This is a genomic window from Kitasatospora sp. NPDC096140 (genome assembly GCF_040303045.1).
Taxonomy (GTDB): Bacteria; Actinomycetota; Actinomycetes; order Streptomycetales; family Streptomycetaceae; genus Kitasatospora.
Window position 1 is genome coordinate 1 of sequence record NZ_JBEOUW010000021.1, and the last position, 56499, is coordinate 56499.

At 72.7% G+C, this 56499-nt stretch carries 53 protein-coding genes and 1 tRNA gene (1 of these 54 only partly in view); 33 read left to right on the forward strand and 21 right to left on the reverse strand.

Annotated features, from left to right (window positions below):
* Positions 1 to 261 precede the first annotated feature (261 nt).
* The 4 genes from ABT048_RS22210 to ABT048_RS22225 all read left to right on the forward strand — a co-directional run bounded on the left by ABT048_RS22210 (position 262) and on the right by ABT048_RS22225 (position 3707).
* On the forward strand, positions 262 to 720 hold the full coding sequence (locus ABT048_RS22210; protein ID WP_350523181.1) for a peroxiredoxin: 459 nt from the start codon (positions 262 to 264) through the stop codon (positions 718 to 720).
* Between the two features lie 264 nt (positions 721 to 984).
* Positions 985 to 1560: a TerD family protein gene (locus tag ABT048_RS22215; RefSeq protein WP_350523182.1), complete on the forward strand. Its 576-nt coding sequence runs from the start codon at positions 985 to 987 to the stop codon at positions 1558 to 1560.
* A 327-nt stretch (positions 1561 to 1887) separates the two neighbouring features.
* A complete protein-coding gene (locus tag ABT048_RS22220) occupies positions 1888 to 2466 on the forward strand; it encodes a TerD family protein (protein WP_350523183.1) in 579 nt (192 codons plus the stop codon).
* A 146-nt stretch (positions 2467 to 2612) separates the two neighbouring features.
* Positions 2613 to 3707, forward strand: a complete 1095-nt coding sequence (locus ABT048_RS22225) for a DUF475 domain-containing protein (protein WP_350523184.1) — start codon at positions 2613 to 2615, stop codon at positions 3705 to 3707.
* A gap of 156 nt (positions 3708 to 3863) precedes the next feature.
* Here the strand turns inward: ABT048_RS22225 and ABT048_RS22230 are convergent, their stop codons facing one another.
* Positions 3864 to 5060 (reverse strand): DUF2637 domain-containing protein, encoded by a 1197-nt coding sequence (locus tag ABT048_RS22230; protein ID WP_350523185.1) that lies wholly within the window; start codon positions 5058 to 5060, stop codon positions 3864 to 3866.
* A 623-nt stretch (positions 5061 to 5683) separates the two neighbouring features.
* On the opposite strand from ABT048_RS22230, the gene ABT048_RS22235 reads away from it, so the two are divergent.
* A complete protein-coding gene (locus tag ABT048_RS22235) occupies positions 5684 to 6433 on the forward strand; it encodes a Tellurium resistance (protein WP_350523186.1) in 750 nt (249 codons plus the stop codon).
* Positions 6434 to 6569: 136 nt separating this feature from the next.
* On the opposite strand, the gene ABT048_RS22240 is transcribed toward ABT048_RS22235, so the two are convergent.
* Complete coding sequence (locus ABT048_RS22240; protein ID WP_350523187.1) at positions 6570 to 7760, reverse strand: TerD family protein; 1191 nt, start codon at positions 7758 to 7760, stop codon at positions 6570 to 6572.
* Positions 7761 to 8173: 413 nt separating this feature from the next.
* On the opposite strand from ABT048_RS22240, the gene ABT048_RS22245 reads away from it, so the two are divergent.
* From ABT048_RS22245 to ABT048_RS22255, 3 genes are all read left to right on the forward strand, one after another.
* Positions 8174 to 9385 carry an HpcH/HpaI aldolase/citrate lyase family protein gene (locus ABT048_RS22245; protein ID WP_350523188.1) on the forward strand — a complete coding sequence of 404 codons (1212 nt, stop codon included), beginning with the start codon at positions 8174 to 8176 and terminating at the stop codon, positions 9383 to 9385.
* Between the two features lie 297 nt (positions 9386 to 9682).
* Positions 9683 to 12406, forward strand: coding sequence for a phosphoribosyltransferase (locus ABT048_RS22250; protein ID WP_350523189.1), 2724 nt, complete (start codon positions 9683 to 9685; stop codon positions 12404 to 12406).
* Positions 12406 to 13227 carry an HAD family hydrolase gene (locus ABT048_RS22255; RefSeq protein ID WP_350523190.1) on the forward strand — a complete coding sequence of 274 codons (822 nt, stop codon included), beginning with the start codon at positions 12406 to 12408 and terminating at the stop codon, positions 13225 to 13227. Before ABT048_RS22250 ends, ABT048_RS22255 begins: the two co-directional genes overlap by 1 nt.
* Before the next feature lie 107 nt (positions 13228 to 13334).
* Here the strand turns inward: ABT048_RS22255 and ABT048_RS22260 are convergent, their stop codons facing one another.
* Together ABT048_RS22260 and ABT048_RS22265 are read right to left on the reverse strand one after the other, a co-directional pair.
* A complete protein-coding gene (locus ABT048_RS22260) occupies positions 13335 to 13556 on the reverse strand; it encodes an FmdB family zinc ribbon protein (RefSeq protein ID WP_350523191.1) in 222 nt (73 codons plus the stop codon).
* A gap of 125 nt (positions 13557 to 13681) precedes the next feature.
* Entirely contained in the window at positions 13682 to 15091 is a 1410-nt protein-coding gene (locus tag ABT048_RS22265) for a coiled-coil domain-containing protein (protein WP_502894055.1), read from the reverse strand.
* A gap of 161 nt (positions 15092 to 15252) precedes the next feature.
* Between ABT048_RS22265 and ABT048_RS22270 the strand changes: the two genes are divergently transcribed.
* Positions 15253 to 15324: transfer RNA gene (locus tag ABT048_RS22270), tRNA-Val, on the forward strand.
* 477 nt (positions 15325 to 15801) lie between these two features.
* Here ABT048_RS22270 and ABT048_RS22275 read toward each other — a convergent pair.
* The 4 genes from ABT048_RS22275 to ABT048_RS22290 all read right to left on the reverse strand — a co-directional run bounded on the left by ABT048_RS22275 (position 15802) and on the right by ABT048_RS22290 (position 20655).
* On the reverse strand, positions 15802 to 16527 hold the full coding sequence (locus ABT048_RS22275; RefSeq protein WP_350523193.1) for a nuclease-related domain-containing protein: 726 nt from the start codon (positions 16525 to 16527) through the stop codon (positions 15802 to 15804).
* 563 nt (positions 16528 to 17090) lie between these two features.
* A complete protein-coding gene (locus ABT048_RS22280) occupies positions 17091 to 17636 on the reverse strand; it encodes an RloB family protein (protein ID WP_350523194.1) in 546 nt (181 codons plus the stop codon).
* Positions 17637 to 17717: 81 nt separating this feature from the next.
* Positions 17718 to 19028 (reverse strand): AAA family ATPase, encoded by a 1311-nt coding sequence (locus tag ABT048_RS22285; RefSeq protein ID WP_350523195.1) that lies wholly within the window; start codon positions 19026 to 19028, stop codon positions 17718 to 17720.
* Between the two features lie 682 nt (positions 19029 to 19710).
* Complete coding sequence (locus ABT048_RS22290; RefSeq protein ID WP_350523196.1) at positions 19711 to 20655, reverse strand: nuclease-related domain-containing protein; 945 nt, start codon at positions 20653 to 20655, stop codon at positions 19711 to 19713.
* 251 nt (positions 20656 to 20906) lie between these two features.
* On the opposite strand from ABT048_RS22290, the gene ABT048_RS22295 reads away from it, so the two are divergent.
* Positions 20907 to 21497, forward strand: coding sequence for an HAD family hydrolase (locus ABT048_RS22295; RefSeq protein ID WP_350523306.1), 591 nt, complete (start codon positions 20907 to 20909; stop codon positions 21495 to 21497).
* A 58-nt stretch (positions 21498 to 21555) separates the two neighbouring features.
* Here ABT048_RS22295 and ABT048_RS22300 read toward each other — a convergent pair whose 3' ends face one another.
* The gene (locus ABT048_RS22300; protein ID WP_502894060.1) at positions 21556 to 21822 is read right to left on the reverse strand and encodes a hypothetical protein; all 267 of its coding nucleotides are present in this window, start codon (positions 21820 to 21822) and stop codon (positions 21556 to 21558) included.
* Between ABT048_RS22300 and ABT048_RS41700 the strand changes: the two genes are divergently transcribed.
* From ABT048_RS41700 to ABT048_RS22340, 8 genes are all read left to right on the forward strand, one after another.
* Positions 21755 to 21958, forward strand: a complete 204-nt coding sequence (locus ABT048_RS41700) for a MarR family transcriptional regulator (RefSeq protein WP_502894056.1) — start codon at positions 21755 to 21757, stop codon at positions 21956 to 21958. The two genes, ABT048_RS22300 and ABT048_RS41700, sit on opposite strands and share 68 nt — an antisense overlap.
* A 107-nt stretch (positions 21959 to 22065) precedes the next feature.
* On the forward strand, positions 22066 to 22770 hold the full coding sequence (locus ABT048_RS22310; protein WP_350523198.1) for a VIT1/CCC1 transporter family protein: 705 nt from the start codon (positions 22066 to 22068) through the stop codon (positions 22768 to 22770).
* Between the two features lie 183 nt (positions 22771 to 22953).
* Positions 22954 to 25500 (forward strand): ATP-dependent Clp protease ATP-binding subunit, encoded by a 2547-nt coding sequence (locus ABT048_RS22315; RefSeq protein ID WP_502894059.1) that lies wholly within the window; start codon positions 22954 to 22956, stop codon positions 25498 to 25500.
* 112 nt (positions 25501 to 25612) lie between these two features.
* Positions 25613 to 26908: a sensor histidine kinase gene (locus ABT048_RS22320; RefSeq protein ID WP_350523200.1), complete on the forward strand. Its 1296-nt coding sequence runs from the start codon at positions 25613 to 25615 to the stop codon at positions 26906 to 26908.
* On the forward strand, positions 26905 to 27582 hold the full coding sequence (locus tag ABT048_RS22325; RefSeq protein WP_350523201.1) for a response regulator: 678 nt from the start codon (positions 26905 to 26907) through the stop codon (positions 27580 to 27582). Before ABT048_RS22320 ends, ABT048_RS22325 begins: the two co-directional genes overlap by 4 nt.
* Positions 27583 to 27858: 276 nt before the next feature.
* Positions 27859 to 28146: an SHOCT domain-containing protein gene (locus ABT048_RS22330; protein ID WP_350523202.1), complete on the forward strand. Its 288-nt coding sequence runs from the start codon at positions 27859 to 27861 to the stop codon at positions 28144 to 28146.
* Positions 28143 to 28898, forward strand: a complete 756-nt coding sequence (locus ABT048_RS22335; RefSeq protein ID WP_350523203.1) for an ABC transporter ATP-binding protein — start codon at positions 28143 to 28145, stop codon at positions 28896 to 28898. The genes ABT048_RS22330 and ABT048_RS22335 overlap by 4 nt, the downstream gene beginning before the upstream one ends.
* A 124-nt stretch (positions 28899 to 29022) precedes the next feature.
* Entirely contained in the window at positions 29023 to 31593 is a 2571-nt protein-coding gene (locus ABT048_RS22340) for an ABC transporter permease (RefSeq protein WP_350523307.1), read from the forward strand.
* A gap of 78 nt (positions 31594 to 31671) precedes the next feature.
* On the opposite strand, the gene ABT048_RS22345 is transcribed toward ABT048_RS22340, so the two are convergent.
* The 3 genes from ABT048_RS22345 to ABT048_RS22355 form a co-directional block, all read right to left on the reverse strand.
* The gene (locus tag ABT048_RS22345; RefSeq protein ID WP_350523204.1) at positions 31672 to 32559 is read right to left on the reverse strand and encodes a metallophosphoesterase family protein; all 888 of its coding nucleotides are present in this window, start codon (positions 32557 to 32559) and stop codon (positions 31672 to 31674) included.
* Between the two features lie 170 nt (positions 32560 to 32729).
* The gene (locus tag ABT048_RS22350) at positions 32730 to 33008 is read right to left on the reverse strand and encodes a DUF4190 domain-containing protein (RefSeq protein ID WP_350523205.1); all 279 of its coding nucleotides are present in this window, start codon (positions 33006 to 33008) and stop codon (positions 32730 to 32732) included.
* Between the two features lie 59 nt (positions 33009 to 33067).
* Positions 33068 to 33223, reverse strand: a complete 156-nt coding sequence (locus ABT048_RS22355) for a hypothetical protein (protein WP_189918519.1) — start codon at positions 33221 to 33223, stop codon at positions 33068 to 33070.
* Positions 33224 to 33380: 157 nt separating this feature from the next.
* On the opposite strand from ABT048_RS22355, the gene ABT048_RS22360 reads away from it, so the two are divergent.
* From ABT048_RS22360 to ABT048_RS22385, 6 genes are all read left to right on the forward strand, one after another.
* Positions 33381 to 34010, forward strand: coding sequence for a TetR family transcriptional regulator (locus ABT048_RS22360; protein ID WP_350523206.1), 630 nt, complete (start codon positions 33381 to 33383; stop codon positions 34008 to 34010).
* A gap of 164 nt (positions 34011 to 34174) precedes the next feature.
* A complete protein-coding gene (locus ABT048_RS22365) occupies positions 34175 to 35002 on the forward strand; it encodes a S1 family peptidase (protein WP_350523207.1) in 828 nt (275 codons plus the stop codon).
* A gap of 403 nt (positions 35003 to 35405) precedes the next feature.
* A complete protein-coding gene (locus tag ABT048_RS22370) occupies positions 35406 to 36899 on the forward strand; it encodes a S28 family serine protease (protein WP_350523208.1) in 1494 nt (497 codons plus the stop codon).
* 218 nt (positions 36900 to 37117) lie between these two features.
* Complete coding sequence (locus ABT048_RS22375) at positions 37118 to 37759, forward strand: TetR/AcrR family transcriptional regulator (protein WP_350523209.1); 642 nt, start codon at positions 37118 to 37120, stop codon at positions 37757 to 37759.
* Positions 37743 to 39377 (forward strand): acyl-CoA dehydrogenase family protein, encoded by a 1635-nt coding sequence (locus ABT048_RS22380; protein WP_350523210.1) that lies wholly within the window; start codon positions 37743 to 37745, stop codon positions 39375 to 39377. Before ABT048_RS22375 ends, ABT048_RS22380 begins: the two co-directional genes overlap by 17 nt.
* On the forward strand, positions 39374 to 40258 hold the full coding sequence (locus ABT048_RS22385) for an amidohydrolase family protein (protein ID WP_350523211.1): 885 nt from the start codon (positions 39374 to 39376) through the stop codon (positions 40256 to 40258). Before ABT048_RS22380 ends, ABT048_RS22385 begins: the two co-directional genes overlap by 4 nt.
* A gap of 142 nt (positions 40259 to 40400) precedes the next feature.
* Here the strand turns inward: ABT048_RS22385 and ABT048_RS22390 are convergent, their stop codons facing one another.
* The gene (locus tag ABT048_RS22390; RefSeq protein ID WP_350523212.1) at positions 40401 to 41207 is read right to left on the reverse strand and encodes an inositol monophosphatase family protein; all 807 of its coding nucleotides are present in this window, start codon (positions 41205 to 41207) and stop codon (positions 40401 to 40403) included.
* 114 nt (positions 41208 to 41321) lie between these two features.
* Here ABT048_RS22390 and ABT048_RS22395 point away from each other — a divergent pair, with 114 nt between their 5' ends.
* Together ABT048_RS22395 and ABT048_RS22400 are read left to right on the forward strand one after the other, a co-directional pair.
* Complete coding sequence (locus ABT048_RS22395; protein ID WP_350523213.1) at positions 41322 to 42314, forward strand: Lrp/AsnC family transcriptional regulator; 993 nt, start codon at positions 41322 to 41324, stop codon at positions 42312 to 42314.
* Between the two features lie 213 nt (positions 42315 to 42527).
* The gene (locus ABT048_RS22400; protein WP_350523214.1) at positions 42528 to 42986 is read left to right on the forward strand and encodes a hypothetical protein; all 459 of its coding nucleotides are present in this window, start codon (positions 42528 to 42530) and stop codon (positions 42984 to 42986) included.
* Positions 42987 to 43046: 60 nt separating this feature from the next.
* Here the strand turns inward: ABT048_RS22400 and ABT048_RS22405 are convergent, their stop codons facing one another.
* The 3 genes from ABT048_RS22405 to ABT048_RS22415 form a co-directional block, all read right to left on the reverse strand.
* Positions 43047 to 43889 (reverse strand): helix-turn-helix domain-containing protein, encoded by an 843-nt coding sequence (locus ABT048_RS22405; protein ID WP_350523215.1) that lies wholly within the window; start codon positions 43887 to 43889, stop codon positions 43047 to 43049.
* Positions 43890 to 43951: 62 nt separating this feature from the next.
* On the reverse strand, positions 43952 to 44434 hold the full coding sequence (locus ABT048_RS22410) for a hypothetical protein (RefSeq protein WP_350523216.1): 483 nt from the start codon (positions 44432 to 44434) through the stop codon (positions 43952 to 43954).
* 161 nt (positions 44435 to 44595) lie between these two features.
* Positions 44596 to 45303, reverse strand: a complete 708-nt coding sequence (locus ABT048_RS22415) for a 4'-phosphopantetheinyl transferase family protein (RefSeq protein WP_350523217.1) — start codon at positions 45301 to 45303, stop codon at positions 44596 to 44598.
* A 275-nt stretch (positions 45304 to 45578) separates the two neighbouring features.
* Here ABT048_RS22415 and ABT048_RS22420 point away from each other — a divergent pair, with 275 nt between their 5' ends.
* Positions 45579 to 47078 (forward strand): choice-of-anchor A family protein, encoded by a 1500-nt coding sequence (locus ABT048_RS22420; protein ID WP_350523218.1) that lies wholly within the window; start codon positions 45579 to 45581, stop codon positions 47076 to 47078.
* Between the two features lie 105 nt (positions 47079 to 47183).
* Here ABT048_RS22420 and ABT048_RS22425 read toward each other — a convergent pair whose 3' ends face one another.
* Positions 47184 to 47813 carry a TetR family transcriptional regulator gene (locus ABT048_RS22425; protein ID WP_350523219.1) on the reverse strand — a complete coding sequence of 210 codons (630 nt, stop codon included), beginning with the start codon at positions 47811 to 47813 and terminating at the stop codon, positions 47184 to 47186.
* Between ABT048_RS22425 and ABT048_RS22430 the strand changes: the two genes are divergently transcribed.
* On the forward strand, positions 47812 to 48834 hold the full coding sequence (locus ABT048_RS22430) for a hypothetical protein (protein WP_350523220.1): 1023 nt from the start codon (positions 47812 to 47814) through the stop codon (positions 48832 to 48834). The genes ABT048_RS22425 and ABT048_RS22430 overlap by 2 nt on opposite strands.
* Here the strand turns inward: ABT048_RS22430 and ABT048_RS22435 are convergent.
* From ABT048_RS22435 to ABT048_RS22445, 3 genes are all read right to left on the reverse strand, one after another.
* Positions 48801 to 49337 (reverse strand): F0F1 ATP synthase subunit B, encoded by a 537-nt coding sequence (locus tag ABT048_RS22435; RefSeq protein WP_350523221.1) that lies wholly within the window; start codon positions 49335 to 49337, stop codon positions 48801 to 48803. The two genes, ABT048_RS22430 and ABT048_RS22435, sit on opposite strands and share 34 nt — an antisense overlap.
* 182 nt (positions 49338 to 49519) lie before the next feature.
* Positions 49520 to 50746, reverse strand: a complete 1227-nt coding sequence (gene kynU / locus ABT048_RS22440; protein WP_350523222.1) for a kynureninase — start codon at positions 50744 to 50746, stop codon at positions 49520 to 49522.
* Positions 50747 to 50769: 23 nt separating this feature from the next.
* Complete coding sequence (locus ABT048_RS22445) at positions 50770 to 51600, reverse strand: tryptophan 2,3-dioxygenase (protein ID WP_350523223.1); 831 nt, start codon at positions 51598 to 51600, stop codon at positions 50770 to 50772.
* A gap of 216 nt (positions 51601 to 51816) precedes the next feature.
* Here ABT048_RS22445 and ABT048_RS22450 point away from each other — a divergent pair, with 216 nt between their 5' ends.
* Positions 51817 to 52251, forward strand: coding sequence for an Lrp/AsnC family transcriptional regulator (locus tag ABT048_RS22450; protein WP_350523224.1), 435 nt, complete (start codon positions 51817 to 51819; stop codon positions 52249 to 52251).
* 73 nt (positions 52252 to 52324) lie between these two features.
* Complete coding sequence (locus ABT048_RS22455; protein ID WP_350523225.1) at positions 52325 to 52864, forward strand: NADPH-dependent FMN reductase; 540 nt, start codon at positions 52325 to 52327, stop codon at positions 52862 to 52864.
* 119 nt (positions 52865 to 52983) lie between these two features.
* Here the strand turns inward: ABT048_RS22455 and ABT048_RS22460 are convergent, their stop codons facing one another.
* Entirely contained in the window at positions 52984 to 53616 is a 633-nt protein-coding gene (locus ABT048_RS22460; protein ID WP_350523226.1) for a MarC family protein, read from the reverse strand.
* A 293-nt stretch (positions 53617 to 53909) separates the two neighbouring features.
* Between ABT048_RS22460 and ABT048_RS22465 the strand changes: the two genes are divergently transcribed.
* The 3 genes from ABT048_RS22465 to ABT048_RS22475 form a co-directional block, all read left to right on the forward strand.
* Entirely contained in the window at positions 53910 to 54470 is a 561-nt protein-coding gene (locus tag ABT048_RS22465; protein WP_350523227.1) for a DoxX family protein, read from the forward strand.
* Positions 54471 to 54622: 152 nt separating this feature from the next.
* Positions 54623 to 55318 carry an FxLYD domain-containing protein gene (locus ABT048_RS22470; RefSeq protein ID WP_350523228.1) on the forward strand — a complete coding sequence of 232 codons (696 nt, stop codon included), beginning with the start codon at positions 54623 to 54625 and terminating at the stop codon, positions 55316 to 55318.
* 329 nt (positions 55319 to 55647) lie between these two features.
* Positions 55648 to 56499, forward strand: the 5' portion of a protein-coding gene (locus ABT048_RS22475; RefSeq protein ID WP_350523229.1) for a glycosyl hydrolase family 18 protein. Its footprint extends 954 nt past the window's final position; 852 of the gene's 1806 nt are visible here — the first part of the coding sequence; the start codon lies at positions 55648 to 55650; its stop codon lies beyond the right edge, outside the window.

The following is a 56499-nucleotide window of genomic DNA, read 5'->3' on the forward strand; positions in this document are numbered from 1 at the left end:
GCGGGGCCCGGCGCTTTTTGCCGGGCCTTCCGGGGGTGCCCCGGTCTCCTGCACCGCCCGCCGGTCTCCGGTGTCCTCCGACGACTTCCCGGCCGCCTCCCGACCCGATCGGCGCAGGCCGTGCCGCGTTCGCTCAGGGCGGAAGCGGGCGGGTGCCCGACGGGCCCGCCTCATCCGTTCGGCCGAACGCGCGTAAGCGGATGCGAGGATGGGCCCGCTGCGCCCGCCGCGCGGCGCGGTCGCGTCAGAAAGGTCCCGTCCATGGCCATCGAGGTCGGCACCCGGGCTCCGGACTTCGAGCTCAACAACCAGCACGGGGAGTCCGTCCGGCTCGCCGACTTCCGCGGTGAGAAGAACGTCGTCCTGGTCTTCTACCCGTTCGCCTTCACCGGCGTCTGCACCGGCGAGCTGGGCGCGATCCAGCGCGAACTGGCCGGGCTGCAGAACGACGACGTCCAGGTGCTCGGCCTCTCCTGCGACTCGCAGTTCTCCCAGCGCGTCCTCGCCGACCGCGAGGGCCTGGAGTTCCCGCTGCTCGCCGACTTCTGGCCGCACGGCGGGGTCACCCGGGCGTACGGCGTGCTCGACGAGGAGCGCGGCTGCCCGCTGCGCGGGACCTTCGTGATCGACAAGGCCGGCACGGTGCGCTGGAGCGTCGTCAACGGCCTCCCGGACGCCCGGGACGAGCAGGAGTACCTGAGGGTCCTCGCCGGGCTCTGAGCCCCGCCCCGGCCGTCCGCCGCGGGGCCGGGGCCGGACCGCTGCGGGGGCCACTGCGGGGCCGCCGCGGGGCCACGGCAGGCCGGAACCCGGCCGCCCGGGTGCCGGACGGTCGTGTCCGACCGCATCCGCGCTGCGCACGGGAACCGCGTACTACGCTCGGGCCGTTGGCGGAGTGGGGTGCGGGAGCCGGTGCGTTCCCGGCGCCCCGAACCGCACCACCGGGGGCACCACAGGGCGTGCCTCCCGAATCTTGGAGGACACGTGGGAGTCAGCCTCAGCAAGGGCGGCAACGTCTCGCTCACCAAGGAGGCGCCCGGGCTCACGGCCGTGATCGTCGGCCTGGGCTGGGACGTCCGGACCACCACCGGTGCGGACTTCGACCTGGACGCCAGCGCACTGCTCTGCAACGCCCAGGGCAAGGTCGCCTCGGACGGCAACTTCGTGTTCTTCAACAACCTGAAGAGCCCGGACGGCTCGGTCGAGCACACCGGCGACAACCTCACCGGCGAGGGCGAGGGCGACGACGAGGCGATCAAGGTCAACCTGGCCGGCGTTCCGGCGGACGTGGAGAAGATCGTCTTCCCGGTGTCGATCTACGACGCCGAGAGCCGCAGCCAGAACTTCGGCCAGGTGCGCAACGCCTTCATCCGCGTGGTGAACCAGGCGGACAACACGGAGCTGGCGCGTTACGACCTCTCCGAGGACGCCTCCACCGAGACCGCGATGGTCTTCGGCGAGCTGTACCGCAACGGCGCCGAGTGGAAGTTCCGCGCCATCGGCCAGGGCTACGCCTCCGGCCTGCGCGGCATCGCGCAGGACTTCGGCGTCAACGTCTGAGTCACTCGGCGCCCTGCGGCGCGTTCCAGCCGGGGCGGCCCGGACCCGCAGAGGGTCCGGGCCGCCCCGGCTTCTCCGGTCGCTTCCGCCGCTTCCGCCGCCACTGCCGCCGTTGCCGCCTTCACGGCTGTCCCGGGCGGTAGTTCGGGCGTCGCGCGGGTGGGCGGGTGCCGGCGGGTCGGTGTTCGTCCGACCCGGTCCCGCGGGGGCCCGTCGCGCTGCGAGGATGTGAGTTCAGGAAGTTCAGCCGACCGGAGCCGGTCGGCCGGGGCCGCGGGGGACTACACCTGGAAGGCGCCCCGGGAGAAGCAAGGGAGGAAGAACGTCATGGTGGTCACGCTCGCCAAGGGTGGCAACGTCTCGCTCACCAAGGCCGCGCCGAACCTGACGCAGGTCCAGATCGGCCTCGGCTGGTCCGCCCGTTCGACCACGGGCGCACCGTTCGACCTCGATGCGAGCGCCCTGCTCTGCGGTGGCGGGCGGGTGCTCGGCGACGAGTACTTCGTCTTCTACAACAACCTCAAGAGCCCCGAGGGCTCGGTGGAGCACCAGGGCGACAACCTCACCGGTGGCGACGACACGGGTGACGACGAGGTGGTCCTGGTCAACCTGGACCTCGTCCCGGCGCAGGCGGACAAGGTGGTCTTCGCGGTGTCGATCTACGACGCCGAGCCGCGGCTGCAGAACTTCGGGCAGGTCCGCAACGCCTACATCCGGGTCGTCAACTCGGTCGACGGCCAGGAGATCGCCCGCTACGACCTGTCCGAGGACGCGTCCAGCGAGACTGCGATGATCTTCGGCGAGCTGTACCGCTACGCGGGCGAGTGGAAGTTCCGCGCGGTGGGCCAGGGGTACGCCTCCGGCCTGCGCGGCATCGCGCTCGACTTCGGGGTGAACGTACAGTAAGGGCGGAAATCGGACCATCGCACCCGACCCGATCATGAGAACTGAGGGCAGTGCGGGGGTGACCTGACCGGGCGGGGCCCGGTCAGGGCGTCTCGGGGACGAGGCCGCCCCCGGCACGGCCAGAACCCGAAAGGTAGCCAACTCCCGTGTTCCTCCGCACATTCGGCTGGTCGTTCGCGATCACCGCCATCGGCCTGGCCGCGGCCGGACTGCTCTGGGGAGCCCAAGGCTTCGGCATCGTGCTGATCCTCTCCATCCTGGAGATCTCCCTGTCGTTCGACAACGCGGTGGTCAACGCCACGGTGTTGAAGCGGATGAACCCGTACTGGCAGAAGATCTTCCTGACCGTCGGCGTGCTCATCGCCGTCTTCGGCATGCGCCTGATCTTCCCGCTGCTGGTCGTCGGCCTCACCGCGAAGCTCGACCCGGCGACGGTCATCGACCTGGCGCTGCACTCCGACAAGACCCACGACGGCCTCACCTACGGCCAGTACCTGGAAGCCGCCAACCCGGCCATCGCCGCCTTCGGTGGCGTCTTCCTGCTCATGATCTTCCTGGACTTCGTGTTCGAGGAGAAGGAGCACAACTGGCTGAGCTGGCTGGAGCGCCCGCTGGAGAAGATCGGCAAGCTGGACGCCCTGTCCGTCGTCATCGCCCTGGTCTCGCTGGTGCTGGCCGCCCGCTTCTTCGCCGCCGAGCACGCCGAGACCGTACTGCTCTCCGGCGTCCTCGGCCTGATCACCTACCTCGCGGTCAACGGCCTCTCCTCGATCTTCGAGTCGGGTCTGGAGGCCGAGGCCGAGCGCGAGGAGGAGGCCGAGAAGGCCGGCAAGTCGGTCGTCCAGGTCGCCGGCAAGGCCGCGTTCTTCCTGTTCCTCTACCTGGAGGTCCTGGACGCGTCGTTCTCCTTCGACGGCGTCGTCGGCGCGTTCGCCATCTCCAGCGACATCTTCCAGATCACCCTGGGCCTCGGCATCGGCGCGATGTACATCCGCTCGCTGACCGTCTTCCTGGTCCGCAAGGGCACCCTGGACGACTACGTCTACCTGGAGCACGGCGCGCACTACGCGATCGGCGCGCTGGCGGCGATCCTGCTGGTCGGGATCAAGTACCACATCCCCGAGATCGTCACCGGCCTGATCGGCGTCGCCTTCATCGGGCTCGCGCTCGGCTCCTCGATCCTGCGCAACCGGCGCGAGGGCGCGGAGGACGAGCCGGAGCTGGTCGGGTCGGGCAAGTAGCCGGCTCGGACACGTAGTCGGCTCGTAGCCGGACACAGAGTCGGACAAGCGCCGGACACAGCGCCGGACACAGCGCCTGAACTGAGCCGGACACGCGAAACGGCCGCCCCCGGGAAACCCCGGGGGCGGCCGTTTCGCGTCGTGCGGGCGGCCGGGTCAGCCGAGCTGCTGCTCGATCGCGCGCAGCTTGCGCTCCAGCGAGTCCAGCTTCGGCATCGCCAGGGTGTCGTCGTCGGCCGTCAGGTCGATGGACGAGCTGCGACGGGACGAACCGAGGGCGTCGGTCGAGGAGGACGAGGAGGACGTGGAGGAGTACGAGGAGGACGAGTACGTCGAGGGGGACGAGTACGTCGAGGGGGACGAGTACGAGGAGGAGTACGAGGAGCCGACGGCGGCGCGGGGGCGGCGGCCGGTGTCCAGGGCGGCGGGCTCCAGCGAGGAGGTGGAGGCCTGCGAGGTCGGGGTGGTGGCGTCGGACTCCGCGGCTAGGGCAGGCTCCGTAGCGCTCGGGCCGTCTCCGGCAGCCGTGAGGGCGGGCACCTGGCGGCCACCGCGGGCCCGGGCCAGCATGCCGCCGCCCTGGCGGGAGATGGCCTTCAGCTCGGCACGCTCGCGGCGGTCGGCGGTGCGGGCGCGGGCCTTGGCGTCCAGCTTCGCCTGGCGCTCCTCGCGCACCTCCTCGACCGCCTCGTCCAGGCTGCGGACGTTCTCCAGCAGCATCAGCGACCAGGCCGCGTAGGTCTCGCGCGGGGCGCGCAGCCAGCGGACGATGCGGATCTGCGGCAGCGGGCGGGGGACGAGGCCCTGCTCGCGCAGCGCGGCCTTGCGGGTCTGCTTCAGCGCGCGGTCGAACAGTATCGCCGCCGAGATCGACATGCCGGAGAAGAACTGCGGGGCGCCGGCGTGGCCGAAGCCGCGCGGGGCGTGCACCCAGTTGAACCAGGCCGAGGCGATCGCGAACACCCAGACCAGCAGGCGGGAACCGAGCGCGGCGTCACCGTGGCTGGCCTCGCGGACGGCGAGCACCGAGCAGAACATCGCGGCGCCGTCCAGGCCGAACGGGACGAGGTACTCCCAGCCGTCGGCCAGGCCCAGGTTCTCCTTGCCGAAGCCGACCAGGCCGTGGAAGGACAGCGCGGCGGCGACACCGGCACAGCAGAACAGCAGCGTGTACGAGGAGATCCCGTAGATCATCTCCTTGCGGCGGCGGCGCTCCTCGCTGCGCTCCCAGGAGTCGGTGGCCTCGTCCTTCTTCGAGCTCTTGAAACGCAGCGTCGCCATCAGGACGGCGACGAACAGCAGGGCTGCGCCGCCGACGACGGTCCAGACCAGCTGTATGGAGGTCAGGTTCATTGCGGGTCGGGCCTCGGGTTTCCGAAGGGGACAGGTTCACAGTGCGACACAGGCGGTCAGGGCCCGCCGTGCGGGCACTGCCTGACGGTTCGTTCGTCGCCGCACGGTGTGCCCACCGCGCCCGCGCAGGGGCGGACGGGACACCTGTGCGGCTAGACGATATCGCGTCCGAAGGGGCGGCATGTTACGGGAGGGCGGCTGGCTGGGGCCAATCGACCCACCGGTTCGCCCGGGGTTCGTCCGTGGTTCGCCTGGTGGTCCGGCAGGTGGCGCCCGGTTGTGTGTCCTGCCGTGCGCCCGTGGTGCGCCCGGCGGTTGGGCCGATGGTGCGCCCGGCGGTCGGTCGACGGCGGGCCCGTGCCCGGTCGAGGTGGGTCGGCCGTCGGCCGCTTCTCGGTCGCCCGTTCGGGCGGCGGCGCCCGGTCGTGCAGCTGCTCGTGCGGCCGTTCGTGTGCCCGCCGGCGTGCGCGCCGGCGCGTGCGGTGGTCGGCCCGTCGGTGGCGGGTGGGTGGCCGGACGGGGTAGGGGAGGGGGCGGACGGGGTATCCGTCGGCCGGGCCGATGCCCGATCATTGGTCGGCGGACCGTCAGATCGCCTGGCGGGAGCAGGGGGAGAGGACGGGATGGTCTCGATCTGGGAGTACCTGCGCGGGGACCGGAGCTACACCTTCGACAACCCGGGCGGTCAGCACAAGGTCATACTCACCAAGTCGGCCCCGCAGCACGCGATCACCGGGTCGGCCGCCACCACCGGCTACCTCTACGTCAACCTGCACTGGTCGATGCGGGCCGGCGCCGGTCGGCCGAGCACCCGGGACACGATCAAGCGGTTCTTCAGCCCGCGGATCCTCAGCCCGCTGGAGCCGGACTCTCCGCAGAGCAGCGAGGCGATGAACGTCGACCTCGACCTGGCCTGCATGTACGAACTCTCCGACGGGTCCACGGGTGTGGTGCAGCCGCTCGGCGGCCTCTTCGGCGACCTCCAGAACGCGCCGTACGTCAAGCTCAGCGGCGACGACCAGTACGGGGCGCCGTCGGGCGAGACGATGTACGTCAACCTGGAGAAGAAGGACAAGTTCAAGCGGCTGTTGATCTTCGTCTACATCTACGACGGCACGCCGGCCTTCGAGCAGTCGCAGGCGGTGGTGACGATCGTGCCGCAGACCGGCCCGCGGATCGAGATCAAGCTGGAGGAGCGGGCCCGGGCGGCGCGCTCCTGCGCGGTGGTGCTGATCGAGAACGCCGGGGACAACCAGCTCACGGTGCGCCGCGAGGTGCGGTACGTCAACGGGTTCCAGTCGGACATCGACCGGCTGTACGGCTTCGGGATGCAGTGGCAGCGCGGCTACAAGAGCCAGCCGGGCGGCGACTGACGGGTGGCGCCGGAGCGGGGTTCCTGTCGGCCCGGTCGGGGGTTGCTGTCGGCCGGGGGCGGCGGCTGCCGGCCCGGGGAGGCTGCGGTCCGGGGCGGGGCCGCCGCCATCGGGCGGCCGCCACCCCGGGTGGGCGTCAGCGGGGCTGGAACTGCGGGCCCTGCGGCGGCAGCGCGAACTCCTCGCCGGTGGGCGCCGGGGGCTGCGCGTTCGTCGGCTGGGCCGTCGGCGGCTGCGGCGGGACGGGCGGCTGCTGGCCGGTGCCCGGCTGCGGGTAGCCGTAGCTGCCCGGGTGCGGCTGCGGCGGGACGGGCTGGGTCGGCTGGGGGTAGCCGTACCCGGTGCCCGACTGCTGCTGGTACGGCTGGGTGGCCTGCGGGTAGCCGTAGCCGGTCCCGGGCTGCTGCTGCGGGTAGCCGTACCCCGTGCCGGGTTGCTGCTGGGGGTAGCCGTAGCCGGTACCGGGCCGGTGGCCCGGCGGCGCGGTGGGCGGGGCGGCCGGCGGGGGCGGCAGGGTCGGCGGGGCGGTGGGCGGCGGCGGGGTCGTCGGTGCGGCGGGGGCGGCCGTCGGCGCGCCCGCGGTGGCCCCGACCGGGGTCGGGGCGCCGGCCGGGGGCGGGGTCGGCGGGACGGCCGGGGCCAGGGTGAAGGTGCCCGGCTCGGCGGCGGTCGAGCGCGGGTCCGGGAGCGGGGTGCTGCGCGGGTCCACCGCACCGGTCGGGGAGGCGGTGGAGGCGGGCGCCGGGGCCGCCACCTGGTCGGGCGCCGCGCCCGCGGCCTCGTCCTCGACGGTGATGCCGAAGTCGGTGGCCAGGCCGATCAGCCCGGAGGTGTAGCCCTGGCCGATCGCCCGGAACTTCCAGGACCCGGAGCGCCGGTACAGCTCGCCCGCGACCAGCGCGGTCACGCTCTCGGCGTCGCTGATCTCGAACTCGGCCAGCGCGGGCGCGCCGTCACCGGCCGCGGCGTCGAACAGCAGCAGCCGCAGCCCCGGCACCGCGCGGAAGGGCCCGCCCTCGGAGGAGCCGGCCAGCACCACGCGGTCCACGTCGGCGGGCAGCTTGGCGAGTTCGACCTCGATCGTGTCGATGATCTCGGCGCCGCCGGAGGTCTGCTGCTTGGGCAGGTGGCGGACCAGGCCGGACGGGTGGCGCGGCTGGTTGTAGAAGACGAAGTCGGCGTCCGAACGGACCTTGCCGGTGGCGCCGAGCAGCAGCGCGGACGCGTCCACGTCCGGCGCACCGGGCGCGGCGCTCCAGCGCAGCACGGCGCGGACCGCCGCCGCCGGCAGTGCGATGTTGGCGCCCTTGGCCATCACGTGCGTCATAGCGGACCATCCTGCCCGTTCGCCACCCCTTCGGACAACGTGACCGGACCGGTTCGCGCCGGGGCGGACTTTGCCAAGACTTGCGCTTCCCGGGGTTTGCCGCCGCCCGGCCCATGATCGTCCAAGTGGACCGGGATGTTCCGGGAGTTCAGTGCCGGGGAACCGGGAGCGGCCGGATCCCGTCCGTACGATGGGCGGTCTGAAGGCCCCGGGGGTTCGACGGAGGGGCGTCCACCGGCGGCGCGTCCGGGGAACCACGGCGCCCGGTCGGCCGGTTGACCAGGGTGTCGGCCGGTCGGCGTGGCTGTCCGACGGTCGACGAGGCCGTCGGCGGCCGCCGAGGACGCCGTCCGGCGGCAGGGGCAGCGTCGGCAGGGGGCCGGAGGCCCGTCCACTTCCTGGAGGAGAGCACCTTGCGCCATTTCGGCCACCTCGCCGAGGACGTACGCGGCCGGCTCTTCCTGGAGCAGCCGCGCACGTTCACCGCGCGGAGCGAGCCCGGGGTGCTCGCCACCGCGCTCGGCGGCACCCTCTACAGCCCCGCCACCAGGCCCGCACTGGCCGCCGACATCCGCAAGCAGGCGGCTCGGGGCGTGGTGTCGATGGTGCTCTGCCTGGAGGACGCGATCGCCGACCACGAGGTGGACGCCGGGGAGCGGAACCTGGTCGAGCAGCTGAATGACCTGGTCAAGGATTTCACCGACTGCGCACAAGGTCATCCACTGCTCTTCATCAGAGTCCGTGCCGCCGCTCAGATTCCCGACCTGGCCGAGCGGCTCGGTCCGGCCGTCGAGCTGCTCAGCGGGTTCGTCCTGCCCAAGTTCACCCCGGCGAACGGCGCCGAGTACCTGGCCGCGCTCGCCGCCGCCGAGGCCGCCACCGGGCGGCGGCTGTTCGCCATGCCCGTCCTGGAATCGCCCGAGCTGGCCCACCTGGAGACCCGGCGCGAGCAGCTCTTCGGCATCGCCGAGCTGCTCGCCGGGTACCGGGAGCGGGTGCTCGCCGTCCGCCTCGGCGTCACCGACCTCTGCTCGGCGTACGGCCTGCGGCGCTCGCCCGACCTCACCGCGTACGACGTCGCGCTGGTCGCGGCGGTGATCGGGGACGTCGTCAACGTGCTCGGCCGGGCGGACGGCACGGGGCACACCGTCACCGGTCCGGTCTGGGAGTACTTCCCGGTGCAGGAGCGGATGTTCAAGCCGCAGCTGCGCCGCACCCCGTTCACCGAGGCCTCGTTCGGCACCGACGCGGTCGGGACGGGCCGGGCCTCCGGCGAGGAGGTCCGCCGGCGGATCATCGAACACGACCTGGACGGGCTGATCCGGGAGGTCGAACTCGACCGGGCCAACGGCCTGCTCGGCAAGACCTGCATCCACCCCAGTCACGTGCCCGCCGTGCACGCCCTCTCCGTGGTCACGCACGAGGAGTACTGCGACGCCCGTGACATCCTCCGCCAGGAGCAGGACGGCGGCGGGGTGCTGCGTTCGGCGTACACCAACAAGATGAACGAGGCCCGGCCGCACCGGGCCTGGGCGGAGCGGATACTGCTGCGGGCGGAGGTGTTCGGCGTGGCCCGTGAGGACGTCAGCTTCGCGGAGCTGCTCTCGGCCTGCCTGTGCGCCTGAGGCCGGGCCGGGGCGTCCGCGCTGTTCGTGCGGCCGGGCCGGGGCGTCCCCGCTGTTCGTGCGGCCGGGGCCGGGTCGCTCCCGCTGTTCGTGCGGCCGAGGCCGGGGCGTTCCCGCTGTTCGTGCGGCCGAGGCCGGGGCGTTCCCTCCGGTTCCGGAACGGCGGGTAGGACGGTATCCGTACGGTCGGGTAGGACGGTTCCCGTACGGTCGGCAGGACGGTCCCGTACGGCGGAGCGGACCCGACGAGCCGGACATGACCATCGCACCATCGCACCACCGAAGGCAGGACCAGCAGTGACAGCAACACCCCAGACGTGGACCGGCCGTTGGGTCGCCGACCGGGCCGGGATCGTGCTGACCGGCTCCGAGCGCCTCCCCGAACTCGTCGGGCTGGCCCTCCGGGAGAACCGCAAGCGCGCCCACCTGCTCGTCTCCAACGTGCTCGGCAAGCACGTGCCGCAGAGCCCCTCGGTGGTCCACGGCGCCGGGCTCGAACTCGGCCGCCGGGTCCGCGGACTGCTCGGCGAGGAAACGGCCGCGCGGGCCGTCGTCCTCGGCTACGCGGAGACCGCCACCGGCCTCGGCCACAGCGTCGCCGACGGCCTCGACGCCCCCTACCTGCACTCCACCCGCCGCCCGGTGCCCGGAATCCCGCCGCTCGGCGGCTTCGAGGAGGAGCACTCGCACGCCACCTCGCACCTGCTGCTCCCGGCCGACCCCGAACTGTTCGCCGGCGACGGGCCGCTGGTGCTGGTGGACGACGAGTTCTCGACCGGCCGGACGATCCTCAACACGATCCGCGAACTGCACGCCCGGCACCCGCGCGACCACTACGTCGTGGTCGCGCTGGTCGACCTGCGCTCGGCCGACGACCGGGACCGGCTCACCGACGCCGCCGCCGAACTCGGCGTCCGGCTCGACCTGGTCGCCACTGCGAGCGGGGGCGTCGAGCTGCCCGCGGACGTGCTGGAGCGGGCCGAACGGCTGATCGCGGAGGCGGCGGCCGAGCTGCCTGGTGCGGCTGGTGCGGCCGGTGCGGCTGATGTGGCCGGTGTCGGTTCGGCTGGTGCGCCCGGGGCGGCCGATGTGACCGATGTGACCGATGCGCCTGATGCGGCCGAGCCCGCGCCGCTGGCCCGGGTCGAGCTGGACTGGCCCGCGGGCCTCCCGGACGGCGGCCGGCACGGCTTCACCGCCCGCGACCGCGCCCGGCTGGACGCCGCCCTGCCCCGGCTCGCCGGGCAGCTGGCCGACGCCCTGCCCGCCGAGGCCCAGCGGGTGCTGGTGCTCGGCTTCGAGGAGCTGATGTACACGCCGCTGCGCCTGGCCGATGCCCTGGCCGAGCGGCTCGGCGGCGACCGCGTCCGCTACTCCACCACCACCCGCTCGCCCGTCCTGGCGGTCGACGACCCGGGCTACGCCATCCGCACCCGGCTGGCCTTCCCCGCCCACGACGACCCGCAGGACGACGCCTCGCGCGAGCGCTACGCGTACAACGTCGCTCCCGGCAGCGACCCGGCGCGGCGCTTCGAGGCCGTCGTGCTGGTGGTCGACGACGTCGCCGACACCCCGGCGCTGCACCGGGGCGAGCGGGCGCTGCTCGGCCAGCTGCGGCAGGTCACCGACCGGGTGGTGCTCGCGGTGCTGCCCTCGCACCGGCCGGTCGGCGGGGCTCCGGTAGGTGCGGAGCCGGTGACCGGGGCCGCGGCGGTCGCGGAGCCGACGCTTGTGCCGACGCCGCTGTCCTCGTCGCTGCTGCCGACCCCGTTGTACGGGCCGGCGTTCTCCTCGTACCGGGCCGAGGAGGTGGCGTGGCTGCTCAAGGACCTCTCCGGGGTCGCCCTGGAAGCCCCCACCGAGGAGCGCGAGGAGGCCGTCCAGAACGGCGGCGCGCACTACGCCGAGTCGCTGCCGGTCGAGTACCAGCCCAGCCCCGGCTACCAGGAGCTGTTCCACCAGGCGCTGCACGGCTCCGCCCGCCGGATCGCGCTCGCCGTCGGCACCGTCGCCGAGACGCTCCTGCGCGAACGCGGCCCCGGGCTGGTGCTCGCCTCGCTCGCCCGGGCCGGCACGCCCGTCGGCATCCTGATCCGCCGCTGGCTGGCCTTCGCCCATGAGCTGTCCGTACCGCACTACGCCGTCTCGATCGTGCGCGGCCGCGGCATCGACCCCGTCGCGCTGCGGTACCTGGCCGCCCACCACCGCTCCGAGGACGTGGTGTTCGTGGACGGCTGGACGGGCAAGGGCGCGATCACCCGCGAACTCGCCGACGCGCTGGTCGGCACCGGCTTCGACCCGGACCTCGCGGTGCTCGCCGACCCGGGCCGCTGCGTGCGCACCTACGGCACCCGGGACGACTTCCTGATCCCGTCCGCCTGCCTCAACTCCACGGTGTCAGGGCTGGTTTCGCGCACCGTCCTGCGGGCCGGCCTGATCGGCCCGAACGACTTCCACGGCGCCAAGCACTACGCCGAGCTGGCCGGCAGCGACGTCTCCGCGGCCTTCCTGGACGCCGTGGCCGCGTGCTTCGGGGAGGTGCGCGCGGAGGCGGTCGAGGGTGCGGACCGGCTGTCCGACGACCCCGACCGGGCGCCCGACTGGGCCGGCTGGGCCGCCGTCGAGCGGATCAGCGCCGAGTACGGCATCGACAACGTCAACCTGGTCAAGCCCGGTGTCGGCGAGACCACCCGGGTGCTGCTGCGCCGCGTCCCCTGGCGGATCCTCGCCCGCCGCGGCGCCGGCGCGGACCTGGACCACGTCCGGCTGCTCGCCGCCCAGCGCGGCGTCGAGGTCGAGGAGGTGGACGACCTGCCGTACACCTGCGTCGGCCTGATCCACCCCCGCTACAGCCGCGGGGCGACCGGGGCCGACGGACGGTCCGCCGGTTCGGGTTCGGACCCGGCCGCCGGCTCGGGGTCGACTGCCGGTTCGGGTTCGGGTTCGGACCCGGCCTCCGGCTCTGTTTCACATGCTGTTCCGGGCCCGGCTGCGGGCTCGGTTTCGGGGAGGGAATCCTGATGGGTGTTCTGGTGGCCAGCGACCTCGACCGGACGCTGATCTACTCCGACCGGGCGCTCGCCCTGGACGTCCCAGACCGGCTCGCGCCACGGCTGCTCTGCGTCGAGACGTACCAGGGCCGACCGCTGTCCTACATGACCGAAGAGGCCGCCGGACTGCTCGCCGAACTCGCCCGCCAGGCCCGCTTCGTCCCCTCCACCACCCGGACGCCGGAGCAGTACGCGCGGGTCAACCTGCCCGGCCCGACGCCGGGTTGGATACCCGAGTACGCGATCTGCGCCAACGGCGGGCAGCTGCTGGTGGACGGCGTGCCGGACGGCGACTGGCGTGCCGAGATCACCGCGCGGATCGCCGCCGGCTCGGCCCCGCTGGAGGAGGTGTCCCGGCGGCTCGCGCTGTGCGCCGACCCGGAGTGGACGCACAAGCGGCGCGTCGCCGACGAGCTGTTCGCCTACCTCGTGGTCGAGCGCGCCGCGCTGCCGACCGGCTGGCTGGAGGAGCTGACCGGCTGGTGTGCCGAGCGCGGCTGGGCGGTCTCGCTGCAGGGCCGCAAGGTGTACGCCGTCCCGGCGCCGCTCACCAAGAGCGCGGCCCTCGCCGAGGTCGTACGGCGCAGCGGCGCGACCACCGTGCTCGCGGCCGGGGACTCGCTGCTCGACGCGGACCTGCTGCTCGCGGCGGACGCGGCGTGGCGGCCGGGGCACGGCGAACTCGCGGACAGCGGCTGGACGGCCCCCGGCGTCACCGCCCTGGAGGAGGTGGGGGTGACGGCGGGGGAGGAGATCGTCCGTCGGTTCCTGGCGGGGGCCACGGCGGGGTAGTCCGCGCGGGGGTGGTCCGCGCCGGGTTGCCTTCCCGGCCCGGGGTTGCCTTCCCGGGCCGGCGTCGCCTTCCCGGGCCGGCGTCGCTCGGGGGTGGCTTCTCGGGGTCAGCCCCCGCAGCAGCCGCCGCCGCAACAGCCGCCGCCGCCACCCCCGGCGGAGGGGGCCGGTCGGCCGGCGGCCGCGCCGGTGACGGCGACGGCGGACAGCAGCTTCACGGTGTCCTCGTGGCCCTGCGGGCAGACGGCGGGGTCGTTGGCCTGCGCCATCGGACGGCGGAGTTCGAAGGTGGCGCCGCAGGAGCGGCAGCGGAAGTCGTAGCGTGGCATACCGGCAGGGTACCGAGCCGACCCGCTCGGCACCCCGCCCTTCTCCCGCCGCTCTCGGGCCGTTTGCCGATTGCCGTTCTGCTGCCGTCCGCCGCCCGTCGTCCGCCGCCCCCGTACGTCCTCGGCTAGCGGTGTCCGCCCAGGTCGCCGCGGATCAGCCCGATCACCCGCGCCGCCGTCTCCCGCACCGCCGCCAGCTCGGTGAGGAAGGCCCAGTAGTCGGGGTGCCGGCCGGCCGCCTCCAGCACGGCCACCGCGCGGTCGAGCCGGGCCACCGCCTCGTCCAGCGGGGCGGCGTGCCGCGGGTCCGGGGCGTTGCGCCCGGCCATCGCCAGCCGTTGGGCGTCCCGGATGGCGAAGCGGGCGCGCTCGATCTCCCGGCTGGGGTCGTGCTGCACCTCGTTCAGCTGCCGGAGCCGGTCGTTCACGGCGACCACCGAGCCGTCCGCGGTGTCCAGCAGCGCGCGGACCGTCCCGATCGCGGCGGTGGCGTCCGCCCAGCGCTGCTCGTCCCGGGCGCGGGCGGCCTCGCCGAGCTTGCCCTCGGCGGCGCGCCCGGTCTCGGCGACCTGATCCGGCACCCGCTGCAGGTCCTGCCAGCACGCGGTGCTGAACCGGCGGCGCAGCTCGCTCAGGGCGGGCTCGACCGTCGCGGCCTTGGTCTCCAACGCCTGGATCCGGGTCCGCAGGCTCGCCACCCGCCGATCGATCTCCCCCGCACGCTCCGGCAGTTGCGCGGCATCGGCGGCGATCGCCCCGGCGCGCTGCTTCACCTCGTCCGCACGCTGCAGCGTCCCGGCGACCCCGTGCCGGGCCGGGCCCTCGTTCAGCCGCGCCAGCTCCGGCGCCAGTTCGGCCAGCCGGGCCGCCAGGTCGTCCGCCCGCAGGCCGGCGCCGCGCACCGCGTCCAGCGCGTCGGAAGCCGTGAGCAGCGCCCGCTTGGCCTGCTCGACAGCCGGGGTGACCCGCATCAGCTGCTGCTCGGCGTGCTCGACGGTCGGCTGCAGTCGGCGCAGGAAGTCGTTCAGCTCGGCGCGGGCGGAGCCCAGCTGCCCCTTCACGTCCTCCAGCCGGCGCTTGGCCTGCGCGGCGGTGCCCGCGTCCAGGGTCTCGCTGTCCAGGTTGTGGGCGTCGAGGGCGCCCAGGTAGTTCACGGTGACCTGCTCGACCCGGCCGGAGATCGCCGCCAGATCGGCCAGCGCACGCTGCGCCGTCGCCCCATCCTCGGCCGCGCGGACCGTCTCCACCGCGAGCTGCACCTCGCGCTGGGTCTCCTCCAGCTCGTAGAACGCCTCCTGCGCCGCGGCCCGGGCCTCCCTGGCCTCCGCCCGTACGCCCTCGCCGCCGCCGCGCCGACCCCACCAACCGCCGGTCCCGGCCGACGCCAGTCCCACCGCGCCCAGCGCACCCGCCAGTACCACGGGCAGCACCAGCGCGTCCGTCAGCGCACTCCCCGCCCGACGCCGCCCCCGCCCGCTCCCGCCGGCACCCGTCACTGCGCGCTCCCTGCTCCGACCCGCTGATCCGGCCCCCATTCTCCCCGATCACCCCACCGGCCCGTCACCCCCTCCCACCCCTCCCGCCCCGGCCTCCCGCTCCCCACCCGGCCCGCGCCCCACCCGACCACCTGGCCCACACCACCCCCCGGGACCAGGTACCCTAGGCACTCGTCGTGCGCCCACCCGGCCACGCACGGGGGCGCGTAGCTCAGTGGTAGAGCGCTGCTCTTACAAAGCAGATGTCGGCGGTTCGAAACCGTCCGCGCCCACAGCCACGAAGGGCCAGTTCGGAGGAGTGATCCTCACGAACTGGCCCTTGGTCGTTCCCGGGGTCTCAGTCTGGCCGTGCCACCCGGTGGAAGCGGGCATCCTCACTCACGCCGAAAGCAGGGCGGGCCCGGATTCAGTCGTCCGGTACGCGCCTTGGACGCCCTCTGAGGCGCTGCGGCCCCGAGAATCCGCACTCACGATGGCTGGCGCCTGCTCGCCGACTGACTGCCTACCTGACTCAACCAGTGCGGCGGCCGAACTGGGTCCAGACACTTCGACGACGGCGACATCGAAGACTGCTGCTGCACCGTGAGGTTCGAGTACGGGAGAGCGAGAGCCGAGCGCAGCCACGATCTGGGCGCCGTCCAGCACAACGACATCGGGCTTTCCCCTGTGTGTCAGCGTCCGAGCACCCACGACGGCGATTACGGGGTGCACCGGAACGGCGAGGCTGCACCAGCGATGAAGGAGCTCGGCTATTTGTTGCCTTCGAGGCTGGATTTCTCTATGTACGGGTAGCTGTTGCGGTTCACCATGAGCCGCTTGTCCCCGACCCAGACCGCGTCATCGGGGTGGTGTTTGGTGTTCACCGTGAATACCCCGGGCGGCCCGATCACCACGTGGTCGATGTCCGCACCGCTCGGCAGTGGGACGGAGTGCAGGACGTACCAGCCGTGGGCCCGCAGGCCGTCGAGCAGCCCACCGACCAGCCTCTCCCCGTCGAGCCCCTTGCTCAGTTCGGAGCGGGTGAGGTCGTCGCCGGAGAGTTTGGCTGCCACGCGCACCAGCCACTTTCGCTTGCTCTCATCAGCCCGGATCATGCCCCGGACTCCCTCGCCCGGGCGGTTGGAAGCGAGATCGTCCTCGGTCGTGAGCAGCGGCAGGGTGGGCAGTGCCGCCAGCAGTGCGGGCGCGACCACAGGCGGCGAGGTGGGGCGAGGGGGCACGAGCGCCGGGGTGGGTGGCGAGGGCGGTGACGAGATCTTGTAGACCACTGTCAGCGGGGGGATCGGTCGGCCGCCCGTCTGGCACCAGTCCTTGATCCGGTCGAGCGCCGATGATTCATAAGCGGCATCGGTGATGGTGACGGCCCCGGTCGTGCAGTCCAGCCACGTAACCGCTTGCCCGCGAGGGCCGGCCAGGTTGACGTACAGCCGATCCTTGCCCGCTCGCCGCCACGGCTTGACCGTCAGTTCCGCCACTTTGCCCCTCCGCTTCGGCACTGACATGAGATCAGCACGACGTCGTGCACCCTGACAAGACGGCCACCAGCCAAGCGAGGTCAACCGGTTGGTGAGGGCGGAGGACAAGTGGAGGGTGGGACTGTTACGACCTTCGCCACTTCATCAAGGGCGCGCACGGATCGGCCCGCCGCTCGCCGTCGCTCCTGTCTTCGCCCGGCTTCGGCAGCGGTCGGCCGTGCCCGTCGAGCGTGCTGCCGGGAGGGTTGCCGGGGTCAGAGCTTGTCGTGGTTGGGGCGGGCGGCTCCACGTTTACCCGCCCTCCTGGCCTGGGAACCGAGTCGAGCAAGAACGGGGGCCACTCGGCCAAATTGCGGTCAGGCCTAAAGAGCCCTGACCGAGTCGCAACAGCTTATTGGCCCCGATCATGGTCGACCCCAAACCAGGCAGGATACCGGCCAAAACCGCTCCACCACCCGTGAGGGAAATCTGCCGCTCGACACAGTTAAGAATTATAGCTGGCACTACCGAGGCGAAGACTAACAGCACATCCAGCGATCACGCTCGGCAATAACCGATGCCTATCATCGCCTCATGCTCGACTGTCGCAAAACATCAGCCAGCAACGCCACCGAGCTATGCGGGTTCGGCGGTCGGTGTGGAACATATGTCGACTCGCAACGCATAGCGCGCCCAATTGCATTCTCAAAGGTCGAGAATGGAAAGGCTTCGGGAAGATTTTTTCCTGAGAACCCGTGGCGCTCCTTGAGTCTCGCAAAGGCCTCGGCACCAGCGATCCAAGTTGTTTGATCAGCAAAGTGCCAGAGGAGCCAAATTTCGAAACAAGGGTTGCTGATAGCGAGCGACACGCCCTCTTTTCGGGCGAGGGAGCACGCAGCCTCAAGGGACTGGTGGTTGTCCACGTCGACAGCACACCACGTTGCATCGAAAGGATCACCTGCTCGCTGCTCGCGCGCTCTCCTGGTGACAGCTTCCTTGACCACCGAAAGCGGATCCTTCCCGAGGCCGACAGGCCTTACCGAGATCACCTGGATTGCTCGCGAGTTGAGATGCCTAGCCAATCCCTCAAAGTATTGGGGTTCAGTCTTAATGCCCTCAGTGACAATCAAGATCTTCTTCCCGGCCGCCTTTCGGTTGCGCGGCTTCTTAAGTTCATGGCTTCCACGCCTGGTGTTCCCCCCCCCATTCTGTTATCGCCCCACTTCAAGAGCGCGCTGGAAATCCTGCCAGGAAATCTGGGGCACCGACCCATATCGACCACTTAGGTAGCGACGCTCGATGTTGTGATCGCTTTTGACTGAAAAGTCTGTCAGTGGATACAGGTCTGTCGCCCCATTCAGATCCTTCTCCGTGAACCACACATCTTCTCTCTCAAGGGCGCCACCGGAGAGGTGGCCCATGAGGGAAGTGTCGTGTGAAGCGAAGATGAGCTGCGCTCCGGTCTGATTGTACTCGGGCGATTTGAACAGCTCAATCATTGCCGAGACTAGCTTTGGATGGAGACTTGCATCGATCTCATCAACTGCAAAAACCCCGCCCCACTCTATGGCGCGCAGCGCAGGAAGAGCCAGGGACAGCCATGAGACCGTTCCGGCGCTCTCCCGAGAGATATCAAGGCGATACTCACTGTCATCTCCGGTGGAATGCCAGAAGCCAATTTCCTTCTGCTGCTCCGCGATGAAATCATCCACAGAGCCTCCGGCTGAGTTCAGGGACTCGGTACTGGAAATGATCGTGCTCAGCGCCTTATAGACGTGGCGAATGTTATCCAACTGTCCCTCTGGAATCTCCTTGGACTCCGCCGAGATCCGCAAGATTCCCAGGTCGGCAAACCGTAGGAGGCTTTCTGCCTTGCGTCGGACCGAGTCATCCTCGATCCACTTCCTGATGGATCGAATTCGACCAGCCTGCTGCTGCTCGGAGAACGGAACATATTCGAAGTGGCTAGTAAGGTGGTGCTGGATCCTGCCAAGCTCTTTATGCTTCCAGTGGGTAGCCACCGAAAGGAATAGGCTGTGACTGCCCATAACTCGGGCAATCCTGCGATTGTCACCCTTTAGGTTGCGGCCGAAATCGATGTCATTCGGCGCCCCTCGCTCAAAAAGTACCCTCTTTCGCCCCGAAGGGTAGCTGTATAGCCATTCAGATTCGACTCCAGATCTGCCGGCTTCAAATCCGTAAGTGTGTCGGATGTCTTTGATTGTGAAGTCGATCTCATACGCTGAAGGATCATTTTTGGATGTTTTGTCAAGCAGAAATGGCGAGCGTGGAAATTCGTCCCAATGTGCCGAATGCTGGAGGGCGCGACGCGCGAAATCCAGTGCGTCGAGAATATTTGTCTTGCCCGATGCGTTGGCGCCAAAGATTCCAGCAACGCGGTTAGTGACTGGTTGCCAGTCGCCATCAGCGGGTCGACTTGCCGAAAAGCCGGCCGTGGTCATGGAGAGCTCGATGGTGTCACGGATGGACCGATGGTTCGTGGCTCGGAACCTCAGCAGCATGACTCTCACCTTGGTAGCAGTTTCGTTGTCCCCCTGGACGGAAGCCGCCTCAGATGGCTCTGAGACCGTACTATCATGGCGCACTCGTCGGCGCTGAGGTAAGCCCAAAGTCGCTCCAATGGCTGAACAGGGCATCTCACGTGCGCATGTTCGGGCCAGGCTAAACCCGGTAGCCCCGATCGAAACCCGTTCCGTGCCAGCTGAGCGTCCTTCTGATAGCGCGGCGTCGCGTCGAAGGGCAGTGACGCGCCCGGCTGCCCCGCAGGCCAGCGAGTCGCCAGATCAAAGCAAACCTGCGTCCGCCGTCTGCAAGCTGGTGCTGTATAGCAGCGGTGTGCTGCACCCTCGTGACCCCAGGAGTAGCAGCCGTGCCAGAACGGGCGGTGCGTGGCGGTCAGTTGTGGGCGCTGGCGGGGTGGTAGGCGTGGGGCGGACAGGCGGGGTGGGGTGTAGGTCGGGGCGAGCAAGCGGGCGCCGCTCTTACAAAGCAGATGTCGGCGGTTCGAAACCGTCCGTGCCCACCAGCACAGATGGCCCGCAGCGATCATGCTGCGGGCCTTTTGACTGCAGTGGTTGACAGCAGCCGCTGATGTCAGCCCGGCGTCGGCGCTGATCTGCTCGAAGGGCCGGCTGAGGTTCCGGGGCTCGATCGGGCCTGTCGACATGCGTCGGGCAAGCCGAGTCAGCGGGCCTTCTTCCTGCGCGTGCCCATCCGGTTCCAGACGTAGCGATGGCGGGCAACCGTGAAGACCCGGTCAACCCTGTTCGGGGACAGCACCGCGGGCCGGGCGGGCAGGACGTCGGTGATCTGCTCGCCGTCGAGGACCGTCACTTCCGGTGTCGCCCCAAGCGTGATTCTCTGCGCACCCACGACGGCGATGACGGGGTGGACGGGCACGTCGAAACCACACCACACGGCTAGCAGGTCAGCGGTACGGGCCGCCTCGAACTTGGAGTTCTCCAGGTACGGGAAGCCGTTGCGGTTGACCTTCACGATCTTGTCGCCGACCCACACGGCGGCGCCCGGGCGGTGCTTCGAGTTGACCGTGAAGACCCCGGGCGGGCCGATCACCACATGGTCGATGTCGGCCCCGGACGGCAACGGGACCCAGTGCAGCACCTTCCAACCCGCAGCCCTCAGCGCGTCCAGTCGGGCCCCCACGATCTGCTCGCCCTCCAGCCCACGCAGCGTGCTCGAATCACCGAGCCGCTGGCGGGAAAGCTTGGCGGCGAGCCGGACGAGCAGCCCGTACCTCTCTTCGCCCTCACGCACCAGGCTTTCCAGCCCGGCGCCAGGAAGGTTCAGCGACAGGTCGTCCTCCTCGCTCATCGGCGGAAGGGACGGGATCGCCGCGCGAGGTTGCGGTACCTGTGCCGAGGTCACCTGGGGAGGTGGCTTCTTCTCTCCGCGACGTCGGACGGTGCGGGGTGGGACGCGACTTCCGAATGAGCCGCACCACTGCTCGACCTTGGCCAGGGCAGAATCCTCGAACTCCGGGAGCTCGACCATGACGACGCCGGTCTTGCAGTCCAGCCAGGCCACCGAATCGCCTCGGGCGCCAGCCTTGTTGACGTAGAGCCGCTCCTTCCCCGGGACCCGCCAAGGCTTGACCACCAGCGCTGTCATGCGTCCCCCTCCGGCATGCGCTTCCTGACCACGGTCAGCATGCCCACGTACGGATCGGCGGGAACGCGGAGAGGCAGCGAGCCGGCCCGGTCCAGCCGGAGGCAAGCGGGCGGAGGCGATGTGGCGGGGGAAGGAGGAAACAGGGGAAGAGGGTGCGTGTGACTTTCGGGTGGGTCGGGGCGGACCCCGGGGGTCGGGGTGGTGGGGGTGGCTGGTAGGCAGGTGGGGTGACTGCCAGGGCGTTTGATGCGGTGTTGTGCGATGTGGACGGCGTGATCCGGTTCTTCGACGGGGCCGGGGTGGCGGCGTTGGAACGGGCGGCGGGGTTGGGGGAGGGGAGTACGGCGAGCGTCGGGTTCGCGCCCGAGAACGACCGGCCGTTGTTGCTGGGGCGGATCGGCAAGGCGGAGTGGGTGGAGTCGATCGTCCGCGGGCTGGAGGGGCGGGTGTCGGCTGCGCAGGCGCGCGGGCTGGCGGAGGCGTTCGCCAACTCGCCGTTCTGGGCGGACGAGGTCGCGGTGGGGATGCTGCGGCGGGTGCGGGAGCACTGCCGCTTGGTGCTGGTGACCAACGCGACGGTGTGGCTGGACGAGGACCTGGCGCGGCTGGGGCTGACGGACCTGGCGCACGAGGTGGTGAACAGTTCCGTGGTCGGCAGCGCCAAGCCGGAGCGGCGGATCTACGAGATCGCCGCGGAGCGGGCGGGGGCGGCGCCGGAGCGGTGCCTGTTCGTCGACGACCGGCAGGAGAACGTCGACGCCGCGGTGGCGTTGGGGATGGCCGGGGTGCTCTACCGGGGCCCGTCGGACCTGCGGCGGGCGTTGGCGCCGCTGTTGGGCTAGCGGGTGGTGTGGGCGACGTCGGCGGGGGTGCCGGGGCGGTCGGTGTGGGTTTCGGCGATCAGCGCGGCGGTTCGGCGACCTGGCGGCGGTCGGTGGCATCGCAGACGACGCCCTCGACGGTGCCCCCGGCGGCGCCTTCGACTCCGGTGACGTCTTCGACCGGTCCGGCGCAGCCGGCGGAGAGTCCGGCGGCGGCACGTTCGACGGTGTCGCTGCGGACGGCCGGGATCGACGCGGCCACGCTGGACCTGCTCTCGGTGCTGCGCCGATCGGGTGCGCCGTACGTCCTGAGCACCCGCGAGCCGGCCCGCCGCACGGTGGTCACCGCGGGGGCGGTCTCGCGGCGGGTGGCCCGGGCCGAGGCACAGGGGCTGGTCGCCCGGGAGGACGTTTGTCGGCCTGCTGGACAAGCTGCCGGCGGACGTCCGGCTGCGGGTGGCGGGGGCGTCGGCGCCGGGTGAGGATCGGGGGGACCGGTCGGATCCCTGAGCCGGACCCCTGAGCTGGCCCCCTGAATCGGAGCCCTGAGCCGGATTCCCGAGGCCGGACCCCTGGGAGCGGTGGACGGATGGCTGAGCAGGTCGGGGAGACGCGGGCGGAGCTGTCGTCGCGCCTGAACTGGCTGCGGGCGGCGGTGCTGGGGGCCAACGACGGGGTGGTGTCGACGGCCGGCATCGTGACGGGCGTGGCGGGCGCGGCCGGTTCGCGGACGGCCCTGCTGGCGGCCGGGGTGGCCGGGCTGCTGGCGGGGGCGATGTCGATGGCGGCCGGCGAGTACGTGTCGGTCAGCACCCAACGGGACACCGAGCGGGCCGCGTTGGCGAAGGAGCGGCGGGAGCTGGCGGAGGACCCGGAGGGGGAGCTCGACGAACTCACCGACTACTACCGGGGCAGCGGGCTGACGGACGACCTCGCGCGTGACGTGGCGGTGGCGCTGACCGAGCGGGACGCGCTCGCGGCCCACGCGCAGACCGAACTCGGCATCGACCCGGAGGCGTTGACCAATCCCTGGGAGGCGGCGCTGGCCAGCGCGGCCGCGTTCACGCTGGGCGCGCTGGTGCCGCTGCTGGCGGTGCTGCTGCCCCCGGAGTCGTGGCGGCTGGGGGTGACGGTGGGCTCCGTGGTGGTCGCGCTCACCCTGTCGGGCTGGGCGAGCGCCAGGATGGGCGGGGCCGGTCCGGCGCGGGCGGTGGGCCGCAACGTCGCGGGCGGGCTGCTGGCGATGGCGGTGACGTACAGCGGTGGTGTGCTGCTGGACAGCTTCATCGGCTGACTGCGCGGCGGGGCGGGCGGAGGGCCGAGCAGGGCCTCGGGGGGCCGGGGCGTACGGCCCGCACGGCACGGCAGAGCACCGTGCCCATGGCACGTCACGGCGTCGTTCGGCTCGACAGGCGAGGTCGTGCGGCCTGTGTTTGTGTGGCTGCAAACCGCTTGGGAGAGGTGACTCGTAGTGACCATGCCCCCGTTCGGATCGAACGATCCGTTCTCCGATCTGCTCAGCCGGTTCTTCGGGATGAGCCCGATGGCCTCCCCACCAGCCGTTCAGCGGGTGCCGATCGGGCGGTTGCTCAGCGAGTCCTCCCAGGAGTTGCTGGCGCTGGCGGCGCAGCGTGCGGCCGAGGACGGGTCCAGTGACCTCGACACTGCCCACCTGGCCTGGGCGGCGACCCGGGTGGACCCCGCGCGGCGGATGCTGGCGCGCGGGGGCATCGACCCCGACCAGCTGTCCGCGGACCTGGAGCACGCCCTGCCGTCCGGCGGTGCCGGTGCGGTGGAGGGGCAGCCGGCGCTCACCCCCGCGGCGAAGCGCGCCCTGCTCGCCGCGCACGCCCGTTCGCAGGAGGCCGGTGCCTCGTACATCGGGCCGGAGCACATCCTCGGCGCGCTGCTGGACCAGGAGCGCTCGGGCGCGGGTGTGGCGCTGCGCAACGCGGCGCCTTCGCAGGAGTCGCTGAAGTCGGTGCTGGAGACGCGGGGCACCGGCGGCGAGCGGGGTGGTGCGGGGGCGCAGCCGAGTGAGACGCCGACGCTGGACGAGTACGGGCGCGACCTCACCGAGGAGGCGCGTTCGGGCCGGCTGGACCCGGTCGTCGGGCGGGCCGAGGAGATCGAGCAGACCGTCGAGATCCTTTCCCGGCGGACCAAGAACAACCCGGTGCTGATCGGCGAGCCGGGTGTCGGCAAGACCGCGATCGTCGAGGGACTGGCCCAGCGGATCGTCTCCGGGGACGTCCCGCGGAGCCTCCGGGAGAAGCGGGTGGTCACCCTCGACCTGGCCGCGCTGGTGGCCGGCTCCAAGTACCGGGGCGAGTTCGAGGAGCGGCTGAAGAACGTGATCGACGAGGTCACGGCGGCCGAGAAGAGCGTCATCCTGTTCCTGGACGAGCTGCACACCGTGGTGGGCGCGGGCGGTGGTGGGGAGGGCTCGATGGACGCCGGCAACATCCTCAAACCGGCGCTCGCCCGCGGCGAGTTGAGTGTGGTCGGCGCGACGACGCTGGACGAGTACCGCAAGTACGTGGAGAAGGACGCCGCGCTTGAGCGCCGCTTCCAGCCGGTGCTGGTGCCCGAGCCGAGCGTCGAGGAGACCGTCGAGATCCTGCAGGGGCTGCGCGACGCCTACGAGGCGCACCACCAGGTGCGGTTCACGGACGCGGCGCTGGACGCGGCGGCGACGCTGTCCGACCGGTACGTCAGCGACCGCTTCCTGCCCGACAAGGCGATCGACCTGCTGGACCAGGCCGGTGCCCGGGTGCGGCTGCGCAGCCTGAGCGGGTCCACCGAGGCGACCGGGGTGCAGGACCGGATCACCAAGCTGAGGCGGGAGTTGGAGGAGGCCGTCGCGGACGAGGAGTTCGTGCGGGCCGCCAACCTGAAGACCGAGCTGCGGCACACCGAGGACGAGCTGGCGGCGATCGCCGAGTCCCGCGAGGAGGTCGTCGACGTGACGGCCGACGACATCGCCCAGGTGCTGTCCTCCCGGACCGGCATTCCGGTCGCGGAGCTGAACGCGACCGAGAAGGAGCGGCTGCTCAAGCTGGAGCAGCACCTGCACGAGAAGGTGATCGGCCAGGACGAGGCGGTCACCGCCGTCGCCCAGGCGGTGCGTCGCGGCCGGGCGGGGATGGGTGACCCGGAGCGGCCGACCGGCTCCTTCCTCTTCCTCGGCCCGACGGGCGTGGGCAAGACCGAGTTGGCGAAGGCGCTGGCGGCGCTGCTGTTCGGGGACCCGGACCGGATGATCCGCTTCGACATGAGCGAGTTCCAGGAGAAGCACACCGTCTCCCGGCTGGTCGGCTCCCCGCCCGGGTACGTCGGCTACGACGAGGCCGGGCAGCTGACCGAGGCGGTGCGCCGCAAGCCGTACAGCGTGCTGCTCTTCGACGAGGTGGAGAAGGCGCACCCGGACGTCTTCAACCTGCTGCTCCAGGTGCTGGACGACGGGCGGCTGACCGACTCCCAGGGGCGTACGGTCGACTTCCGCAACACCGTGGTGATCATGACCAGCAACATCGGCTCGCAGCGGATCCTGGACCACGCGGGGAACGTCGACGACATCCGGGACGACCTGATGCGCGACCTGCGGCAGCAGTTCCGGCCGGAGTTCCTCAACCGGATCGACGAGGTGATCGTCTTCCACGCCCTCACCCGGAAGGACCTGCTGTCGGTGGTGGACCTGCTGCTGGAGCGCAGCCGGCGACGGCTGCGGGCCCAGGACGTCCGGCTGGAGGTCACGAAAGAGGCCAAGGAGTACCTGGTCAACCTTGGGTACCAGCCGGAGTTCGGGGCCCGGCCGCTGCGCCGGACGATCCAGTCGGAGCTGGACAACCGGATCTCCAACCTGCTGCTGGACGGCTCCGTGCGGGAGGGGGACACGCTGATCGCGGACGTGAGCGACGGCGAGCTGGTGGTGACGATGGCGCGGCCGGAGGCGTCGGCGACCTTCGAGGAGGCTGCGGCGTCGGAGGAGAAGGCGCAGGCCGGAGTCGGCGCGGACCGCTGAGGGGAGCAGGAGCGGGTTCGGGCGTACTCCGGCGGGAGTACGCCCGAACGCCACCGGTGGAGGACGCGTCGGAGCGGAAGCCGGGTCTAGCGTTTCGGGCATGATGCCGCCCATGTCCCCGTCACCGGAACCGGATCCGTCGGTGCCGCGAGAGCCGTCGGAGCGGCCGAAGCAGCCGGAGCGGCCAGAGCAGCCGGAGCAGTCGGAGCCGCGCTCGCCGTCGGAGCCGCCCGCGCCGCCCGAGCCGTGGCGCCCGCCGTGGGTGCGGGCGCGCCTTCCGGTGGGGCTGGCGGTCGGCGTCGCGGCGGTGCAGGTGGTCGGTTCGACGTTCGCCGCGCACAACCAGCCCGGGCGCGCCCCGCTCGACGCGTTCGGCTACGTGCTGCTGCTGCTCGGGCCGGCCCTGCTGGTGCTGCGCCGGCGCCGACCGGTCGCGGTGGTGGCCGGCACCTCGGTGGCCACCGCGGCCTACCTGGCCGCCGGCTACCCGTACGGGCCGGTCTTCCTGAGCTGGCTGATCGCCTGCAGCGTGGCGATCGGGGCCGGGCACCGCCGGGCGGCCTGGGCGGGCCTGGCCGGGGTGTACCTGGTGCACGTGCTGGTGACCTTCGTGCTGCCGGAGAGCTGGCAGCGCGCACCCGCGCACGGCGTGGCCTGGCAGGAGGAACTGGGCCTGCTGGCCTGGCTGCTGCTGGTGATGGCGATCGCCGAGATCGTCCGCTTCCGGCGCGAGCGGATCGCCGCCCACCGGGCCTACCGGCAGCAGCTGGAGGAACGCCGGGCGAACGAGGAACGGCTCAAGATGGCCCGGGAGCTGCACGACATCCTCGCGCACAGCCTGTCGCTGATCAACATCCAGGCGGGGGTCGCGCTGGCGTTGCTCGACCGGCGGCCGGAGGAGGCCCGCACGGCGCTGGTCACCATCAAGTCGACCAGCAAGGAGGCGCTGGGCGAGGTCCGCCAGGTGCTGGCGACGCTGCGCGGGCCCGGGGCGGCGCCGCGCGGTCCGGCCCCGGGGCTGGACCGGCTGGACGAACTCACCGCGCAGGCCGACCGGGTGGGCCTGGAGGCCGAGGTGCACGAGCACGGCGAGCGGCGTGCGCTGTCCGCGACCGTCGACCTCACCGCCTTCCGGATCGTCCAGGAGGCGCTCACCAACGTCATCCGGCACTCGGCGGCCCGGCAGGCGGTCGTGGTGCTGGACTGGAGGGATCCCGCCGTGCTGGTGGTCCGGGTCGAGGACCCGGGCCCGGCGGTGGTCGCCGACGCCGGAGGGGCCGGCAGCGGACTGGTCGGGATGCGGGAACGCGCGGCCGCGTTCGGTGGCACCATCACGGCGGGGCCGCTGCCCGGCGGCGGCTTCCGGGTCCGGGCGGAGCTGCCGACACCGAAGGCGGGGAGTGAGTGATTCGGGTACTGCTGGCGGATGACCAACTGCTGGTCAGGGCGGGCTTCCGGGCCCTGCTCGACCTGCAGGACGACCTCACGGTGGTCGGCGAGGCGGACGACGGGGAGGCGGCGCTGCAGCTCGCCCGCGAACTCGTGCCGGACGTCGTGCTGATGGACATCCGGATGCCCCGGATGGACGGGCTGGAGGCGACCAGGAGGATCGCCGAGGACCCGGCGCTGTCCTCCGTACGGGTGGTCGTGCTGACCACCTTCGAGCTGGACGAGTACGTCTTCGAGGCGCTGCGGTCCGGGGCGGCGGGCTTCCTGGTCAAGGACACCGAGCCGGCCGACCTGCTGCGCGCGATCCGGGTCGCGGTCGCGGGGGACGCACTGCTCTCGCCGGGGGTGACCAGGCGGCTGATCGGCGAGTTCGCCGCCCGCTCCAAGGCGCCGGAGGCCGCGCCGAAGGGGCTCACGGACATCGCGGCGCTGACCGAGCGGGAGCGCGAGGTGCTGGCGCTGGTCGGGATGGGGCTGTCCAACGAGGAGATCGCCCGGCGACTGGTGGTCAGCCCGTTGACGGCGAAGACGCACGTGAGCCGGGCGATGGTGAAGCTCGGGGCGCGCGACCGGGCGCAACTGGTCGTGCTGGCGTACGAGTCGGGGCTGGTGCGGCCGGGCTGGCTGGGCTGACGGCCCTCGCGCGGGAGGGCTGTGCCGGGGAGGGCCCTGTCGGCGAGGGCTGTGCCCGGGGGAGAGCCCTTCGCCGGACGAGCGGGTCGTCCCGGCGCGGCTACTCCTGGCGCGGCTACTCCTGGCCCGGCGTGTCACCGGCCGTCCGTACTCTCCTGGGAGTATCCCGACTGCCGCTGCCGGTAGGACGCGCGATGAGCCCCCTCGGCGGGACGCTCAAGGCACCTCGGGAACCGCCCGAGGTCCTGGAGGCCCCCGGCCGAGGAGATGAACCCCATGTACACGCAGCTGGCCGATTGGCACGGGCCCGGGCCGTGGATCCTGCTGGTCCCCCTGGTCTGGATCGCCGTGGTGTTCCTCGTGATCGTGGTGCTGCGCCGCACGGTCTGGCGTCGGCGCGGCTGCGGCTTCGGGTACGGCGCCGGATCCGCCGCCGAGCACCCGCTGGCCGTCCTCGGCCGCCGTTACGCCGAGGGCGACATCGACGCCGAGGAGTACCGCGCCAAGCGGGCCGTGCTCAGCGAGTCGGCCCGGGAGGACACCCGGGGAGGCGGTGCCAGGTGACCACCCTCGACGTCGTGCGCGGCACCGCCGCACGGGTCGCCGACGCCGTGAAGATCCACGGCGTCGGCGGCACCGAGGTCCGGGCGCTGGACCACGTCACGGTGGAGTTCCCGGCCGGGCGCTTCACCGCGATCATGGGCCCCTCCGGCTCCGGCAAGTCCACCCTGATGCACTGCGCGGCCGGGCTGGACACGCTCACCGCCGGCACCGCCTGGATCGGGGACACCGAGCTCGGCTCGCTGAGCGACCGGCGGCTCACGCTGCTGCGCCGGGAGCGGATCGGTTTCGTGTTCCAGGCCTTCAACCTGGTGCCCACGCTCACCGTCCGGGAGAACATCACCCTCCCCCTCGACCTGGCCGGGGCCACCCCCGACGGGGCCTGGCTGGAGACGCTGATCGACGTCGTCGGCCTCGGCGACCGGCTGCAGCACCACCCGAGCGAGCTCTCCGGCGGCCAGCAGCAGCGGGTCGCGGTGGCCCGGGCACTGGCCGGGCGGCCGCAGGTGGTCTTCGCCGACGAGCCGACCGGCAACCTCGACTCCCGCACCGGCGGCGAGGTGCTCGGCCTGCTGCGCCGGGCGGTGGACGAGATGGGACAGGCCGTGGTCATGGTCACCCACGACCCGATCGCCGCCGGCTGGGCCGACGAGGCGCTGTTCCTCGCCGACGGCCGGCTGGTCGACCGGATGGAGCGGCCCAGCGCCGGGCGGGTGCTGGACCGGATGAAGGCCTTCGAACGGGGGCGGTCATGAGCGAGCGACAGAGGTACGCCCGGGCGGCGGGGACGTGCTCCCGGACGGCGGCCGCGGGAGGGCCGGTCGCCCAACGGCGCGCACGGGCGACCGCCCCTGCCGGGCGAAGCGAGGTGCGCGCATGATGCCCGTCACGCTCCGCCTCAGCCTGCGCTCGCTGCGCGCCCACCGGCGGCGGCTGGCCGGCACCCTGCTGTCCATCCTGCTCGGGGTGAGCTTCCTGACCGGCACCATGGTGCTGGGCGACACCCTGCGGGCCAACTTCGACACCCTCTTCGCGGACGCCAACGCGGGCACCGACGTCGTGGTCCGCAGCGCCGACGTCCTGGACTCCCCGGGCACGGCCGGCGGGGTGCGGGCGCCGGTGGAGGCGGCGCTCGCCGACGGGCTGCGCTCGGTCCCCGGCGTGGCGGCCGCCGAGCCGTCCGTCCAGGGCGCGGGCCAACTCGTCGGCAGCGACGGCAAACCGATCGGCGGTCAGGGCCCGCCCACGCTGGCGGGCAACTGGCTCGCCGACGGCCGGCTCAACCCGTACCGGCTGGCCGAGGGCCGGGCACCGGCCGCCCCGGGCGAGGTGGTGGTGAACCGCGGCGCGGCGCGGACGGGCGGGCTGCACCTCGGCTCGACCACGGTGCTGCGCACGCCCGAGCCGGTGCCGGTCACCGTCGTCGGCATCGCCACCTTCGGGGCGAGCGCGGACGGCATGGGGCCGAGCACCTTCACCGCGATGACCTTCGCGGACGCCGAGCGTTACCTCACGCCCAAGGGCGCGGGGCAGGCCGCCTCGATCCAGGTCCGGGCGGCGGTCGGGGTCTCGCAGCGGGAGCTGGTCGACCGGATCGCCCCGCGCCTGCCCGCCGGCGTCCAGGCGGTCACCGGTGCGGCGGCCACCCAGGAGTCCACCCAGCTGCTGTCCGGGCGGTTCCTGACCATGTTCACCACGCTGCTGCTGGTCTTCGCCGGGATCGCGCTGCTGGTGGCGACGTTCACCATCCACAACACCTTCGCCATCGTGGTCGCCCAGCGCAGCCGGGAGAACGCGCTGCTGCGGGCGCTCGGCGCGGTGCGGGCCCAGGTCCTCGGGGCGACGCTGGCGGAGGCACTGGCGGTGGGCCTGCTGGCCTCGCTCGGCGGGCTGCTGGGCGGGATCGGGGTGGCGACCGGGCTCAAGGCGCTGTTCTCGGCGCTCGGCTTCGCCCTGCCGACCGGCGGCATGGTGATCAGCGCGGCCGCCGTGTTCCTGCCGCTGCTGGTCGGGACGCTGGTCGCGGTCGGTTCGGCGTTGCTGCCGGCCGTCCGGGCCGGGCGGACGGCTCCGCTGGCGGCGCTGCGGGACACCGGCGTCGACCGGGCGGCGCAGGGGCGTTCGGGCATCGTCCGGGTGGTGCTCGGGGGGCTGCTGCTGGCCGGGGGCGTCCCGGTGGCGGTCCTCGGTGCGACGGACGGTCCGTCCGTCCTGCTGACGGCGGCCGGGGCGGTGGCGGTGCTGCTGGGCACGGTGGTGCTCGGGCCGGTCGCCGCGGCCTTCGCCGTCCGGGCACTGGGCGCGCCGCTGCCCAGGCTGCGCGGGGTCTCCGGGGTGCTGGCCAGGCGCAACGCGGCCCGCAACCCGCGCCGGACGGCGGCCACGGCGAGCGCCCTGATGATCGGGGTCGCCGTGGTCACGCTGTTCACCGTCTTCGGTGCGTCGATCAAGGCCACCCTGGACGACACGGTGAGCAGGTCCTTCGCGGGTGATCTCGCCGTCACCACCGCCTCGTTCGGGGCCGGCGGCAGCGGGATCAGCCCCAAGGTGGCGGACGCCCTGGCCGGGCTGCCCGAGGTGCGGCAGACGGTCGGGCTCGGCAGGGGCGTCGCCCGGATCGACGGGCACGGCCGGACGCTGGACGTGACCGACCCGGCCCGGCTGCCCGGCATCGTCGACCTCGGCCGGGTCGACGGCTCGCTGGACGCACTCGGCACCGACGGGCTGGCGGTCTCCCGCAGCGAGGCGCAGCAGCACGGCTGGCAGCTCGGACAGACCGTCACCGTGGGCTTCACCGACGGTGCGAGCGGCCGGTTCACCATCCGTGCGCTCTACGGGAGCGGCGGGCTGGCCGGGGACTACCTGATGACCAGGCAGGCCTGGGCCCCGCACCGGGGGCAGGACGCCGACACGATGGTCGCGGTCGGGCTGCGCGACGGCGTCCCGCCGGGCGCCGGGAAGGCGGCGGTGGAGAAGGCGCTGGTGCCCTTCGGCAGTCCGCAGGTGCAGGACCGGGCCGAGTACGCCAAGAGCGCGGCCTCCGGCGTGGACACGATGCTCTCGGTGGTCTACGCGCTGCTGGCGTTGGCGGTGCTGATCGCGCTGTTGGGCATCGCCAACACGCTGACGCTGGCGGTGCACGAGCGGACCAGGGAGCTGGGGCTGCTGCGGGCGGTCGGCCAGACCAGGGCTCAGCTGCGCGGCATGGTGCGCTGGGAGTCGGTGCTGGTGGCGGCCTTCGGGACGGTCGGCGGGCTGGGGCTCGGGGCGTTCCTCGGCTGGGCCCTGGTGCGGGCCTCGGACGGCGCCGGGACGGGGTCCTTCGCGATACCGCCCGGGCAGCTGGCCGTGGTCCTGGCAGCCGGGCTGCTGGCGGGCGCGGTGGCGGGCCTGCGTCCGGCGGGCCGGGCGGCACGGCTGGACGTCCTGCGGGCGATAGCGACGGAGTAGGAGGGAGCGGAGACGGCGAGGCGGCGGTCCGCCGGGCCGGGCCGACCCGGCAGACCGGCCCGCCCGGCCGGGCCGGGGTCAGCCCGCGGCCGCCGGCGGGAACACCTCGCGCAGCAGCGGGTCCGGCAGGCCGCGCTTGTGCCACTCGCGCGGGTACCCCAGCGAGACCTCCTCGAAGGGCACACCGTCGTAGCTGGTCTTGCGGGGGATGTGCAGGTGGCCGTAGATCATCGCCGCGGTGTTGAAGCGGCGGTGCCAGTCGGCGGTCAGCTCGGTGCCGCACCACTGGGCGAACTCGGGGTACCAGAGGATCTCGGTGGGGTGGCGGACCAGCGGGTAGTGGTTGACGAACACGAGGGGGACGTCCGGGTCGCAGGCCGCCAGCCGTTCCTCGGTCAGCCGGACGCGTTCGCGGCACCAGGAGTCGCGGTCCGGGAACGGGTCGGGGTGGAGCATCCGCTCGTCCGCACAGACGATGCCGCTCTCGTACGCGGCCGCCAGGGACTCCTCCTTGGTGGTCGTGCCCGGCGCACGGAAGGAGTAGTCGTACAGGAGGAAGAGCGGGGCGATGCGGACCGGTCCGCCCGCGCCCTCCCAGAGCGGGTAGGGGTCCTCGGGGGTCACCACGCCGAGGCCGCGGCAGAGCTCCACCAGGTGCTCGTAGCGGGCCACGCCGCGCAGCTGGACCGGGTCCTCGGGGTGGGTCCACAGCTCGTGGTTGCCGGGCACCCACACCACCCGGGCGAAGCGCTCGGCGAGCAGGCGCAGGGCCCACTCGATGCTGGTGGTGAGCTCGGCGATGTCACCGGCGACGAGCAGCCAGTCGTCGGGGTGGGTGGGCTGGAGCTTCTCCACCAGGTCGCGGTTCTCCTGGTAGGAGATGTGCAGATCGCTCACCGCGAGCAGTCGTCCGCCCGTCGGGGCGGGCCGCGCGGGCTGTGCGTCGCTGCGGTTCTCCGTGGTCACTCCTGCCCCCTGAGGTCGTCCGGCCGATGTGGCCACCCTACGCGGCGGGTCCGGGGAGCGGGGCGGGTTGAAGGGATCAGTTGTTCGACTGCCCGGCGGCGGAGTTGAGGCCCGTTCGGGATCGGGGGCGGCTCGGGATCCGGGCGGCCGCTCGGCCGTCGGAGGGCGGCTCAGGAGCCGAGGTCCATGAGCACGCCGTGGGAGGTGGCGGTGGTGACGGCGAGGATCACCAGCGAGGCGGTGCCGAGCACCAGGCCGAGGACGGCGCGGCCGCGGCGGCTGGTGCCGCGGACCAGGGCCAGGGTGGCGAGGGTGATGGCGATCGGGCCCAGGACGATGTTGAAGAGCAGCAGCCCCGGGAGGCCGAGGAGGAAGGAGGCGACGGCCAGGTTGTCGGCCTCGGCGGTCTCCCGGCGGCCGGTGTTCTGCGAGGTGGTGACGGTGCTCATGGCTGTGCGGGTCCTCTCTGGTACGGGAGTGGACGGGGTGCGGTCCGGGCGCGTCCGGGTCAGCGGTGGCGCAGCCGGGCGATGCCCTCGCGGGCGCCGAAGGCGAGCAGCCAGGCGGTGATGGCGGCGGAGGCGGCGAGGAAGACCGGGAGCGAGGTGTGGGCGGCGGTGCCGATCAGGACGGCCATGGCGACCAGGGCGGAGAACAGGATCACGACTGACTCCTTCGGCTGCGGCACTGAGTGCGGCGCTGACTACGGCGGCGGTTGCAGCTGCGACTGTGCCGGGTTTCGGTTGACAAGTGTTCACTGACTTCGGCATCACTCTACCCCCGGCTGGCCAAGTTCGGCAAACGACTGTTTACTGAATGGCGTGAGTCACACCGTAGGGGCCAGACAGGCCCAGAAGCAGCAGAGTCGGCGGGCGTTGCTGGACGCGGGTTTGCACCTGCTGGCCGATCAGAACCTGGCGAGCCTGGGCGTCCGCGAGGTCACCCGGGAGGCCGGACTCTCCCCGGCCGCGTTCTACCGGCACTTCCCGGACCTCGCGGCCCTCGGGGTCGCGTTGGTCGAGGAGTCGCTCGCCAGCGTGCACGTCATGATCCGTGCGGTGCTCGCCGAGGCTGGCGGCGCCGAGGAGCTGATCGACCGCGCGGTGGACGTGATCGAGCGGCACGTCCGTGAGCACCGGACGCACGTCCGCTTCCTGGCGCGCGAACGGCACGGCGGGGTGCGGCAGGTGCGCGAGGCGATCGACGCCGAACTCGACCGCTTCGCCGCGGAGGTGGGAGCGGCCCTGGCGCTGCAGCCGGTGTCGCAGGGGTGGAGTGAGCGGGACCTTCGGATGCTCGCCGAGCTGTACGTCGACCACATGGTGTCCACCGCCTCCGCCTTCCTGGAGGCACAGGAGGCGGACCCGTCCCGGGGGCAGCGGATCGCCGCCACCGCGCGCCTCCAGCTGCGCCTGATCAGTCTGGGGCGGCGGCACTGGCAGGGGAGTTGACGCGCGCGGCGTCGGGCGAGCGGGCACCCCGGCGGGCGCCCCGGCCCCCGCGGGGGTGGTAACCGGCCATAGCGATCGGGACGGTTTCTTGGTCTTGCTTTGACTCTTGACAGGGGGTCATGTCCGCGACAGCTTTGGTGGACCCCCACACCGAGAGGTCTCTCATGAAGAAGCCGCTCATAGGCATGCTCGCCACGCTCCTGGCCGCCGGAGCCGCCACCCTCGCCGGAGCCCCCCAGGTCCAGGCCGCCCCCTCGGCCACCGTCAACTTCGCCGGAACGGTCGCGCTCAGCAACTGCTCCGGTTCGCTGGTGCGGATGCCGGGCTCCGCCGCGAGCGACCCCGCGCTCGTGCTCTCCAACGGCCACTGCCTGGAGAGCGGGATGCCCGGCCCCGGCCAGGTCGTCCTCAACCAGTCCTCCAGCCGGACCTTCACCCTGCTCAGCGCCACCGGTGGCCGCCTCGCCACCCTGCGTGCGACCAAGGTGGTCTACGGCGCGATGACCGACACCGATGTGTCGATCTACCAGTTGAACACCAGCTACTCGTCGATCCAGTCCCGGTACGGGATCGCCCCGTTGACCATCGCCGCCACCCATCCCGTCAAGGGCACCTCGATCCGGGTCGTCTCCGGCTACTGGAAGAAGATCTACTCCTGCTCGGTCGACGGCTTCGCCTACCGGCTGAAGGAAGCCGACTGGACCTTCAAGGACTCGGTCCGCTACACCTCGGGCTGCAACGTGATCGGCGGCACCTCCGGTTCGCCGGTGGTCGACGCCTCGTCTGGCCAGGTGGTCGCGGTGAACAACACGATCAACGAGAGCGGCGAGAGCTGCACCCTGGACAACCCCTGCGAGGTCGACCAGAGCGGCGCCGTGACGGTGCACCAGGGCATTGGGTACGCCCAGGAGACGTACGGGATCCCGGCCTGCTTCGCCGCCGGGAACCGGCTTGACCTCACCCTCCCGGGCTGCACCCTGCCCCGCCCGTAGGCGAGCACCGTCGGCACACGCCGTGGGACCACACCGTCGGCACGCACCGTGGGACCACACCGTCGGCACACGCCGTGGGACCGCACCGTAGGCACGCACCGTAGGACCGCAGCCGTTCCGGCCGGAGCACCCGACCGGCCGGAACCCCGGAACCCGGGACCCGGAGCTCGCAGGCCGCACCCCCGGGGCCGGGGCCGAGGCCCGGAACCCCGGAACCCCGGAACCCGAGCCGCCCTCCCGGCAGGGCGGCTCAACCCCAGTGACCAGCACCTTTACCCCGATGGGTCATCCGCCGACGGTGGATGACCCATTCGGCCGTCCACCGGGCGGCCGCCGCACCACCCGCACCGCAGAGTTGTGCCCACGAGGCGGCAGTCATGTCCGTTGACCAGATGGAGAGTTGATGACCACCACGCTGCGAAGGCTGTTGGTTTCCACCCTGCTGATACCGCTGCTCGCGTTCGGCGGACTGGCGTCCCCGGCGCTGGCCGCCGACGCCCAGGGCGCCCCGGAGGCGGGGGCGGCCCACGGCCGGAGCCCCGCCGACGACCCGAACGCCGACATCAAGGCCCGCCTGGCGGCCATCCCCGGGGTGACCATCACCGAGGAGAAGCCGACCGACGCCGACCACCGCTACTTCATCGCCACCTACACCCAGCCGATCGACCACCTCCGGCCCTGGCTGGGCACCTTCCAGCAGCGCTTCAGCCTGCTGCACCGGGGCTACGACCGCCCGACCGTCTTCTACACCAACGGCTACACCCTGGGCACCAACCCGTCCCGCACCGAGCCGACCCGGCTGGTGGACGGCAACCAGGTCTCCATCGAGTACCGGTACTTCACCCCCTCGCGCCCCGAGCCGGCGGACTGGACCAAGGCCGGCATCCGCCAGCAGGCCGCCGACTCGCACCGGCTGGTGACCGCGCTCAAGCGGATCTACCAGCAGGAGTGGCTCTCCACCGGCGCCAGCAAGGGCGGCATGTCCTCCACCTTCTACCGCCGCTTCTACCCGGACGACGTGGCCGGTACGGTCGCCTACGTCGCGCCGAACAACACCGACGTCAACGACTACGCGGCCTACACCGAGTTCTTCCGCACCGTCGGCACCCAAGAGTGCCGGGACCGGCTGAACGCCGCACAGCGCGAGCTGCTGGTGCGCCGCGACCGGCTGGAGGCCCGCTACGTCGCCGACAACAAGGCGGCCGGCTCCACCTTCAACACCCTCGGCACCCCGGACCGCGCGTACGAGGCGGGCGTGCTCGACGTGGTCTGGGCGTTCTGGCAGTACAGCCTGGAGGCGGACTGCGCCAAGGTCCCGGTGGCCGCCACCGCGACCGACGACGAGCTGTACGCCTGGTTCGACGCCCAGTCGGGCATCACCGGCAACAGCGACCAGTCGCTGGCGAAGTACACCGCGTACTACTACCAGGCCGCCACCGAGCTGGGCGCGCCGTTCTTCGACGTCTCGTACCTCAAGGACGTGCTGCACTACGACTACAAGGAGCTCTACTCGGCCCGCTCCTACGTGCCGAAGGAGATCCCGACCGTCTTCAACCCGTACGCGATGCCCGACATCGACCGCTGGGTGAAGCGCGACGGCGAGCGGATCATGTACGTCTACGGGGGCAACGACCCGTGGGGCGCCAAGCCGTTCCGCCTCGGCCGGGGCAGTGAGGACAGCTACGTCTACACCGTGCCCGGCGGCAACCACGGCTCCAACATCGGCAAGCTGCCCGCCGCGCAGTCCGCGGAGGCCACCGCCAAGGTGCTGGAGTGGGCCGGCCTGGGCGATGCGGACGCCGCCCGCTCGCTGGCCAAGTCGCCGCGGTCGATCCCGGCCTTCGGTCCGCTGGACGTCGAGGGGCAGCGCCTGGAGCAGGAGCGCCACCCCCTGTAACGCCTGAGCGAACCGGGCTGTAACGCCTGAGCGAACCGGGCCACCCGAGACAGGAGGCCGCCCCGCTGCCCGGGGCGGCCTCCTTCTGTCGCCGGACGCCGTCCCCCGAAGCTCGAAGTCGTCCCCCGAGGCTCCCGCAGAGCCCCTCCGCCGACGCCCTCTCCGAAGCCCTCCCCTAAGCCCTCCCCGAAGCGGTGAATCAGTGCTTCAATGCTTCCATGGCCTACCGACGCACGCCTGCCGTACAAGCCCGCCTGGACGCCCAGCGGGAGGCGGTGCTGCAGTCGGCGGTCGGGCTGCTCGCGGAGCGCGGTTACGGTGGGTGCACGATGGCCGCCGTCGCGGACCGGTCCGGGATCGCCACCGGGAGCCTCTACCAGCACTTCGCCAACAAGGCCGAGCTGTCGGTGCAGTTGTTCCGCCGGGTGGTCACCCGCGAGATCGAGGCGGTCAACGCGGCCGTCGCCCTGCGGGACACCCCGCAGCGGCGGATCGCCGCCGTGGTCGAGACCTTCGCCGCCCGCGCCCTGCGCGCCCCCCGGCTGGCGTACGCGCTGCTGGTCGAGCCGGCCGACGCGGTGGTGGACGGGGAGCGCCTGGTGTTCCGGCGGGCGTTCCGTGACGTGATCGCCACCGAGATCGCCGTGGCCGTGGCGAGCGGCGAACTGCCCGAGCAGGACCCGGTGTTGACCGCCGCGGCCCTGGTCGGCGCGGTCGGCGAGGCGCTGGCCGGCCCGCTCTCGGCCATGCCCGAGAGCCACGGGGTCACCGACCCCCGGAGGGCCACCGCCGAGGTGGTCCCCGCCCTGGTCTCCTTCACCCTGCGTGCCCTGGGAGGACGCGATGACAGCGACGCATGAGGTCACCAACCAGGTGCCCCTGCCGTACGGACACGACACCGCCGCCGACCCCGCCCTGCTGGCCGCCCTGCGGCGGGCCGGTGCCGGCTGGGTCGAGCCGGAGCTGCGCGAGCTGGGCCGGCTGGCCGGCTCCGAGCAGGCCGCCGAGTGGGGCCGGCTGGCCAACGAGAACCCGCCGGTGCTGCGCACCCACGACCGCTTCGGCCACCGGATCGACGAGGTGGAGTTCCACCCGTACTGGCACGAGCTGATGCGCACCGCAGTCTCGTACGGTCTGCACGCCGCACCCTGGCGGGACGAGCGCCCCGGCGCCCACACCGCCCGCGCCGCCAAGTTCTTCGTCTGGGGCCAGGTCGAGGCCGGCCACACCTGCCCGATCTCGATGACCTACGCCGCCGTCCCGGCGCTGCGCGCGAACCCCTCCCTGGCGGGGGAGTGGGAGGCGCTGCTGGCCGCGAAGGAGTACGACTTCGGGCTGCGCGAGCCGGGCACCAAGCGCGGGCTGATCGCCGGCATGTCGATGACCGAGAAGCAGGGCGGCTCGGACGTCCGCACCAACACCACCACCGCGGCCCCGCAGCCGGACGGCACCTACCGGATCACCGGCCACAAGTGGTTCACCTCGGCGCCGATGTCCGACCTGTTCCTGACGCTCGCCCAGGCCCCGGGCGGGCTCAGCTGCTTTGCGCTGCCGCGCGTCCTCCCGGACGGCAGCCGCAACCGCCTGCACCTGATGCGGCTCAAGGACAAGCTCGGCAACAAGTCCAACGCCTCCGCCGAGCTGGAGTACGACGGCGCGGTCGGCCTGCTGGTCGGCGAGGAGGGCCGCGGGGTGCCGACCATCATCGAGATGGTCAACATGACCCGCCTGGACTGCACCATCGGCGCCGCCTCCGGCATGCGCTACGGCGCCACCCGCGCCGTCCACCACGCCCTGCACCGGCGGGCGTTCGGCAAGGCGCTGGTCGACCAGCCGCTGATGCGCAACGTGCTGGCCGACCTGGTGGTGGAGTCCGAGGCCGCCACCACCGTCGCGATGCGGCTCGCGCAGTCCACCGACCTCGCCCTGGCCGGGGACGAAACCGAGGCGCTGGTACGGCGGTTGGGCCTGGCGGTGGCCAAGTACTGGGTGTGCAAGCGCGGTCCGGCGCACTCCGCCGAGGCGCTGGAGTGCCTGGGCGGCAACGGTTACGTGGAGGAGTCCGGGATGCCCCGGCTCTACCGCGAGGCGCCGCTGGTGTCGATCTGGGAGGGTTCCGGCAACGTCGCCGCGCTGGACGCGCTGCGCGCGATGGCCAAGCGCCCGGAGAGCGTGGAGGCCTTCCTCGGCGAGATCGACGCCGCGGCCGGCGCGGACCGCCGGCTGGACGCGGCCGTCGCCGCGCTGCGCAAGGAGCTCACCGACCTGACCGACCTGGAGTACCGCACCCGTCGGCTGGTGGAGTCGATGGCGCTGGCCTTCCAGGGCTCGCTGCTGGTCCGGTACGGCGACCCGGCGGTGGCCGACGCGTTCTGCGCCGGCCGGCTGGGCGGAGACCACGGCACGGCCTTCGGCACCCTGCCGGCCGGCGTCGACACCGCGGCGATCATCGACCGGGCCCGTCCGGTGCCGGCGTGAGCGAGGCCGCGGAGGTCCGCGCGTTCTGGCAGGCCCTGGGCCTGCCCGGACTCGTCGACGTGCACACCCACTTCATGCCGAAGAACGTCCTCGACAAGGTGTGGGCGTACTTCGACGCGGCCGGCCCGCTGATCGGCCGGCCCTGGCCGATCACCTACCGCGAGGTCGAGGCCGAACGCGTCCGCCGGCTGCGGGAGTTCGGGGTGCGGGCGTTCACGTCCATGCTCTACCCGCACAAGCCGGGCATGGCCGCCTGGCTGAACGCCTGGGCCGTCGACTTCGCCGCGCGCACCCCGGACTGCCTGCACACCGCGACCTTCTTCCCCGAGCCCGAAGCGGCCGGCTACGTGGCCCGGGCGATCGAGGACGGCGCCCGGGTGTTCAAGGCGCACCTGCAGGTCGGCGGCTACGACCCGACGGACCGGCGGCTGGACGAGGTCTGGGGCCTGCTCGCCGAGACCGGCACCCCGGTGGTCACCCACTGCGGATCCGGGCCGGTGGCGGGCAAGTTCACCGGCCCCGGCCCGATCGGTGAGGTGCTGGACCGGCACCCGGGGCTGGTCCTGGTGGTCGCCCACCTCGGCATGTCCGAGTACCGCGACTTCCTCGACCTCGCCGAGCGCCACCCGTCCGTCCGGCTGGACACCACCATGGCGTTCACCGACTTCGCCGAGGCCGACGACCCGTTCCCGCGCGAGGAACTGCCGCGACTGCGCGGCCTGCAGGACCGGGTCCTGCTCGGCAGCGACTTCCCCAACATCCCGTACCGGTACGTCCACCAGTTGGAGGCGCTGGCCGGGCTGGGCCTGGGGGAGGAGTGGCTGCGGGCGGTGTGCCACGACAACGCGGCAGGACTCTTCGGCATCGGGACCGGAGGCTGACCTCCGCGCCGGTGGCCGGCCAGCGCCGGAGGCCGGCCGCCGCACGGGCGGTCGGCCACCGATGCGGGGCACGACCGCCCCTACCGGGCATGATTGCACCGGGCACGACCGCACCGGGCACGACTGCCCGAGCGGGGGCCGGTCACCGCACCGCGCGCAGCACCTCCAGGGCCCGCGCGTGCAGACCGGGCGCGGCGACCAGGATGCCGTCGGAGCCGGCCGTCCAGTCCGCTCCGGCGGTGTCCGTCACCGCCGCGCCCGCCTCGCTCGCGATCAGTGCGCCGGCCAGCAGGTTGCCGGCGTCCTGCCCGTACTCCCAGAACAGCGCCAGGTGTCCGGAGCCGACCTGGGCCACCTGCAGTGCGGTCGGGCCGAGGTTGCGCACCGCGAGCACCGCGCCCGCCATCGCGGACAGCGACTCGCCCGCCCGGCGCAGCGCCACCGGGTCCCCGGCCACCTGAGGCGGCTGGCTGGTGGCGGCGACGGTGATCGCCAACTCGCGCTCCAGCGGGGCGATCGGGCGCCCGTCCAGCTCGGCGCCGCCGCCCAGGACCGCCCGGTAGCTCCGCCCGCCGTCCAGCTGCGGCGCGTGCACCACGGCGAGCACCGCGGCGCCGTCCCGGACCAGCGTCGCGGTGACCGCCCAGTGCGGGTGGCCCAGCAGGTACTGCACCGCGCCGTCGGTCGCGTCGCACAGCCACCACTCGCCGTCGGCGGGCACCGAACCGTCCAGCTCCTCCGGCACCCAGCCGGCCTGCGGACGCAGCGCGCCCAGCCGCTGCCGCAGTTCGGCGGCGGCCGGGCCGTCCAGCTCGGCGAAGCGGGCCCCGGCCTCCTCGACCGTCCGCGCCGTGATCGGCTCGGTGGACCGACGGGCCGCCAGCTTCGCGCCGACCTCGCGCACCGCGGCCTCCACACCCCGGACCAGCGTCCACAGCTCGTTCGTCACGGTGACTCCTCGTTGTTCCCGGGCCGGTCCGCTCCGGCCCCACGGGACAAGGAGTACCGTCAGGGCTGCCGAACAGGACGTACGAGCCGCCAGGAGTAGCGGGGATCGGACACCATGAACCTCTCCACTGCTGATCCGGACGCGGTGCTCGACGCCCTCGACCGCCGCCTGGTCTGCGCCCTGCAGGTCGACGGGCGGGCCGAGCCCGGCCGGATCGCCGAGGTGCTGGGAGTCTCCGCCCGGACGGTCACCCGCCGCCTGGCCCGGATGCGGCAGGCCGGGGTGCTGCGGGTGGTCCGGATGCCCGACGTCGAGGACGCCGCCGTGGGTGCGCTGCTGCTGCGGGTCCGGGTGCTGAGCGGCCGGGTGGACGCCATCGCGCAGGCACTGGCCGACCGCTCCGACGTCCCCTTCGTCGATGTGATGCTCGGCGGCCACGAGGTCGGCGCGGTCGTGCTGACCGACGCCGGTGCCCGCGACCGGCTGCTGTACGGGCAGTTGCCCGCGACCAGTGCGGTCACCGAGACCACCACCCACGCCGTGCTGCACGCCTTCGCCGACGCCGGGCAGTGGCGGGCCGGCCACCTCACCGAGGAGGAGGCTGCCGCGCTCGCCCGGCCCGCCGTGCCCCGCCCCGCCGCGCCCCCGCCCCTGGACGACCTCGACCGCGCGCTGCTGGAGCGGCTGGGCGAGGACGCCCGGCAGTCCCACGCGGCCCTGGCCGCGGCCGTCGGCGCGCCCGAGTCGACGGTGCGTCGCCGCCTGCACCGGCTGGACGAGCTCGGCCTGCTGCGCACCCACGTCTCCGTCGACCCGCAGCTGCTCGGCATGGCCGTGGACGCCAACCTCTGGCTGGACGTGCCGCCCGGCCGGCTCGCCGAGGTCGGCACGGCCCTGGCCGGCCACCCGCAGGTGCACGGGGTGTTCGCGACCAGCGGCCCGAGCAACCTGCTGGCCACGCTGTTCTGCGCGGACCACGGTGAGCTGTACCGCTTCCTTACCGACACCCTCGGTCCGCTGGGGGTCGCCCGGGCCGAGACGACGATCACCGCCCGCGCGGTGAAGCGGGCGGGTGTCCTGCTCCGTCAGCCGCCCCGGCGGCCGTGACGGGGGACGGGGGGAACGAGGCCGGAGGGGTGCAGGCGCGCACGGCCGGCGGAGGACCGGGAGAACGGGGAGGAGACGGAGCAGAAGGAGGCGGTCGGACGGCCCGTTACCTGCGGGGTAATCGACGCCGGGCGCCGGTCCGGGCAGGGTGGAGGCAGCTCGGTGCGGCCGCCACGGCCCCGGGCCCCCACCCCTGACAGGAGGCGATCCGCCATGTCCGTCCACGCGAACTCCCTCACCCCCGCCCGGCCGGGATCCGCCTTCTCGCCGTGGACGGTGCGCGGCATCCTCGGCCTGGACGCCCTGGTCACCGGCGGCAACGGCCTGGCCTACCTGGCCTTCGCCGGCCCGCTCGGCGACCTGTTCGGCGCGGGCCGCGCCACCCTGGTCGAGCTCGGGCTCCTCCTCACCGGCTACGCGGTGGCGGTCGGTGTGCTGGCCACCCGCCAGCGGCCGCCGCGGACGGCGGTGCGGGCGGTGATCGACCTCAACCTCGCCTGGGTGGTGCTCAGCCTGGTCGCGATGGAGGTGTGGCTGGAGCCGACCACCGCGGGCTTCGTCTGGATCCCGTTGCAGGCCGCGGCGGTGGGCCTGTTCGCCGTCCTGCAGTTCACCGCGCTGCGCCGGACGGCAGCCGGAGCCGACCCCGGTGTGAGCGGCACCCCGAGCTGACCCCGGGGAGCCGGCCTCGGGGAGCCGGCCCCAGGGAGCGGACCCCGGTGCGGGCGGTCGTTACGGCTGACGCTCCGGCCCCACCGAGGACTGCAGGAACCGCACCGTCTCCGCGTCGGCCGGGAGGAAGGTCTCCATGGCCAGCTCGGAGACGGTCACATCCAGCGGGGTGTTGAAGGTCGCGATGGTGGAGAGGAAGGAGAGCACCCGCCCCTCGTGGCGGATCCGGATCGGCAGCGCGAACGGGAAGCCGTCCTCGGCCGGCCCGTCGGCCGCTCCTTCCGCCGGGTCGGCGTCCGGCTCGGGGTAGCCGCGGACCTCCTCGTACAGCTGCCGCAGCGGCTCGGCGCGGACCAGTTCCAGCCGGCGCTCCATCCGCTCCAGCAGGTGCCGCCGCCACTGCCCCAGGTTGACGATGCGCGGCGCCAGCCCCTCCGGGTGGAGGGTGACCCGGACGGCGTTGAGCGGCGGCTGCAGCAGGTGCGGGGCGATCTCGTCCAGGAGCAGTCCGAGCGAGCGGTTGGCCGCCAGCACCCGGAAGCTCCCGTCGACGACGACCGCCGGGTACGGGTCGTGGGCGGCCAGCAGCCGTTCCATGCCGCCGCGCAGCGCGGCCATCGAGGGGTCGTCCAGCGGCGTCTCGGGGTAGTGCGGGGCGTAGCCGGCCGCGAGCAGCAGGGTGTTGCGTTCGCGCACCGGGACGTCCAGCTGCTCGGCCAGTCGCAGTACCAGCTCGCGGCTGGGGCGGGAGCGGCCGTTCTCGACGAAGCTGAGGTGGCGGGCCGAGGAGTCCGCCCGCAGGGCCAGTTGCAGCTGGCTGAGCTGCCGTCGTTCCCGCCAGCCGCGCAGCAGCGGTCCGACCCCGGTTCCCGTCGGGCTGCCCATGCCCGCCATGATCGTCATGGCCCAGGACGGTACTCGAACGAGCCTGTTCCGCGGGAGGGGGCGAGGGGGGATCGGCCGGATCAGACGCCGGTGCTGGAGCCCGGCCGGATGACCATGAGGACCACGACCACGGCCCACAGCAGGTTGAACACCCCGGCCGTCATCGGCAGCAGGCGCAGGCCGTCGACGGCCTTGGTGCGCTGCTCGTCCGCCGGGTCGAGGGCGAGGGCGTCCACGGCGGCCTGCTGGCCGGGCAGGACGAAGAGCAGCAGGGAGAGCGCGGCGATCGCGGTCAGCACCATGGAGACGATGACCCAGGACTGGCCGATCACGTCCATCACCTGGGCCAGGCCGATGCCCAGCACCGGCACGGCGACCCCCAGCAGCGCGTAGACCTGGGTGATCCGGTGCAGGACGCGCAGCACACCGGCGTCGGAGGCCTGGTCCGGGCCGCCGGCCAGCGCGGCCTTCGCCCGGCGCGGGAACATGCTGACGGCCACCGCGACCGGGCCTATGAACAGGACCGAGACGAGGACGTGCAGGCTCAGCAGGAACTTGGCCATGGCGGGGCACCCTTTGGATCCGGTGGGCAGCTGGGGAGCGGGCGCGCGCGGTCGGCGTGCCCACGACCAGGCACGCTAACACCGCTTATTCACGGGCCCACCGCTCGGGTGGGCGGTTGCGGAAGGCCCTCGCCCACCCCCGCCCCGGCGAGGGCGGCCGTTCAGCCCGCCGTCGTCAGTTCCACGATCCGCGGCGCCGCGGTGCCGACCGCCGCGACGGCGGCGCCGTGCTCCGGGTCCGTCCAGTCGAGCAGGTGCAGGTCCTCGTACCGGCTGCGCAGCGGCTCCCCCGGCGGTACGGCCAGGGGCAGGGCGGAGAGGTCGATCCGGCCGAGGGTGTCCAGGGTGGCCCGCCCGATCTTGATCAGCGATTCCTTGCGCACCCAGAGCCGCAGGAACGCCCGCTCGGGTTCCGGGTCCGCCTCGACCAGGGCGAGTTCCTCCGGGGCCAGCACCCGGCGGGCGACCGCGCCCAGCGAGCCGCCCCGGGCGGCCAGTTCGACGTCCACGCCGATCGGCTGGTGACCGGCGCCCGCGGCGACCACGCCCTTGGTGTGCGAGAGGCTCACGTGCACCCCGGGGTGGTCCGGCAGGTACGGCTTGCCGTGGTCGGCCAGCCCGCAGTCCGGGCACTGCTGGGCGAGCACCAGGCCGGCCGCCGGCACGCCGAGCAGCCGGGCGGCGCAGAGCCGGACCAGCAGGTGCCCGGCGGTGAAGTCGACCCGCCCGGACTCGTGCCGGAAGCGCGCGGCGCGCTCCCGTTCGAGGGCGGTCAGCAGGTGCTCGTCCGCCTCGGGGTGCCGCAGCACGGCGTCGGCGGACGCGACGGCGACGAGCGGCGCGCTCTGGTCCTGGGCCTCGGTGGTCATGCGTCCAACCTAGCTCCATGCCGGGATCCGTCGGCGGGGTCGTCGCCCGGTGGCCGAGGCCCGAGTGCTGCTGCGCCGTCCGGGTGAGCTTTCGGACCCGTCCTGAGGGTCCATAGGGGATGAATAGTCCGATTTAAGGTTGGATGCCCCGGAAATGTGGGATTGACGTCAGATAACACGGAGCATGGCAGGTCATTCGGCCTGCCCTTTTCTCATGCGCGGAGGAATTGTCGATGGGTCAGGCCACCGGTTCGCCGGATCACAGAACGACCGCCGTGAGAACGCCCGCCTCCGGCGGCCGCCGCGCCGTCCGGGTGGCAGTGGCCACCGGCGTCGCCGCGCTGCCGCTGGCCGCCGTGCTGACGGTCGGTTCGGCCGCTCCGCTGGCCCCGCCGCTCGGCGCCTGCACCGGACCGGACTGCCCGGCCACCTGGCCGGCGCCGAACAACGGCGACTTCACCGGCCGGGACTCCACCATCAACGTCTTCACCGGCGGCGACTACACCGTGAACGGCCGCGCCGCCGAGGCCGAGGGCAAGATCGTCGCGCTGGGGAACCTGACCGTCGAGAAGGACGGCGGCGGCGTCTACAACATGGGTGTCGTCGGCGTCGGCTCGCGCGTCCCGCCGCCGGACGGCAGCGACTTCGTGACCACCGGCGGGAACGTCGACGTCCGGCGGGGCAACCGCATCCTGATCGGCGGCAGTGACTCGCACGGCCAGGCCTTCGGCAACCTGCGCCACGCGGGCGGCGTGACCGGCACCGTCAACATCGACCCCACCGGCCGGTCGATCCAGGACGACGACGCCGCCGCGCCCTACCGGGCGGTGCTGACCCGGATCGAGGAGACCTCCGACTGCGTCGGGCGGGCCACGGCGACCGGCACCGTCGACATCTCCTCCAGCACGGCGACCTTCACCGGCGACGGGACCAGCGCGAGGCAGGTCTTCAGCGTCACCCGGGACCTCGCCTCGCCGACCGGCGGGCAGATCGGCCTGGTCTTCACCGGCATCCCGGCCGGCGCCACCGTCGTGGTGAACATGCTCGGCGACAGCCCGGTCATCAACACCTACACGGGCACCGCCCTGCCGGGCGACCAGACCACCGAGATGCGCTCGAAGCTGATGTACAACTTCCCGACCGCGACCTCGGCCCGGATCCTCGGCAGTGCCCAGTTCCAGGGGTCGGTCCTGGCCGGGAACCCGGCCGGCACCACGACCATCGCCCAGGCGGGCATGAACGGCCGGGTGTACCTGGCGGGCAGCCTGATCCACACCGGCACCGGCGGCTACGAGATCCACAGCTACCCGTTCGACGGGGACCTGCCGGAGTGCACGGTGACGCCCAGCCCGTCGCCGACCTCCACCTCGCCGTCGCCGACCTCCTCGCCGACGTCGCCGGCGCCGACGTCCCCCACCCCGCCGCACCCGACCTCGCCACACCCGACGTCACCGCATCCGACCTCGCCGCATCCGACGTCACCGCACCCGACCTCCCCCAGTCCGAGCCGCCACTCGCCGTCGGCCAGTGGGAGTCACCACCACTCGCCGTCGGCCGGCGCCTCTACCTCAAGCGCGGGGCCGGCCCCGAGCAGTCACCACCCGACCTGGCATCCGAGTGGGCAGCCGACCGGCCACCACCCCGGGGACGGCGGTGAGCTGCCCTCCACCGGCGCGGGCAACGCCCCGGTGGTCTTCGGCCTGGCGGGCGTCGGCCTGCTCGGTCTCGGCGGTCTGGCCGTGATGGCCGCCCGTCGTCGCGGCCGCCACGGCTGACCAGCTGACGGGCCTGAACGCCTGAACGCCAGGACGCCTGGCCGCCGTCCCGGGCCGCCCGAGTCGATCCGACCGGGCGGCCCGGGGCGTTCCCGGGTGTCGGCCCTACTGCGGCGCCGGGTACTGCGCGAGCCCCGAGGCGAGCAGGTCGAAGGCGCGTTCCACCGTCTCCCGGATCCTGTTCCGGACGGCCTCGGCGGGTTCGCCGGCCACCATGGCCCGCCGGATCTCGCCGAGCACCGCGCGGTGGGCCCCCGCGATGGCCCCGGCCACCACGTGGGGGAGCGGGTCGTCCTCCGCGGCTCCCGTCTCCTCGGCCAGGACGGCCGCCAGGGCCGCCTCGGCCCGCTCGCCGAGTTCCAGCAGCCGGGCCCGCAGTGCCGGGCTGTCCGCGACGATCTGCCAGAACGCGGCCATCCGCGGGCTCAGCCCGATCGTCGGCTCCCCGTCCGCGAGCGCGGCCAGCAGGTCCGCCCGGACGGCGGCCGCGGCGGACCTGCCGGGCGGGCGGTGCCGGACCACCTCGGCGAGGTGCGCGACCACCGCGTCCTGCCGGTCGAAGAACAGGTCCTCCTTGGTGGGGAAGTAGTTGAAGACCGTGTTCGGGGAGACCCCGGCGGCCCGGGCGACCTCGACCACCGTGACCCGGTCGAAGCCGCGCTCGGCGAACAGGCCCATGGCGGTGTCGGCCAGGAGTTCCCGGGTCTGCTGCTTCTTGAGTTCACGGAGTCCCATGGCCGGATCCTACGCCAGGACCATGGTGTCACATCAAACTTGCAGTGACACCAAAATTATCGGCTACGGTGGCGGCATGACCTTCACCTTCGGCATCTATCCCGGCGGACTGCTCGGAAGCGACACCGGCGTGCTCGCTCCCGTCCGCCCCGACGACCCGGCGCTGATCACCGCGGCCCTGCGCGAACTCCAGGGCGGGGCGGCCGAGTTCCTGGTCCGCGCCTACCGCTCGTACGCCGACCCGGGACACGCCCCCGACCGGCCCGAGCAGTACGCCGTCGAGGGGCGGAAGCTCGACCTGGTGCTCCAGTACCGGGACCGCAGCGGGGAGTCGGCGGGCTGGCTGGACTTCGTCCGGCGCACCGTCCGGGCCGAGGGCCACCGGGTCGCGGTGCTTCAGATCTGCGAGGAGCCCAACCTCGACCTGCCGCCCGTCGACGGCAGCATCCCGAACGTCCTCCGGGCGCTGGTGGCGGGCGTGATCGCGGCCAAGGAGGAGGCGCTGGCCTGCGGGTTCGACCGGCTGGCCGTCGGCTTCAACGCGGTGCCGTCCTTCGACCCCGCGGACACCTTCTGGTCCGAGCTCGGCGAGCTCGCCGACGAGCGCTTCCACCGCGCCCTGGACTACGTCGGCGTGGACTTCTTCCCGGACGTCTTCCGGCCCGTCCCGGCGGACCGGCTCGCCGACGCGGTGCGGGCGGTGGTCACCGGATTCCGGCGGGACTGGCTGCCCAGGGCCGGCATCGGGCCCGCCGTGCCGCTGCGGATCTGCGAGAACGGGTGGCCCACCGGTCCCGGTCGGAGCGAGGCGCGGCAGGCCGAGGTGGTCGAGGAGGTGGTCCGGACGGTCGTCGAGCTGGCCGCCGAACTCACCGTCACCGGTTACGCGTTCTTCGCGCTGCGGGACGCCGACAGTGCGGGTGCGGGGCTCTTCCCCCACTTCGGCCTGCTGCGCGACGACTACTCGCGCAAGCCGGCCTTCGACACCTACCGGAAGCTGGTGGCCGAACTGTCCTGCTGAGGGGGCTGGTTCGTCTCGAAGAAGCGGGCCACCGTGCGGCGCCGGGCGGCGACGTCGTGCACCGGCTCGCCGATCACCCGCCCGGCCAGGGCGATGGCCAACTCGCCGACGTCCTGCCGGAGCAGGTCGGCCGCGGTGGCCCGGTCGGCGGCGATCTGCGCGCGGCCGGTGGCCAGCAGGGCGTCCCGGGCGCGCAGGCCCTCGGCGCGGGCCGCGGCGATCGCCGCCGCGCCGCGTTCGGCGTAGTCCGCCCGGATCCGGGCGGCCTCGTGCCGGGCCGCCGCCAGTTCCCGCAGATGGGCGTCCCGGACGGCGTCGGCCTCGGCCTGCAGGGCCTCCGCGCGTTCCATCCGGCCCTCGGTGGCCTCCCAGCGCTCGGCCTGCACCCGCTCGATGCGGGGGAGCAGGTGCCGGCCGAGCACCCAGAGGACCAGGAGGAACAGTGCCAGGCCGAGGCCCAGCGGGGCCGGTTCGGGCTTGAGCGGGCCGAGTTCGAGGTTCACGCGACCTCCCCGTGGGCTGACGTACCGTCAATCGGCAGTCTCCCCTGGGTCGATGGTGATCGAACTCGGCGCGGGCATGACCTTCGTCACGGTGAGGCACCGGTCCGGGCGCCGGCCCGCTGCAGCAGCGGGCCGGCGCCCGGACCCCACGGAGGCACCCGGCCTCACTCGGCCGAACCCGCCTACGTCACCTCGCCCCGGCGGGAGAAGCGCTCCGCCCGCCACTCGCCGCTCTCCAGCACCTCGGCCAGCTGCCGGGCGGCGTCCCACACCTCGGTGTACGACAGGTAGAGCGGGGTGAAGCCGAAGCGCATCAGGTCCGGCGCGCGGAAGTCGCCGATCACCCCGCGCTCGATCAGTGCCTGCACCACCGGGTAGCCGTCGGCGTGCCGCAGGGCCACCTGGCTGCCGCGGCGGGCGTGCTCGCGCGGGGTCACCACCTCGATGCCGTCCAGGCCCTCGGTCAGCTCGATGAACAGGTCGGTCAGCGCCAGGCTCTTCGCCCGCACCGCCGCGAGGTCGGCCCGCTCCCAGACGTCCAGCGAGGCGCCGAGGGCGGCCTGGCCGAGCAGCGAGGGCGAGCTGGTCAGGAAGCGGCCGATGCCCTGCTTGGGGTCGTACCCGGGCTCGAACGCGAACGGGCGGGCGTGCCCGAACCAGCCGCTCAGCGGCTGCAGCGGACCGGCCGCCAGGTGGCGCTCGGCGACGTACAGGAAGGCCGGCGAGCCGGGGCCGCCGTTCAGGTACTTGTAGGTGCAGCCGATCGCGAAGTCCACGTTCGCGGCACCGAGTTCGACCGGCAGCGCGCCCACCGCGTGGCACACGTCCCAGATCATCAGCGCGCCCGCGGCCTGCACCCGGGCGGTGATCCCGGGCATGTCCAGCAGCTCGCCGGTGCGGTAGTCCACGTGCGAGAGGACGACCGCGGCGACGTCCCCGTCCAGGTGCCGGTCCAGCTCCTCCGGCCGGATCAGCACGCTGCGCGCGCCCTCGACCAGGCCGGTCACGCCCTCGGCGATGTACAGGTCGGTCGGGAAGGCCTCGGCGTCGCCGAGCACCGTGCGCCGGCCGGGGCGCAGGCCCAGCGCGGCCGCCAGCACCTTGAACAGGTTCACCGAGGTGGTGTCGCAGACGACGACCTCCGCCGGATCGGCCCCGATCATCGGCGCGATCCGCCGGCCCAGGCGGTACGGCTGCTCGAACCAGCCGGCGTCGTTCCAGCTGCGGATCAGCTCCCGGCCCCACTCCTCCTCGACCACCTGGCGCACCCGCTCCGGCGTGCGCACCGGCAGCGCGCCCAGCGAGTTGCCGTCCAGGTAGATCACCCCGTCCGGCAGCGCGAACTCCTTGCGGAACGCCGCCAGCGGGTCGATGGCGTCCAGCGCCTCGCACTCCTCGCGCGTGGTCATGCCCATTCCCTCGTTCTCCTCGCTCACAGCTCGTTCCGGATCGTCCACAGCTCCGGGAAGACGTCCTGCTCGGCGGACTTGCGCAGCCAGGTCAGCCCGCTGGAGCCGCCCGAGCCGGGCTTGCCGCCCATGGTCCGCTTGACCGCGGACAGGTGTCGCTGGCGCCAGCGGGTGACCCGCTCCGCGACGTCCAGCAGGGCCTCGCCGAGCGGCTGCAGCGCGGCGAACTCCGGCTCGGTGTACACCCGGCGCCAGGCCTGCGCGGCCTCCTCGGACGGGCGGTAGCGCTGCTCGGAGTGCGCCGGGCTCAGCTCCAGGCCGCGCCGTGCCAGCAGCGCCAGCGCCTCGTCGTACAGGCCCGGGGAACGCAGCGCCTCGACCAGCCCGTCCTGGGTGTCCGGCATGCCGTCGTACATCGTCAGCAGGGCGGCGTTCTTGTTGCCGAGCAGGAACTCCAGGTGCAGGAAGGCCGCGGACTGGAAGCCGGAGGCCTCGCCGAACAGCGAGCGGAAGGAGTTGAACTCCTGCGGCGTCATGGTGCCCAGCAGGTCCCAGGACTCCACCAGCACGTCCTGGGCGTGGGTGCCCCGGCGCAGCGCGGCGAGCGCGGTGGGCAGGTCGTCCTCGCGCAGCGCCTGCCGGGCGATCGTCCACTCGTGCCGGATCAGGTCGAAGAGCAGCTCCATGACCTGGGTGGTGACGATGAACGACAGCTCGGCGGGCTCCTTGCTGCGCGGGTGCTGCAGGCTGTGCAGCTCGTCCAGCCGGGCGTACTGGGCGTACGGGGTGCTCCGACCCGGCGTCCTGCCCCGACCGAACGACAGGTTGGGTGTCTCCACCGTGTCGTGCCCCATCCCGATGCCTCCTGATCCGTCCGGGCCCCTCGCCCGCTCCGGTGAACCAGACGGACTGCCTGGTTCCACCGGGTGCCCATTGTGCGGCGGGGGTGGCCCCCGCTTGAATGGTCGACGGACACCGCAACTGCCTTCGGAGCTGTCGTTCACGAGGCGTTCGGCGGATTCGCTTTACGAATGAAAACCACTTGATCCCGATCACCCGGGGAGCCCGCCATGGACGCCGTCGACCGCCGCCTGCTGGCCGAGCTGCAGGCCGACGCCCGGCTCTCGTACAACGAACTCTCCCGCCGGGTGAGCCTGTCCGCACCCGCGGTGGCCGAACGGGTCCGCCGCCTGGAGGCCGACGGGGTGATCAGCGGCTACCACGCCCACGTGGACCCGACCCGGGCCGGGCTGCCGATCACCGCGCTGGTGCAGATCCAGTGCTACGGCCCGCGCTGCGTGCTGCGCGACCCGGAGGTGGCGACCTGGCCCGAGGTGCTTCAGCTGCACCGGGTCACCGGCGGGGCCTGCTGTGTGCTGCTGGTCGCGGTGCCGACGATGGCCGAGTTCGAGGCGCTGTGCGACCGGCTCGGCGGCTACGGCCAGCCGGCCAGCTCGATGATCCTCTCCAGCCCGGTGCCGTGGCGGCCGCTGGCGCCGCGCTGACCAGGGGCGCGCGGCCCTCGGCGAACGGTCGTGCCTGGCCCTGACGTCGACGTCAAGGAGTAGGTTCCACCGCATGTCGAACGAGCGCCACATCCTGCTGCTGCCGGGGAGTCTGCGGGCCGGCTCCACCAACGAGACCGTGCTGCGGACGGCTGCCGCCGTGGCCGCCGCCGCCCCGGGTCTGCGGACCACCTACTACACCGGGCTGGCCGAGCTGCCGCACTTCAACCCGGACCACGACACCGACCCGCTGCCCGGCCCGGTGGCCGCGCTGCGGGCCGCGATCGAGGCGGCCGACGCGCTGCTGATCTGCACGCCCGAGTACGCCGGGACGCTGCCGGGCTCGTTCAAGAACCTGCTGGACTGGACGGTCGGCGGCGTGGAGATCTCGGACAAGCCGGCCGCCTGGATCAACGCCGCCGGGCCCGGCCGCGGCGGGGGCGCCGAGGCGACCCTGCGCACCGTCCTCGGCTACACCGGCGCGGCCGTGGTGGACGAGGCCTGCGTCCGGATCCCGCTGGAGCGCGGGGCGGTCGGCCCGGACGGGCTGGTCGCGGACCCGCAGGTGCGCGAGCGGATCGGCGAGGTGCTGGCGAGGCTGGCGGCGGCCTGAACGGCGGCCTGAACGGCGGCCTGAACGGCGGCCTGAACGGCGGCCTGAACGGCGGCCCGGCCGACCGCCCTGACCGCCCCGACCTGCGGCCGGGGCGGTCAGGGCGGTCGGGGCCGGGTTCAGTGCGCCTCGGGCACGGGCACCCCGAGCCCGGCCAGGCCCGCCAGGACCAGCTCCACGCCGACCGCCGCCAGCAGCAGCCCGAGCAGCCGGGACAGCACCTCCAGCGAGGTCCGGTGGGTGCGCCGCATCAGCGGCGCCAGCAGGGCCACGCAGACGTAGTTGATCACCGTGACGGCCACGTACGCCGCGGCGACGGTGGCCTTCCAGGCCCAGTCGTCCCGGTTGAGCGAGGCGACCAGCACGGCGGAGACCGCGAGCGGGCTGGCGATGTACGGCAGCAGCAGTTCGCGGATGCCGTCCACCAGCGGGTTCGACAGGTGCTCGTCCTCCTCGCTGCTACCGCCGAGGTGGACGCCGAAGACCAGCGCCACCGCGTAGACGAAGAAGATCAGCCCGCCCGCCAGCTGCAGCGACTGGTCGCTGATGTGGAAGAGGGTGCTGACCTCGTCCGCCGTGAACCCGAGCACCAGGCCGATCACCGCCGAGATGACCGTGCTCCACGCCGCCAGCCGCCGCAGCTCCCGGGTGCTGCGGGTGGTGGCCAGCCGGGCGAAGGCCAGCAGGGTCTTCGGGGGGCCGACCACGGCGAAGAAGGTGATGAACGCGCTGCTCAGGTTGAAGACGAACATGCGCCCAGCATGACCGCGGCACCGCGGGCGGCCGGTCCGCCACGCCCCGCGGCCGGGCGTGGCGTGCGTCTCGCCGGTCCGCGCCGCATCCCCGTCGACGGTTCATTCCCGATCTGGGGTGAATTCGCCCGGATGGCGGCTCCGGCTCGAACGCACGGGCGGTCTCGGTTGCTATGGAGGGAGGACCGCCACGCCGGCGGCCCCACCGGCACGACCGTCGGCACGACCACCGGCGGGGACCACCGGCAGCGGCCACCGGCGGGGACACTCCGCCGCGGAATCGAGGATGCGACATGTGCCTGAACCGTAAGGACCTGGGCCTGCTGGCCCTGCGCAGCGCGGTCGGCGGGGTGCTGATCGCGCACGGCACCCAGAAACTGTTCGGCTGGTTCGGGGGCGGCGGCCTGGAGGGCACCACCCAGGCGATGGACCACATGGGCTTCCACCCGGCGCGGCAGAGCGCGATCGCGGCCGGGCTCGGCGAGGCGGGCGGCGGCGCGCTGCTGGTCGCCGGGCTGGCCACGCCGGCGGCCGGCGCGGTGGTGGCCGGGACGATGGCGACCGCCGTGGCGGTGCACGCCCCGGCCGGCTTCTTCGCCATGGGCGGCGGCTACGAGTACCCGGCCTTCCTCGGCGCGACCGGGCTGGCGATCGGCCTGGCCGGCGCCGGGCGGTACTCGCTGGACCACGCGACCGGCCACGTCTTCGACCGGCCCTGGCTGGGCGTGCTGTCCTTCGTGGCGAGCGCGGCCGGCGCGTACGGCGTGGTGGCGCGGCGCCGGCACGTGGTGCGGCTGCGCGAGGAGCGGGCCGCGGTGGAGGCGGACGAACAGGAGGGCTCCGGGCTGTCCTGACGGGCCGGGGCGGGCCGGCAGTCGGGCCGCGTGGTCACCCGGAGGCAGCAGCCCTGCTGGCGGCTGCCCCCGGGTCCTCGGAGGGTGGGCGGGGAGGCGGGCCGGACAGCCCGGCGCCGACCGGAACCGGCCGACCGGAATCGAGGGACCGCATGGACCGCCAGTCGCACACCCGGGTCACCGCGCCGGGCGCGGGAGCCGCTGCCCGGGGCGCGAGGGTCACCGCCCCGGGTGCGAGGGTCACCGCCCAGGACCTGGACGCGTCACCGCTGCGCCGTCGACGACCCGCCGTGGCAGGGGTGTTGACGGCGGCGCTGGTCGGCGCGGCCGCGCTGGCGGGCTGCTCCTCCGGGCAGAGCGCGAGCAGTGTGGCCTCCCAGGCGGTGTCCGCGGCGGAGAAGGGCGCGAGCGCCGCCGCCTCCGCCGCCTCGGCGCTGGCCTCGGCGGCCGGCGGGGCGGGTTCGGCGCTGGCCTCGGTGGCGAGCGGGGCGGGTTCGGCCCTGGCGTCGGCGGAGGCGCGGGCCTCGGAGGCGGTGTCGGCGGCCTCCTCGGCGGTGTCCGGGGTCAAGGGCGGGCTGGACGCCAAGGGTGACGTGACGGTCGGGGCGGTGACCACCGGAACGGACAACAGGACCCAGGTGCAGCTGACCGTCACCAACCACGGTCAGCAGTCGTACAAGTACGTGATCCAGGTGAACTTCACCGACGAGTCCGGCAAGGTGGTCGACGCCACCGCGGTGACCGTCCCGGAGCTGGCCGCCGGGCAGAGCGGCCAGGCGGCCGCGCGCAGCAACCGGGAGCTCTCCGGCACGGTCAAGGCCGACGTGGCCAATGCGATCCGGTACTGACGCCCGGTACTGAAGCCAGGTGGTGAAGCCGGGTACTGACGCCCGGTCGGAGCGGGGACGGAACCTTAAGCGGAACTCAAGGCCCAACAGGACCCCTTGACGGGCGAGTTGGTCTAGTCCATTTTTATGCCCAGGTGCAGGGAGCCCCTGAACCGGCGTCGACGGCCTCGTGCCGCCGGCGCCGGTTCGGCACATCCCGGTGTCCCGTCATGGCCCGAACCGCACGATTCCCCACCCTTTCCTGTCATGTCCCGGTCGTTCGGCCCCACCCCGGACGCGCGCCCCCGGGGCGGCGGGAAACCTCCCCCACAACCAGGAGTCACGTACGCATGCTGCGCTCACGCATCGAAAGGGCCGGGACCCCGGCTCCGCAGGGCGGCCGCCGACGCCGTCCGAAGAGCCTGGCCGCCGTCGCGGCCGGCACCGCCGCCTCCGTCCTGCTCGGCGCGGGCCTCGCGCTGTCCGGCGGCGGCGCGGCCAACGCCGCGACCACCAACTCCACCGGCGCGCCCGCCACCAGCGGCGGCATCAAGGTCGCCTACTTCGACCAGTGGTCGATCTACGCGAACGGCTACTACCCCAAGACGATCCAGGACACCGGCGTGGCCGGGAAGCTGGACTACCTGATCTACGACTTCGCCAACATCCACCCGACCGACCTGGGGTGTTTCGAGGCCACCAAGGCCGCCGACACGAACGACAACAACCCCAATGCGGGCGACGGCGCGGGTGACGCGTTCGCCGACTACCAGAAGAGCTTCGGCGCGGACATCTCGGTCGACGGCGTCGGCGACGTCTGGAACCAGCCCGTCGCGGGCAACTTCAACCAGCTGAAGAAGCTGAAGGCGAAGAACCCCAACCTCAAGGTCCTGATCTCGCTGGGCGGTTGGACCTACTCCAAGTACTTCTCGGCGGCGGCCGCCACGGACGCCTCGCGCAAGCACCTGGTGTCGTCGTGCCTCGACATGTTCATCAAGGGCAACCTGCCGTCCGACGCCGGTTACGGCGGCCCGGGCTCGGCGGCCGGCATCTTCGACGGCGTCGACATCGACTGGGAGTACCCGGGCGGCGGCGGCCACACCGGCAACATCTCCAGCCCGGCCGACAAGCAGAACTTCACGGCGCTGCTGAAGGAGTTCCGCACCCAGCTGGACGCGCAGGGCAAGACCGACGGCAAGACC

Coding starts and splice junctions, on each gene's coding strand:
- ABT048_RS22210 (WP_350523181.1), top strand. CDS start 262: ATGGCCATCGAGGTCGGCACCCGGGCTCCGGACTTCGAGCTCAACAAC.
- ABT048_RS22220 (WP_350523183.1), top strand. CDS start 1,888: ATGGTGGTCACGCTCGCCAAGGGTGGCAACGTCTCGCTCACCAAGGCC.
- ABT048_RS22230 (WP_350523185.1), bottom strand. CDS start 5,060: ATGAACCTGACCTCCATACAGCTGGTCTGGACCGTCGTCGGCGGCGCA.
- ABT048_RS22235 (WP_350523186.1), top strand. CDS start 5,684: ATGGTCTCGATCTGGGAGTACCTGCGCGGGGACCGGAGCTACACCTTC.
- ABT048_RS22240 (WP_350523187.1), bottom strand. CDS start 7,760: ATGACGCACGTGATGGCCAAGGGCGCCAACATCGCACTGCCGGCGGCG.
- ABT048_RS22255 (WP_350523190.1), top strand. CDS start 12,406: ATGGGTGTTCTGGTGGCCAGCGACCTCGACCGGACGCTGATCTACTCC.
- ABT048_RS22260 (WP_350523191.1), bottom strand. CDS start 13,556: ATGCCACGCTACGACTTCCGCTGCCGCTCCTGCGGCGCCACCTTCGAA.
- ABT048_RS22265 (WP_502894055.1), bottom strand. CDS start 15,091: ATGGGGGCCGGATCAGCGGGTCGGAGCAGGGAGCGCGCAGTGACGGGT.
- ABT048_RS22285 (WP_350523195.1), bottom strand. CDS start 19,028: ATGCTGCTGAGGTTCCGAGCCACGAACCATCGGTCCATCCGTGACACC.
- ABT048_RS22290 (WP_350523196.1), bottom strand. CDS start 20,655: ATGACAGCGCTGGTGGTCAAGCCTTGGCGGGTCCCGGGGAAGGAGCGG.
- ABT048_RS22310 (WP_350523198.1), top strand. CDS start 22,066: ATGGCTGAGCAGGTCGGGGAGACGCGGGCGGAGCTGTCGTCGCGCCTG.
- ABT048_RS22315 (WP_502894059.1), top strand. CDS start 22,954: ATGCCCCCGTTCGGATCGAACGATCCGTTCTCCGATCTGCTCAGCCGG.
- ABT048_RS22320 (WP_350523200.1), top strand. CDS start 25,613: ATGTCCCCGTCACCGGAACCGGATCCGTCGGTGCCGCGAGAGCCGTCG.
- ABT048_RS22330 (WP_350523202.1), top strand. CDS start 27,859: ATGTACACGCAGCTGGCCGATTGGCACGGGCCCGGGCCGTGGATCCTG.
- ABT048_RS22340 (WP_350523307.1), top strand. CDS start 29,023: ATGCCCGTCACGCTCCGCCTCAGCCTGCGCTCGCTGCGCGCCCACCGG.
- ABT048_RS22350 (WP_350523205.1), bottom strand. CDS start 33,008: ATGAGCACCGTCACCACCTCGCAGAACACCGGCCGCCGGGAGACCGCC.
- ABT048_RS22365 (WP_350523207.1), top strand. CDS start 34,175: ATGAAGAAGCCGCTCATAGGCATGCTCGCCACGCTCCTGGCCGCCGGA.
- ABT048_RS22370 (WP_350523208.1), top strand. CDS start 35,406: ATGACCACCACGCTGCGAAGGCTGTTGGTTTCCACCCTGCTGATACCG.
- ABT048_RS22375 (WP_350523209.1), top strand. CDS start 37,118: ATGGCCTACCGACGCACGCCTGCCGTACAAGCCCGCCTGGACGCCCAG.
- ABT048_RS22380 (WP_350523210.1), top strand. CDS start 37,743: ATGACAGCGACGCATGAGGTCACCAACCAGGTGCCCCTGCCGTACGGA.
- ABT048_RS22395 (WP_350523213.1), top strand. CDS start 41,322: ATGAACCTCTCCACTGCTGATCCGGACGCGGTGCTCGACGCCCTCGAC.
- ABT048_RS22400 (WP_350523214.1), top strand. CDS start 42,528: ATGTCCGTCCACGCGAACTCCCTCACCCCCGCCCGGCCGGGATCCGCC.
- ABT048_RS22405 (WP_350523215.1), bottom strand. CDS start 43,889: ATGACGATCATGGCGGGCATGGGCAGCCCGACGGGAACCGGGGTCGGA.
- ABT048_RS22410 (WP_350523216.1), bottom strand. CDS start 44,434: ATGGCCAAGTTCCTGCTGAGCCTGCACGTCCTCGTCTCGGTCCTGTTC.
- ABT048_RS22415 (WP_350523217.1), bottom strand. CDS start 45,303: ATGACCACCGAGGCCCAGGACCAGAGCGCGCCGCTCGTCGCCGTCGCG.
- ABT048_RS22430 (WP_350523220.1), top strand. CDS start 47,812: ATGGCCGGATCCTACGCCAGGACCATGGTGTCACATCAAACTTGCAGT.
- ABT048_RS22425 (WP_350523219.1), bottom strand. CDS start 47,813: ATGGGACTCCGTGAACTCAAGAAGCAGCAGACCCGGGAACTCCTGGCC.
- kynU (WP_350523222.1), bottom strand. CDS start 50,746: ATGACCACGCGCGAGGAGTGCGAGGCGCTGGACGCCATCGACCCGCTG.
- ABT048_RS22445 (WP_350523223.1), bottom strand. CDS start 51,600: ATGGGGCACGACACGGTGGAGACACCCAACCTGTCGTTCGGTCGGGGC.
- ABT048_RS22450 (WP_350523224.1), top strand. CDS start 51,817: ATGGACGCCGTCGACCGCCGCCTGCTGGCCGAGCTGCAGGCCGACGCC.
- ABT048_RS22455 (WP_350523225.1), top strand. CDS start 52,325: ATGTCGAACGAGCGCCACATCCTGCTGCTGCCGGGGAGTCTGCGGGCC.
- ABT048_RS22460 (WP_350523226.1), bottom strand. CDS start 53,616: ATGTTCGTCTTCAACCTGAGCAGCGCGTTCATCACCTTCTTCGCCGTG.
- ABT048_RS22465 (WP_350523227.1), top strand. CDS start 53,910: ATGTGCCTGAACCGTAAGGACCTGGGCCTGCTGGCCCTGCGCAGCGCG.
- ABT048_RS22470 (WP_350523228.1), top strand. CDS start 54,623: ATGGACCGCCAGTCGCACACCCGGGTCACCGCGCCGGGCGCGGGAGCC.